This window comes from Halomonas sp. A40-4, assembly GCF_015767635.1.
Taxonomy (GTDB): Bacteria; Pseudomonadota; Gammaproteobacteria; order Pseudomonadales; family Halomonadaceae; genus Vreelandella; species Vreelandella janggokensis.
The window spans coordinates 4,078,387-4,135,213 of the sequence record NZ_CP065230.1 but is presented as its reverse complement, the minus strand read 5'-3'; the positions used below and the strand labels follow the sequence as shown (position 1 = coordinate 4,135,213).

58 protein-coding genes (2 of these 58 running past the window's edge) are annotated in these 56,827 nt (G+C 56.0%); 41 read left to right on the top strand and 17 right to left on the bottom strand.

Annotated elements, in window-relative coordinates:
- On the bottom strand, window positions 1-1,726 hold the 5' portion of the coding sequence (locus tag IT895_RS19210) for a chloride channel protein (protein ID WP_199284372.1). It extends 83 nt beyond the left edge of the window; only the first 1,726 of its 1,809 coding nucleotides appear in the window; the start codon lies at window positions 1,724-1,726; its stop codon lies off the left edge, out of view.
- A 129-nt stretch (window positions 1,727-1,855) separates the two neighbouring features.
- Here IT895_RS19210 and argC point away from each other — a divergent pair, with 129 nt between their 5' ends.
- The 19 genes from argC to mgtE all read left to right on the top strand — a co-directional run bounded on the left by argC (window position 1,856) and on the right by mgtE (window position 19,530).
- The gene (gene argC / locus IT895_RS19205) at window positions 1,856-2,890 is read left to right on the top strand and encodes an N-acetyl-gamma-glutamyl-phosphate reductase (protein ID WP_085919183.1); all 1,035 of its coding nucleotides are present in this window, start codon (window positions 1,856-1,858) and stop codon (window positions 2,888-2,890) included.
- A 134-nt stretch (window positions 2,891-3,024) separates the two neighbouring features.
- Window positions 3,025-3,378, top strand: a complete 354-nt coding sequence (erpA, locus tag IT895_RS19200) for an iron-sulfur cluster insertion protein ErpA (protein ID WP_066315652.1) — start codon at window positions 3,025-3,027, stop codon at window positions 3,376-3,378.
- Window positions 3,379-3,558: 180 nt separating this feature from the next.
- The gene (locus IT895_RS19195) at window positions 3,559-4,329 is read left to right on the top strand and encodes a transporter substrate-binding domain-containing protein (RefSeq protein ID WP_199284371.1); all 771 of its coding nucleotides are present in this window, start codon (window positions 3,559-3,561) and stop codon (window positions 4,327-4,329) included.
- Window positions 4,330-4,423: 94 nt separating this feature from the next.
- Entirely contained in the window at window positions 4,424-5,095 is a 672-nt protein-coding gene (locus tag IT895_RS19190) for an amino acid ABC transporter permease (protein WP_085919185.1), read from the top strand.
- Window positions 5,096-5,106: 11 nt separating this feature from the next.
- The gene (locus tag IT895_RS19185) at window positions 5,107-5,865 is read left to right on the top strand and encodes an amino acid ABC transporter ATP-binding protein (RefSeq protein ID WP_085919186.1); all 759 of its coding nucleotides are present in this window, start codon (window positions 5,107-5,109) and stop codon (window positions 5,863-5,865) included.
- Between the two features lie 557 nt (window positions 5,866-6,422).
- Window positions 6,423-8,327: a tRNA uridine-5-carboxymethylaminomethyl(34) synthesis enzyme MnmG gene (gene mnmG, locus IT895_RS19180; protein ID WP_085919187.1), complete on the top strand. Its 1,905-nt coding sequence runs from the start codon at window positions 6,423-6,425 to the stop codon at window positions 8,325-8,327.
- The gene (gene rsmG, locus IT895_RS19175; RefSeq protein ID WP_199284370.1) at window positions 8,324-8,989 is read left to right on the top strand and encodes a 16S rRNA (guanine(527)-N(7))-methyltransferase RsmG; all 666 of its coding nucleotides are present in this window, start codon (window positions 8,324-8,326) and stop codon (window positions 8,987-8,989) included. The genes mnmG and rsmG overlap by 4 nt, the downstream gene beginning before the upstream one ends.
- The gene (locus IT895_RS19170) at window positions 8,990-9,757 is read left to right on the top strand and encodes a ParA family protein (protein WP_199284369.1); all 768 of its coding nucleotides are present in this window, start codon (window positions 8,990-8,992) and stop codon (window positions 9,755-9,757) included. It begins immediately after the preceding gene.
- Between the two features lie 37 nt (window positions 9,758-9,794).
- Window positions 9,795-10,709, top strand: a complete 915-nt coding sequence (locus IT895_RS19165) for a ParB/RepB/Spo0J family partition protein (protein WP_199284368.1) — start codon at window positions 9,795-9,797, stop codon at window positions 10,707-10,709.
- A 203-nt stretch (window positions 10,710-10,912) separates the two neighbouring features.
- On the top strand, window positions 10,913-11,308 hold the full coding sequence (locus IT895_RS19160) for an ATP synthase subunit I (protein ID WP_199284367.1): 396 nt from the start codon (window positions 10,913-10,915) through the stop codon (window positions 11,306-11,308).
- Window positions 11,309-11,324: 16 nt separating this feature from the next.
- Entirely contained in the window at window positions 11,325-12,152 is an 828-nt protein-coding gene (gene atpB / locus IT895_RS19155) for a F0F1 ATP synthase subunit A (RefSeq protein WP_199284366.1), read from the top strand.
- Between the two features lie 82 nt (window positions 12,153-12,234).
- A complete protein-coding gene (gene atpE, locus IT895_RS19150) occupies window positions 12,235-12,462 on the top strand; it encodes a F0F1 ATP synthase subunit C (RefSeq protein WP_027337319.1) in 228 nt (75 codons plus the stop codon).
- A gap of 77 nt (window positions 12,463-12,539) precedes the next feature.
- Window positions 12,540-13,010, top strand: a complete 471-nt coding sequence (locus IT895_RS19145) for a F0F1 ATP synthase subunit B (protein WP_066315677.1) — start codon at window positions 12,540-12,542, stop codon at window positions 13,008-13,010.
- Between the two features lie 11 nt (window positions 13,011-13,021).
- Window positions 13,022-13,558 carry a F0F1 ATP synthase subunit delta gene (locus IT895_RS19140; protein ID WP_066315678.1) on the top strand — a complete coding sequence of 179 codons (537 nt, stop codon included), beginning with the start codon at window positions 13,022-13,024 and terminating at the stop codon, window positions 13,556-13,558.
- A 16-nt stretch (window positions 13,559-13,574) separates the two neighbouring features.
- Window positions 13,575-15,119, top strand: coding sequence for a F0F1 ATP synthase subunit alpha (gene atpA, locus IT895_RS19135; RefSeq protein ID WP_199284365.1), 1,545 nt, complete (start codon window positions 13,575-13,577; stop codon window positions 15,117-15,119).
- A 68-nt stretch (window positions 15,120-15,187) separates the two neighbouring features.
- Window positions 15,188-16,075 (top strand): F0F1 ATP synthase subunit gamma, encoded by an 888-nt coding sequence (gene atpG, locus IT895_RS19130; protein WP_066315682.1) that lies wholly within the window; start codon window positions 15,188-15,190, stop codon window positions 16,073-16,075.
- A 72-nt stretch (window positions 16,076-16,147) separates the two neighbouring features.
- On the top strand, window positions 16,148-17,527 hold the full coding sequence (atpD, locus tag IT895_RS19125; protein ID WP_066315690.1) for a F0F1 ATP synthase subunit beta: 1,380 nt from the start codon (window positions 16,148-16,150) through the stop codon (window positions 17,525-17,527).
- A gap of 24 nt (window positions 17,528-17,551) precedes the next feature.
- A complete protein-coding gene (locus tag IT895_RS19120) occupies window positions 17,552-17,980 on the top strand; it encodes a F0F1 ATP synthase subunit epsilon (RefSeq protein WP_066315695.1) in 429 nt (142 codons plus the stop codon).
- Window positions 17,981-18,147: 167 nt separating this feature from the next.
- Window positions 18,148-19,530 carry a magnesium transporter gene (mgtE, locus tag IT895_RS19115; protein WP_085919197.1) on the top strand — a complete coding sequence of 461 codons (1,383 nt, stop codon included), beginning with the start codon at window positions 18,148-18,150 and terminating at the stop codon, window positions 19,528-19,530.
- Window positions 19,531-19,542: 12 nt separating this feature from the next.
- Here the strand turns inward: mgtE and IT895_RS19110 are convergent, their stop codons facing one another.
- The gene (locus tag IT895_RS19110; RefSeq protein WP_085919198.1) at window positions 19,543-20,736 is read right to left on the bottom strand and encodes a cation diffusion facilitator family transporter; all 1,194 of its coding nucleotides are present in this window, start codon (window positions 20,734-20,736) and stop codon (window positions 19,543-19,545) included.
- Between the two features lie 175 nt (window positions 20,737-20,911).
- Here IT895_RS19110 and IT895_RS19105 point away from each other — a divergent pair, with 175 nt between their 5' ends.
- The 8 genes from IT895_RS19105 to IT895_RS19070 all read left to right on the top strand — a co-directional run bounded on the left by IT895_RS19105 (window position 20,912) and on the right by IT895_RS19070 (window position 29,818).
- Complete coding sequence (locus IT895_RS19105) at window positions 20,912-21,712, top strand: undecaprenyl-diphosphate phosphatase (RefSeq protein ID WP_199284364.1); 801 nt, start codon at window positions 20,912-20,914, stop codon at window positions 21,710-21,712.
- 15 nt (window positions 21,713-21,727) lie between these two features.
- On the top strand, window positions 21,728-22,846 hold the full coding sequence (locus IT895_RS19100) for an FAD:protein FMN transferase (protein WP_199284363.1): 1,119 nt from the start codon (window positions 21,728-21,730) through the stop codon (window positions 22,844-22,846).
- A 1-nt stretch (window position 22,847) separates the two neighbouring features.
- Window positions 22,848-24,215, top strand: a complete 1,368-nt coding sequence (gene glmU / locus IT895_RS19095; RefSeq protein ID WP_199284362.1) for a bifunctional UDP-N-acetylglucosamine diphosphorylase/glucosamine-1-phosphate N-acetyltransferase GlmU — start codon at window positions 22,848-22,850, stop codon at window positions 24,213-24,215.
- 14 nt (window positions 24,216-24,229) lie between these two features.
- Window positions 24,230-26,059, top strand: a complete 1,830-nt coding sequence (gene glmS / locus IT895_RS19090) for a glutamine--fructose-6-phosphate transaminase (isomerizing) (RefSeq protein ID WP_085919202.1) — start codon at window positions 24,230-24,232, stop codon at window positions 26,057-26,059.
- Window positions 26,060-26,664: 605 nt separating this feature from the next.
- Complete coding sequence (locus IT895_RS19540; protein ID WP_085920067.1) at window positions 26,665-27,819, top strand: hypothetical protein; 1,155 nt, start codon at window positions 26,665-26,667, stop codon at window positions 27,817-27,819.
- A 105-nt stretch (window positions 27,820-27,924) separates the two neighbouring features.
- Window positions 27,925-28,353: a hypothetical protein gene (locus IT895_RS19080; protein ID WP_085920066.1), complete on the top strand. Its 429-nt coding sequence runs from the start codon at window positions 27,925-27,927 to the stop codon at window positions 28,351-28,353.
- 46 nt (window positions 28,354-28,399) lie between these two features.
- Window positions 28,400-29,104 (top strand): C39 family peptidase, encoded by a 705-nt coding sequence (locus IT895_RS19075; protein ID WP_199284361.1) that lies wholly within the window; start codon window positions 28,400-28,402, stop codon window positions 29,102-29,104.
- A gap of 201 nt (window positions 29,105-29,305) precedes the next feature.
- Window positions 29,306-29,818, top strand: coding sequence for a hypothetical protein (locus tag IT895_RS19070; protein WP_085920064.1), 513 nt, complete (start codon window positions 29,306-29,308; stop codon window positions 29,816-29,818).
- Window positions 29,819-29,862: 44 nt separating this feature from the next.
- Here IT895_RS19070 and IT895_RS19065 read toward each other — a convergent pair whose 3' ends face one another.
- Window positions 29,863-30,954, bottom strand: a complete 1,092-nt coding sequence (locus IT895_RS19065; protein WP_085920063.1) for a transporter — start codon at window positions 30,952-30,954, stop codon at window positions 29,863-29,865.
- 38 nt (window positions 30,955-30,992) lie between these two features.
- Window positions 30,993-32,384, bottom strand: coding sequence for a sigma-54 dependent transcriptional regulator (locus IT895_RS19060; RefSeq protein ID WP_085920062.1), 1,392 nt, complete (start codon window positions 32,382-32,384; stop codon window positions 30,993-30,995).
- Window positions 32,385-32,917: 533 nt separating this feature from the next.
- Here IT895_RS19060 and nhaD point away from each other — a divergent pair.
- Entirely contained in the window at window positions 32,918-34,384 is a 1,467-nt protein-coding gene (gene nhaD / locus IT895_RS19055; protein WP_199284360.1) for a sodium:proton antiporter NhaD, read from the top strand.
- Between the two features lie 66 nt (window positions 34,385-34,450).
- Here nhaD and IT895_RS19050 read toward each other — a convergent pair whose 3' ends face one another.
- From IT895_RS19050 to IT895_RS19040, 3 genes are all read right to left on the bottom strand, one after another.
- Window positions 34,451-35,050, bottom strand: a complete 600-nt coding sequence (locus tag IT895_RS19050; RefSeq protein WP_085920060.1) for a CBS domain-containing protein — start codon at window positions 35,048-35,050, stop codon at window positions 34,451-34,453.
- An 85-nt stretch (window positions 35,051-35,135) separates the two neighbouring features.
- Entirely contained in the window at window positions 35,136-36,551 is a 1,416-nt protein-coding gene (locus IT895_RS19045; protein ID WP_199284359.1) for an ATP-binding protein, read from the bottom strand.
- A complete protein-coding gene (locus tag IT895_RS19040; protein WP_085920059.1) occupies window positions 36,548-37,213 on the bottom strand; it encodes a response regulator in 666 nt (221 codons plus the stop codon). Before IT895_RS19040 ends, IT895_RS19045 begins: the two co-directional genes overlap by 4 nt.
- 90 nt (window positions 37,214-37,303) lie before the next feature.
- On the opposite strand from IT895_RS19040, the gene IT895_RS19035 reads away from it, so the two are divergent.
- Both IT895_RS19035 and IT895_RS19030 read left to right on the top strand, forming a co-directional pair.
- Window positions 37,304-38,209: a GNAT family N-acetyltransferase gene (locus IT895_RS19035; RefSeq protein ID WP_199284358.1), complete on the top strand. Its 906-nt coding sequence runs from the start codon at window positions 37,304-37,306 to the stop codon at window positions 38,207-38,209.
- A gap of 159 nt (window positions 38,210-38,368) precedes the next feature.
- Entirely contained in the window at window positions 38,369-38,815 is a 447-nt protein-coding gene (locus IT895_RS19030; protein WP_233337314.1) for a c-type cytochrome, read from the top strand.
- A gap of 114 nt (window positions 38,816-38,929) precedes the next feature.
- On the opposite strand, the gene rep is transcribed toward IT895_RS19030, so the two are convergent.
- Window positions 38,930-40,996: a DNA helicase Rep gene (gene rep, locus IT895_RS19025; RefSeq protein WP_085920057.1), complete on the bottom strand. Its 2,067-nt coding sequence runs from the start codon at window positions 40,994-40,996 to the stop codon at window positions 38,930-38,932.
- Between the two features lie 95 nt (window positions 40,997-41,091).
- On the opposite strand from rep, the gene IT895_RS19020 reads away from it, so the two are divergent.
- The gene (locus IT895_RS19020; protein ID WP_085920056.1) at window positions 41,092-41,562 is read left to right on the top strand and encodes a tRNA (cytidine(34)-2'-O)-methyltransferase; all 471 of its coding nucleotides are present in this window, start codon (window positions 41,092-41,094) and stop codon (window positions 41,560-41,562) included.
- A 4-nt stretch (window positions 41,563-41,566) separates the two neighbouring features.
- On the opposite strand, the gene pyrE is transcribed toward IT895_RS19020, so the two are convergent.
- The gene (gene pyrE / locus IT895_RS19015; protein ID WP_199284357.1) at window positions 41,567-42,232 is read right to left on the bottom strand and encodes an orotate phosphoribosyltransferase; all 666 of its coding nucleotides are present in this window, start codon (window positions 42,230-42,232) and stop codon (window positions 41,567-41,569) included.
- 138 nt (window positions 42,233-42,370) lie between these two features.
- Between pyrE and IT895_RS19010 the strand changes: the two genes are divergently transcribed.
- Window positions 42,371-43,138 carry an exodeoxyribonuclease III gene (locus IT895_RS19010; RefSeq protein WP_085920054.1) on the top strand — a complete coding sequence of 256 codons (768 nt, stop codon included), beginning with the start codon at window positions 42,371-42,373 and terminating at the stop codon, window positions 43,136-43,138.
- An 89-nt stretch (window positions 43,139-43,227) separates the two neighbouring features.
- On the opposite strand, the gene rph is transcribed toward IT895_RS19010, so the two are convergent.
- Entirely contained in the window at window positions 43,228-43,950 is a 723-nt protein-coding gene (rph, locus tag IT895_RS19005) for a ribonuclease PH (protein ID WP_199285531.1), read from the bottom strand.
- A gap of 159 nt (window positions 43,951-44,109) precedes the next feature.
- Between rph and IT895_RS19000 the strand changes: the two genes are divergently transcribed.
- The 3 genes from IT895_RS19000 (at window position 44,110) to IT895_RS18990 (ending at window position 46,831) form a co-directional block, all read left to right on the top strand.
- Window positions 44,110-44,988, top strand: coding sequence for a YicC/YloC family endoribonuclease (locus IT895_RS19000; RefSeq protein WP_199284356.1), 879 nt, complete (start codon window positions 44,110-44,112; stop codon window positions 44,986-44,988).
- A 375-nt stretch (window positions 44,989-45,363) separates the two neighbouring features.
- Entirely contained in the window at window positions 45,364-46,584 is a 1,221-nt protein-coding gene (locus IT895_RS18995; RefSeq protein WP_035414229.1) for a tyrosine-type recombinase/integrase, read from the top strand.
- A 61-nt stretch (window positions 46,585-46,645) separates the two neighbouring features.
- Entirely contained in the window at window positions 46,646-46,831 is a 186-nt protein-coding gene (locus IT895_RS18990) for a helix-turn-helix transcriptional regulator (protein ID WP_035414227.1), read from the top strand.
- A 213-nt stretch (window positions 46,832-47,044) separates the two neighbouring features.
- Here the strand turns inward: IT895_RS18990 and IT895_RS18985 are convergent, their stop codons facing one another.
- The 5 genes from IT895_RS18985 to IT895_RS19475 form a co-directional block, all read right to left on the bottom strand.
- Complete coding sequence (locus IT895_RS18985) at window positions 47,045-47,656, bottom strand: lambda exonuclease family protein (RefSeq protein ID WP_035414226.1); 612 nt, start codon at window positions 47,654-47,656, stop codon at window positions 47,045-47,047.
- Between the two features lie 60 nt (window positions 47,657-47,716).
- Complete coding sequence (locus tag IT895_RS18980) at window positions 47,717-48,454, bottom strand: ERF family protein (RefSeq protein WP_199284355.1); 738 nt, start codon at window positions 48,452-48,454, stop codon at window positions 47,717-47,719.
- 11 nt (window positions 48,455-48,465) lie between these two features.
- On the bottom strand, window positions 48,466-48,651 hold the full coding sequence (locus tag IT895_RS18975) for a hypothetical protein (protein WP_035414223.1): 186 nt from the start codon (window positions 48,649-48,651) through the stop codon (window positions 48,466-48,468).
- Window positions 48,652-48,746: 95 nt separating this feature from the next.
- Window positions 48,747-49,715: a DUF932 domain-containing protein gene (locus IT895_RS18970; RefSeq protein ID WP_199284354.1), complete on the bottom strand. Its 969-nt coding sequence runs from the start codon at window positions 49,713-49,715 to the stop codon at window positions 48,747-48,749.
- Window positions 49,716-49,856: 141 nt separating this feature from the next.
- On the bottom strand, window positions 49,857-50,189 hold the full coding sequence (locus IT895_RS19475; RefSeq protein WP_084075875.1) for a hypothetical protein: 333 nt from the start codon (window positions 50,187-50,189) through the stop codon (window positions 49,857-49,859).
- Window positions 50,190-50,953: 764 nt separating this feature from the next.
- Between IT895_RS19475 and IT895_RS18960 the strand changes: the two genes are divergently transcribed.
- Window positions 50,954-51,673 (top strand): YagK/YfjJ domain-containing protein, encoded by a 720-nt coding sequence (locus IT895_RS18960; RefSeq protein ID WP_199284353.1) that lies wholly within the window; start codon window positions 50,954-50,956, stop codon window positions 51,671-51,673.
- Window positions 51,674-51,729: 56 nt separating this feature from the next.
- Window positions 51,730-52,050 carry a helix-turn-helix domain-containing protein gene (locus tag IT895_RS18955; RefSeq protein WP_233337313.1) on the top strand — a complete coding sequence of 107 codons (321 nt, stop codon included), beginning with the start codon at window positions 51,730-51,732 and terminating at the stop codon, window positions 52,048-52,050.
- Between the two features lie 122 nt (window positions 52,051-52,172).
- Here the strand turns inward: IT895_RS18955 and IT895_RS18950 are convergent, their stop codons facing one another.
- Both IT895_RS18950 and merR read right to left on the bottom strand, forming a co-directional pair.
- The gene (locus IT895_RS18950) at window positions 52,173-53,870 is read right to left on the bottom strand and encodes a hypothetical protein (protein WP_199284352.1); all 1,698 of its coding nucleotides are present in this window, start codon (window positions 53,868-53,870) and stop codon (window positions 52,173-52,175) included.
- Window positions 53,871-54,492: 622 nt separating this feature from the next.
- Window positions 54,493-54,900, bottom strand: coding sequence for an Hg(II)-responsive transcriptional regulator (merR, locus tag IT895_RS18945; protein WP_035414217.1), 408 nt, complete (start codon window positions 54,898-54,900; stop codon window positions 54,493-54,495).
- Window positions 54,901-54,971: 71 nt separating this feature from the next.
- On the opposite strand from merR, the gene merT reads away from it, so the two are divergent.
- The 4 genes in view from merT to merA are tightly spaced (at most 12 nt apart) and all read left to right on the top strand, a layout consistent with a single transcriptional unit that may run on beyond the window.
- Window positions 54,972-55,322, top strand: coding sequence for a mercuric ion transporter MerT (merT, locus tag IT895_RS18940; protein WP_035414216.1), 351 nt, complete (start codon window positions 54,972-54,974; stop codon window positions 55,320-55,322).
- Between the two features lie 12 nt (window positions 55,323-55,334).
- Entirely contained in the window at window positions 55,335-55,631 is a 297-nt protein-coding gene (gene merP / locus IT895_RS18935; RefSeq protein ID WP_035414214.1) for a mercury resistance system periplasmic binding protein MerP, read from the top strand.
- A gap of 2 nt (window positions 55,632-55,633) precedes the next feature.
- Window positions 55,634-55,891: a mercury resistance system transport protein MerF gene (gene merF, locus IT895_RS18930; RefSeq protein WP_035414213.1), complete on the top strand. Its 258-nt coding sequence runs from the start codon at window positions 55,634-55,636 to the stop codon at window positions 55,889-55,891.
- Window positions 55,884-56,827: the 5' portion of a mercury(II) reductase gene (gene merA / locus IT895_RS18925; protein ID WP_136255741.1), read on the top strand. The gene runs 463 nt beyond the window's last position; only the first 944 of its 1,407 coding nucleotides appear in the window; it begins with the start codon at window positions 55,884-55,886; its stop codon lies beyond the right edge, outside the window. The genes merF and merA overlap by 8 nt, the downstream gene beginning before the upstream one ends.

Here is a 56,827-nt window from a genome sequence, read left to right as displayed (position 1 = left end):
GGGTGATGATACCTGAAATACGCTGTTGTTTCGGCCGATTACCGTGAACCACATAAAGCGCGTCCAGAGCGTCATTCTGCAACGTCAAAAAGGCTTCGGAAAGGGTCGCCTGTAGCGCGATGGGTGCCATTTCAAGCCGCTCCCCAGGTACTTCCAATAAATCGATCAATCCTTCAGTTGAGGCGTTATCGCTTGACGACTCATCGTGTTCAATCATCCAACGCGCCAGGGCAGCGGCTTTTAGCCCAAGAACCGGCTTATCAGAACTGGATCGTTCGATCACCAGCCATATCGGGTTATTTTCCAGTAAGCGGCGCGCCTGATCGGGCGTTATCATCCGCGATGTGCGAACCAGATGACGCTCCATCACCGCTGGTACAGACACCCTGGATAGCGCTTGCATCAGCGGTTGCTGTAGCGGGTGCAGCCCATAGCGCACGCTGCTGATAAAAAACCCTTCGCAACCGGTTAATTGACGCGACGTCAAGCAGGCAACTACCACTGCCAACATTCCCGGCAACATGATACCTGGCGTATGGGTTAACTCCAGCAGAGCCATAAGCGCTGCCAGCGGTGCTTGCAAGACGGCTCCCATCATCGCGGCCATTCCCAACATGGCATAAATGCCCGGGTCAGCGGCTTTGGCTTCCCATACCCAGCCCCCAAAGTGGCCACTCAGGGCGCCTGTGGCGGCTCCTATCACCAATACCGGGCCGATGATCCCGATAGGTACCCCGCCGGCAACCGTCAGGGCCGTCACGGCAAGCTTTACCGCAATCAACGCCAGAAGCACCTGAACCGCCAACTGGTTATTGAGCGCGGCGGCCACACTGTCGTAGCCAATCCCTTGCACCTCAGGAAACCAGAAGGCGGCCACACCGGTTATAAGCGCAACAACACCCAGGCGGCCCCACAAGGGCCACTGCTGAAAACGCTGCAAACGCGATAAATGAATGAACCCGCCCGCCAACAAACCAATCACCAGGCCCGTCATCACCACCCAGGGCAGGTTCATTAATGAACCAAGGGCAACGTCGGGGATATGGAACGCCGGTTGATTGCCGTAAACCACTTGCGCCACCAGCGCCCCCATCATGGACGCCAATATAACGGGCATAAAGCTCATCATCGTGTACTCCATCATCACCACTTCCATGGCGAAGATGACACCGGCAATCGGGGTGTTAAACGAGGCTGAAATTCCCGCGGCGGTGCCGCAGGCAACCAGTACCCGTAAACTGTTGTTGGGTAGACGCATCCGCTGACCAAGGCCGCTCGATGCCGCCGCCCCAAGATGAATGGCAGGCCCTTCGCGACCCGCCGAGAGGCCTCCCAGTACGGCCACGACACCCACCCACCATTGGTTGAGCCAGTTACGCAGCGGGAAACGGCCTTGGTGGTAGGTCAAGCGTTCGATGACATGGGCCACGCCAAGCTTGCGGGCCGTGGCTTTCTGGCGGTAAAGCAAGGCGCCGATCAGGCCAACAGCGATAAACGGAAGCGCCACCCGCCCCCAGGGTGCCAGTGACTCAAACGCTTCAGGATTGCCCTCGGGCATATAAAGCAACGCCCCCGCAGAGAGTAGCAAGCGAAACACGACCATCAAGGCACCGGTAATCAGCCCCGACACCAAGCCCAATACGCATAGCTGCGGCAGCGCATCGACATTGGCCAACTGGCGCCGAAAACTGTCCAGGGTGAAATCAGATCGAGAAAAAAGCGCCACAGGCAACCTTCCTTGCTCTTGTGTCTATACACTCTTGTGTATCATAGCTGGATACGCATAAACAGCTTGGTATCCTATGCTTAAGCCGTTGGCGATTCGTTTTACGCTCAAAAACTGCAAGGAGTCATTGTGATTAAGGTAGGCATTGTTGGCGGCACAGGCTACACAGGCGTTGAACTGCTTCGGCTTCTTGCCATGCACCCTCACGTCGAAGTAACAGCCATCACGTCACGTTCAGAAGCGGGCGTGAGAGTCAGCGACATGTACCCAAATCTGCGCGGGCACTACGACACGCTGGCGTTTAGCGAGCCCGACGCCAAACAGCTTGGTCGTCTGGATGCGGTGTTTTTTGCCACGCCCCACGGGGTTGCTCACGCACTGGCCAGTGAACTGCTGGATCAAGGTACCCGCGTGATTGACCTCTCCGCGGATTTTCGCCTACGTGACGCCGACGAATGGGCGCAATGGTATGGTCAGCCCCACGGAGCACCTGCCTTGCTTGGCGAAGCGGTTTATGGCCTGCCGGAAATGCACCGTGAACAGATTAAAACGGCGCGCCTTGTCGCTGTGCCAGGGTGCTACCCCACTGCCGTTCAGTTGGGTTATCTGCCATTGCTGGAGGCCGGTTTGGTCGATGCCGGCCGGCTGATCGCCGACTGCAAATCAGGCGTCACGGGTGCCGGTCGCGGGGCTAAAGTCGGTTCGCTATTGGCCGAAGCCAGCGAATCCATGAAAGCGTACGGTGCTTCCGGGCATCGCCACTTGCCCGAAATCCGCCAAGGGCTGACAGACATTCAAGCCGGTGCAGTGAGCCTGACTTTCGTACCGCACCTGACGCCCATGATTCGCGGTATTCACGCCACCCTGTATTCGACGCTCATTGAAGCACCCGGTGACCTTCAGACACTGTTTGAACGTCGCTACGCAGGCGAACCCTGCGTTGACGTCATGCCCCCTGGCAGTCACCCGGAAACACGCAGTGTGAAAGGCACCAATACGTGCCGTATTGCAGTTCACCGCCCGGAGAATAGCGACACGGTAGTGGTGCTATCGGTGATCGATAACCTGGTGAAAGGGGCTTCGGGGCAAGCCGTTCAAAATCTCAATCTGATGTTTGGCTATGACGAAGCCACCGGCCTCAGTGCCCCGGCGGTTATGCCCTAGCCTCCATTGGGTCGGTAATAGTTGACCCTTTTGCTAGGTTTTACTCATAATTAGTATCCATGCAGTCTATTCGCTTCGGGGCGAGCGTCTGTCACTAAAACGACACTCGCCCCATTCGCTCACGGGAGGTAGCCATGAGCAGCGCAGAATCCTTTGTTCCAACGCCACTGTTGTTGTCCGATAGTGCTCAAAAACGCATCAACGCCTTGATGGCAGAGGAAAACAACTCAACGCTTAAACTACGCGTTTATGTCACCGGCGGTGGCTGTTCAGGCTTTCAATACGGATTCGATTTTGCCGATAACGTTGCCGATGACGACACGGTTATCGAATTTGGTGACGCCGCTCTGGTGGTTGATCCCCTCTCCTACCAATACCTGGTGGGCTCAACCGTTGACTACGAAGAAGGCCTTGCAGGGGCGCGTTTTCGAGTTCAAAACCCCAATGCCACCACTACATGTGGTTGCGGGGCTTCATTTATGGTGTAGCGGTTTCCCTTGAATATCGAACTGCGTCGACCCAGCGTTTATCGCAATTCCCACCCGTGACTTGACGCCCTGATGGTTTCTCGCCAAGGTTATTAGGTCAATAACAGGCTTAAGTACCAGTCGCAAAGCGGTGCACACTGCTTTGCTGGCACTTTGCCATACAAACCACGGGGAAAACCTATGAAATCGCTGCTATCAAGCACCGTACTTTCTTTATCCGCCCTGACGCTTGCGTTGGGCGGCGCTTCTGCTCAGGCGCAAGAGACGCCTAGCATCAATGTCGCTACCGACCCAAGTTTCGTACCGTTTGAGATGATGGATGAAGACACCGGCGAGATGGTTGGCTTCGACATCGATATCATCAACGAAGTGGCCGACCGGGCAGGCTTTGACGTCAATCTCACCACCATGGACTTTTCAGGCATTATTCCTGCGGTGCAAACCGGCAATCAGGAGATCGCCATTGCCGGGATCACCATTACCGAAGAACGGGCGGAGATCGTTGACTTCTCTGACCCCTACTACGATTCAGGCCTGAGAATCATCGTTCGCGCCGATAGCGACGTTGAAGACATTGATGACCTGGAAGGCATGTCCATCGCCACCAAAACAGGCTCCACCAGCTACGATTTTCTGGAAGAAAAGTTTGGTGACGACGCCGACTATACGCCCTACCCCGGCACTTCCGACATGTACATGGCCCTGCTGGGCCGCAACGTCGATGCTGTCTTCTACGACGCACCCAACGTGGCTTATTTCTCGCAAACCCGCGGTGAAGGCCGTACTAAAGTGGTGGGTCCCCTCTACGAAGGCCAGCAATATGGCATCGTCTTCAACAAAGGCAGCGAGTGGGTAGAACCTACCAACGAAGCCTTGGCTGAAATGCGCGAAGACGGCACCTACGATGAAATCTATGAAAAATGGTTTGGTGAAGCGCCCAGCGACGAATAATTATCGCTGAACGTTATTTGACCATTTCATCAGGGCCGGGCGGCATCGCCCCCGGCCCTGTTCGTTTGTCTTCTCATCTCTCAGGAGAACGCGCGTGGAACCGAGCTTTGAGTTTAATTGGGAAGCGACCATTAACTCGATTCCCCATTTGCTACCGGGGATCCCCTACACCCTGCTGATTTCCTTTGGCGGACTCGCCATCGGTTTTTTTATCGGCATCTTTTTTGGCCTCCTGCGCATAAGTCCCCTCCGCTGGCTGCGCTGGCCCGCCATCGTCTACGTCGAGGTCTTTCGCGGCACGCCGATTCTGGTTCAGGTGCTGTTTATCTTCTACGGCCTGCCTCAGTTGTTGGGAAGCCCTATCAATGCGCTCGTTGCAGGTATTGCGGCCATAGCGGTGAACTCGGGGGCTTATATTTCCGAAATCGTGCGGGGCGGTGTTCAATCCATTGAACGTGGCCAGCGGGAAGCCTCCCTGTCGCTGGGTCTTTCACGTACCCAGTCGTTTCGTTACGTTATCTGGCCTCAGGCATTTCGCCGGATGATCCCGCCCCTGGGTAATCAAAGTATCATCAGCATCAAGGATACCTCTTTATTTTCGGTAATCGGGGTGGGTGAGCTGGTTCGTCAAGGCCAGGTTTATATCGCCAGCACCTTTACCGCGATGGAAGTCTATCTGATGGTGGCCATCATGTACCTGGCTATCACCTGGACCCTTTCAATCATCTTGCGACAGCTTGAAAACAAAGGCTTGGTAGGCCAATAAGGAGACGCACAATGAACGACAAAGCTCAGCAGATTGTGCGTATGCAGCAGCTCAATAAACACTTTGGTAGCCTGCACGTACTCAAAGACATAGATATGCACATCACACCTGGCGAAGTGGTCGTGGTGATCGGTGCAAGTGGGTCGGGTAAATCCACCCTGATCCGCTGCATCAACGGACTGGAAGAATTCCAGACCGGTTCACTGGAAGTTGACGGTAACGAGTTGCTACCTAACGGCAAGAGTAGCCAGGCACTGCAAACCATCCGTACCGAAGTCGGCATGGTGTTTCAGCAATTCAACCTGTTTCCTCATTTAAGCGTTATCGACAATATCACCCTCGCTCCCATGAAAGTACGTGGCTGGAACCGTTCAGACGCCCTGGAAGCTGCCAAGCGTCTGCTTGACCGCGTTGGGATCTCCGACCAGGCGGATAAGTATCCCAGCCAGCTGTCTGGCGGTCAGCAGCAGCGTGTGGCACTCGCACGTGCACTTGCCATGGAACCGCGATTAATGCTGTTTGACGAGCCTACGTCGGCGCTGGACCCCGAAATGATTGGCGAGGTACTGGATGCCATGCGAGAGCTCGCTAAAGAGGGCATGACCATGGTGATCGTCACCCATGAAATGGGCTTTGCGCGTGAAGTCGCCGACCGTGTGGTGTTCATTCACCAGGGGGAAATCACCGAAGAGGGGCCTCCCGAACAGCTATTCGATGCGCCTCGACACGAACGTACGCAATCGTTTTTAGCCCGGGTACTCAAGCACTGATTTAGCCAAAAAATACGCTTGGTAACCGACATTTGATGGCCTGTGATCACCACAGGCCATTTTTTTTGCCTGTGGATAATTTATTTCTATAGGTTGTCACAACCTGCTTTTAACCTGCATCACGCCGCCTTCGAACTCGATAGCAGCGTATTTCCTTCCCTTGTTCACAGTCACGGTAACAACCCTGGTATACACGAGTGGAAAAACCGTGTCTCATCACAGCGGTGGATAAAACAAGCTTTCATCCACAGGCCCAACACGGTTTCTACTCAGTTAATCCGCCGTTTAATCATGTAGAAGTCAACAATATAACGTATTGATAAAAAAGATATAAAATCGCTTATCAACAGATTTTGTCCACACTAGTAGTAACAACATCAATAGAACTTCTCTTATATAATATTTATGTTGTTATTAGTAAGCGCTGCTGAACAAACGGGGTGTGGAAAAAACTGACGGTTACCCACAAGGGGTTTATACTGGCGGGCTTATTGAATTAAGGTGCGCATGCACCGACTCAACTCATCCGTGCCTGATGGCACAAGACGAGGTGTCTCTTGAATTACCCTGACCGCTTTGATGTCATTGTCATCGGCGGTGGCCATGCGGGAACTGAAGCCGCATTGGCCTCTGCTCGCATGGGCTGTCAAACCCTGTTGCTTACGCACAACATCGAAACGCTCGGCCAAATGTCGTGTAATCCGGCAATTGGCGGGATCGGCAAGAGCCATCTCGTCAAGGAAATTGACGCGTTAGGCGGCGCCATGGGTCTTGCCACAGACGCAGGTGGCATCCAGTTTCGTGTCTTGAACGCACGTAAGGGGCCAGCGGTTCGAGCGACCCGCGCCCAGGCTGACCGCGTACGCTACAAAGCAGCCATTCGTGGCATGCTTGAAAACCAACCAAATCTGACGATTTTCCAGCAGGCCGCGGGCGATCTGATTGTGGATAACGACACCGTGCGGGGCGTGGTGACGGAAACCGGTATCCGGTTTCACAGTGAATCCGTCGTGCTCTCGACCGGTACTTTTCTCGGCGGTGTGATCCACATCGGACTTGATCAAACTCGCGGTGGCCGAGCAGGCGATGCGCCCTCCAATGCATTGGCTGAGCGACTGCGTGCCCTGCCGTTCCGGGTTGATCGTCTGAAAACCGGTACACCCCCACGCATTGATGCTAAAACCGTTGATTTCTCTCAACTTGAAGAACAACCTGGTGACACGCCAACGCCGGTGATGTCCTATCTGGGTTCAAGGGAAATGCACCCCGAACAGATGAGCTGTCACATTGGGCACACCAACGAGCGCACCCATGAGATCATCATGGCGAACCTCGAACGTTCACCAATGTATTCGGGCGTGATCGAGGGCATCGGGCCACGCTATTGCCCTTCGATTGAAGACAAGGTCCATCGCTTTGCCGATAAATCGAGCCACCAGATATTTATCGAACCCGAAGGCCTGGATACCAATGAGCTGTATCCCAACGGCATTTCCACTTCATTGCCGTTCGATATACAGCTTCAGGTCGTACGCTCGATCAAGGGAATGGAAAACGCGCATATCACCCGGCCAGGCTACGCAATCGAGTACGATTTCTTTGATCCACGGGATTTGCAGCACTCCCTGGAAACCAAGTTTATCCACAACCTGTTTTTTGCCGGACAAATCAACGGCACTACCGGTTACGAAGAAGCCGGGGCTCAGGGCTTGCTCGCTGGACTGAACGCGGCACGCCGTGCCAGGCAGTTGGAAGCGTGGTATCCACGCCGTGACGAAGCTTACCTTGGGGTACTGGTCGATGATCTGATCACCATGGGTACCAAGGAGCCCTACCGCATGTTCACGTCACGCGCGGAATACCGTCTGTTGCTGCGTGAAGACAACGCCGATCTCCGGCTCACTGAAAAAGGTCGCGAATTGGGGCTGGTGGATGACATGCGCTGGGCAGCGTTCAGTAAAAAGCGCGATGCCATCGAGCACGAGTCGGCTCGGCTTGCCAGTACCTGGGTTCAGCCGAAAAGCCCGGCCGCCGCTGTTATCGCCGAGCACACCGGCCAGGCGTTGAACCGCGAGTACCGGTTGAGCGATCTGCTGAAACGCCCGGAACTGAGCTATGCGACCTTGACCCATCTTCCCGGTCTGGAAGCTTCTCCGGTGACCGACGAGGCCGTGGCTGAACAAGTGCAGATTCAGGCAAAATATCAGGGGTATATCGATCGTCAGCAGGACGAGATTGATAAACTCAAACGCCATGAGGCGATGCCCCTACCTGCTGATCTGGATTATCACCGCGTTGAAGGCCTGTCCAATGAGATTCGCCAAAAACTCAGCGAAGCACGGCCTGAAACTCTCGCCCAGGCGGCGCGTATTTCGGGCGTGACGCCTGCGGCCGTATCGATATTGCTGATTCAACTCAAGAAACGTCGGCTGATATCGACACCCGAGGTGGCCAACGGATGAGCGGCGTATCAACGCTGTTTTCCGATTTACCCAGCCAGGTCGAAACGCGGCTGGATGAAGGTCTCAGCGCATTAGGCACCCCAATAACAGCCCAGCAGCGTGATCAACTGCTGGGCCTGCTTGCGCTATTGCACAAGTGGAACCGGGCTTATAATCTCACCGCAGTACGCGATGTTAACGACATGGTATCGCGCCACGTGCTGGATAGTGCAGCCGTGCTGCCGTTTGTCGAAGGGCCCAAGCTTCTTGATGTTGGTGCAGGTCCCGGGTTGCCGGGGCTGGTCCTGGCCATTCTCAAGCCCGAGCTATCCGTGACCCTTCTGGACAGCAACGGCAAGAAAGTCCGCTTTCAGCGCCAGGCGGTAATGGAGCTCGGATTGTCGAACGTGACCCCCGTTCAAGCGCGGGTAGAGCAGTTTGCTGACAGCGTCTTTGATCAAGTGATTTCGCGGGCATTTGCCAGTTTGGTGGATTTTGTCAATCTGACGCGAAAACTTCCGACGGCGGAAGGACAGTGGCTGGCGATGAAAGGCCCTGGTGCCAATGAAGAATTGCGTGATCTGCCGGGTGATGTTCAGCTTTATGCAAGACACGCGTTACATGTCCCATTTGAGACGGCCGAGCGACAGCTGTTGATTCTGACCCCACAAGGAGTTGAGTAAGTGAGCCAGATCATTGCCCTGACCAACCAGAAAGGCGGCGTGGGCAAGTCCACTTCAGCCGTCAACTTGGCGGCCAGCTTCGCCGGACTCGACCGCCGTGTACTCCTGGTGGATCTTGATCCACAGGGGCACGCCAGCATGGGCAGTGGTATCGACAAGCACAGCTTGGAAAAAAGCGTTCTCGACGTCCTGTTAGGTGAGGCGAGTGCTGCCGATACGATTGTCCGGCAGCCGCCCGTGAAATACGATGTGCTGCCCAGCAACGGCGACTTGACCGCCGCGGAGGTCGAACTCATGCATTCAGACCACCGCGAAAGTGGCTTGACGACGGCGCTGTCGGGCGTATTGTCACAATACGACGTCGTACTGATTGACTGCCCGCCGTCGCTTAATATGCTGACAGTGAATGCCCTTACAGCGGCACACGGCGTGTTGATTCCACTGCAGTGTGAATTCTATGCACTGGAAGGCCTTTCGGCGCTGCTGGACACGGTCGAGCAGATTAAACAGAGCATCAACCCTGATCTGGCTGTCTCCGGTATTTTGCGTACCATGTACGATAAACGCACCAGCCTGACCCGTGAAGTCGACAAGCAACTGCGCGATTATTTCGGGGATGCACTGCTGAAAACCACGATTCCGCGTAATGTTAAAGTGGCTGAAGCGCCCAGCCATGGCCTGCCGGTTACCCAATACGCGCGCTTCTCCCGCGGCAGCCAGGCTTACCGTGTGTTAGCGAAAGAGCTAATTCGTCGACTCGCGCTATAATCACCACGACTGATCTATTTATCACGAGGGAATGCCCATGACGCGTAAACCCGCGCTAGGACGTGGCTTGGATGCTCTGATTGGTGCTGGTGCACGTCGCCGCGATAGCCTTGAACTGACAGCAGCTTCAGCAGATAGCGATGGTGCTGCGGATACGGCTACCTCACCGACTCAGGAACGCCTTGAACGTTTGCCGCTCGGCCAGCTATCACGGGGTAAGTATCAGCCGCGCCGCGATATCCAGCCGGAAGCGCTGGAAGAGCTAGCCGACTCGATCCGTGCTCAGGGGGTCATGCAGCCCATTGTAGTGCGCCCGATTGGCGAAGACCGCTACGAGATTGTCGCCGGCGAACGCCGTTGGCGGGCGGCTCAGCTTGCTGAGTTGGACGTTATTCCCGCGGTTATCCGGGACGTCAGCGACGAAGTCGCCCTGGCGCTGGCATTGATCGAAAACATTCAGCGCGAGAACCTCAATGCCATCGAAGAGGCGCTGGCATTGAAACGGTTAGGCGACGAGTTTGAAATGACCCAGCAACAGATGGCCGATGCGGTAGGCAAATCGCGTACCCAGGTGGCCAATCTGTTACGCTTGCTGGCACTGGATAATGAGGTTCAGACGCTGCTCGAACGGGGAGATCTGGATATGGGGCATGCGCGTGCGCTTTTGACACTCAATAGTGCTCAGCAGCGCCAGGTTGCCCACGAAGTGGTCAATAATGACCTCACCGTTCGTGCCACGGAAGCGTTGGTCAAGAAAGTCCAAAGCCAACCGGTAGCACCCACACCCAGGCGTCAGGCAAAAACCTCTGACGTAGCGCGTCTGGAAACTCAACTGGGAGAACTGCTCGGCGCCCCTGTGTCCATTGACCATGGCCAGAGAGGCAAAGGAAAAGTCACGATTCGCTATACCAGCCTGGAAGAGTTGGACGGTATCCTTGAGCATATTAAATAGCAGGCTTATTAAAAAACGGCGGAAAAAAGCTGTTTTTTCACTCTTTGGTCGCATATCGGCGCTTGAGAGAGTGAAATACCCACAACTTCGGTTGAAGGTCTTATAGCCCTTCCCTATAATCGCGCAAGATTTGTGCAGGCTGCGCAAGGTTGTTCATTGCCTGTAAACATGGCTTTTGACATAGCTTGATGGGCTGGAATGGCATGCAGCGACTGGAAACGCTTCGACGGCAGGCTTATGTCATCCGGTTAACGATTGCCCAATTGTTGGTCGCACTGGTTGGGTCGCTACTAGCATTGGTCGCCGTCGATAGCGGCAGCTCCATATCGGTAGCGCTGGGGGCACTGGTAGCTTTTCTGCCCCAGGCATTTTTTGTTCATCGGATGGCGATCTTCCAGCAGCGTGCGCCTGCATCACGCAATGCACTGAGGCTGTTTCGCGCCGAAGCAGGCAAGTTTGGTTTGACGGTGGCATTGTTTGCCATAGTGCTGAGCACAGTACCTCCCTCAAACCCCGCTTTCTTTTTTTGTGCTTATGTCGCGGTTGTTCTAATGCATTGGCTAGCGCCCTGGCTGATGCCTAGAGAATTGCGCAACTGATCGAGGTGACAAGTCTATGGCCGCAGGAAACGAAGTCTCGCCGACTTACTATATCCAGCACCACTTGCAGAATCTGACCTTTGGTAACCATCCAGAGAACGGCTGGTCACTGGCAAGTTCTGCTGAAGAAGCACGCGAAATGGGCTTCTGGGCGGTTCACCTGGACACCATGGGCTGGTCGATTGCCATGGGGCTGTTATTTATCTGGCTTTTCCGCAAGGCCGGAAAAATCGCCACGACCGGGGTTCCTGGGAAACTGCAAAACGCCGTCGAAATGGTGTTCGAGTTCGTCGAAAACATGGTCCAGGGCGCTTTCCACGGGCGTAACCCGATTATCGCACCGCTTGCATTGACGCTGTTCGTGTGGATTCTGCTGATGAACACGCTCAAGATCATTCCGGTGGATTACTTCCCGGAGCTGTTTGCCCGTCTGGGCGTTGATTACATGAAAATCGTGCCGACCACCGACCCCAATGCCACCCTCGGCATGGCGTTAGGCGTGTTCTGCCTGATTCTCTATTACAGCTTCAAGATGAAAGGTGTCGGTGGTTTTGCCAAGGAACTATCACTGACACCGTTCAATCACTGGGCGCTGATTCCTTTCAACCTGCTGCTGGAAATCATCGCGTTGCTGGTCAAGCCGTTCAGCCTGGCCATGCGTCTATTCGGTAACATGTTTGCCGGGGAAGTGATCTTCATCCTGATCGCCATGCTGCCCTTCTGGGCCATCTGGCTGCTGGATGTACCGTGGGCCATCTTCCATATCCTGATCGTTACCCTGCAGGCCTTCATCTTTACTGTGCTGTCCGTGGTATATCTGAGCTCGGCCCACGAACATCACTGAACGGAGCAATGCTTGCAATACGTTAACCTTTAACATCAACCCTCAACCTTGACCTTAACCTTGAGAAACTAGGAGCAATACCATGGAACTTATCTACGTTGCCGCTTCGATTATGATTGGCCTGGGCGCCCTGGGTACTGGCATCGGCTTTGCCATCCTGGGTGGCAAACTGATCGAGTCCACTGCACGTCAGCCGGAAATGAGCGATCAGCTGCAAACCAAAACCTTCCTGATGGCGGGTCTGCTGGACGCGGTACCGATGATTGGTGTTGGTATCGCGATGTACCTGATCTTCGTTGTTGCCGGTTAATGACAGCTTAGCCGAGCGGCATTCCGCTCGGTTCTGTTTCACTCCGGTCGCCACGAACCTGTCAGAGGTACATCCCTGTGAATATCAACATGACGCTAATTGGGCAGACGATCGCATTCGCGATCTTTGTCTGGTTTTGCATAAAGTATGTGTGGCCACCGATCAGCAACGCGCTCCATGAGCGTCAGAAGAAAATTGCTGATGGCCTGGACGCAGCCAGCCGTGCTTCTCGCGATCTCGAAGTCGCCCAGGAGAAAGCCGAGCAGACCCTGCGTGAGAGCAAGGAACAGGCTTCTCAAATTCTCGAGCAGGCCAACAAGCGTTCTGCTCAGATCGTTGAAGAAGCTCGCGATCAGGCCCGCGCCGAAGGCGAACGTCTGGTGGCAAGCGCACGTTCCGAGATTGAGCAAGAAGTGAACCGTGCTAAAGAGGATCTTCGTGCCCAAGTCTCTCACCTTGCCATCATCGGTGCTGAGCGCGTCTTGGAAGCGTCGGTCGACGAACAAGCCCATCGCAAGTTACTCGATGAGCTGGCTGCTGAACTGTAAGGAGGTGAATCATGGCGGAATTACTGACCGTCGCTCGTCCTTACGCTAAGGCGGCGTTTGAATACGCGCGTGATCATGAGGCGCTGGATAGCTGGTCAAAAGCGCTTGCATCTTTGAGTCAAGCCGTCACAGACAGTGATGTGCATCGTTTGCTGGGTAATCCGAAACTACTGGCCGAACAGAAAGCTGAGTTGCTGGCGGGCGTCTTGCCCGATCAAGGCGATGATGCTCAACGGCGGTTTCTGGACACGCTGGCAGATGAAGGTCGGCTTAACGCCTTGCCATCAATGGCTGATCAGTTCGAGCGCCTGCGCGCCGATCATGAACAGCGGGTTGATGTCGTGGTGTTATCGGCCTACAAGCTCGATAGCAAGCAGAAAACCAAGCTAAAGAACGCGCTCAAGAAACGTCTGAATCGCGAAATCTCCATTACCACTCAAGTGGATAAAACGCTGATTGGTGGCGTCATCCTGCGTGCCGGCGATACCGTCATTGACGGTTCGGTACGTGGACGATTGAACCGCCTTTCCGACGCGTTAACCGCTTGAGTCTGAGGGACATGGCATGCAGCAATTGAATCCTTCCGAGATCAGCGACATCATCAAGCAGCGAATCGAGAAGCTTGACGTCGCATCTGAAGCCCGTAATGAGGGCACCATCGTCAGTGTTTCCGACGGTATCGTGAAAGTTCACGGCCTCGAAGACGCGATGTTCGGTGAAATGATCGAATTCCCCAACAGCGTTTTTGGCATGGTACTCAACCTGGAGCGTGACTCCGTGGGTGCCGTGGTGCTGGGTGACTACCTGTTGCTTGAAGAGGGCATGACCGCGAAGTGTACTGGTCGTATTCTCGAAGTACCGGTAGGCCCCGAGCTGATTGGTCGTGTTGTCGATGCGTTGGGTAATCCCATCGACGGCAAAGGCGATATCAATGCCAAGCTGACCGATGCAGTAGAAAAGGTCGCCCCGGGTGTTATCACCCGCCAGTCAGTCGATGAGCCGATTCAAACCGGCCTGAAGTCGATTGACTCCATGGTGCCGATCGGCCGTGGTCAGCGTGAGCTGATCATCGGTGACCGTCAGATTGGTAAATCCGCCATTGCCATTGATGCCATCATCAACCAGAAAGGCAAGGGCGTGACCTGTGTTTACGTCGCCATTGGTCAGAAGCAGTCGACCATTGCCAACGTGGTACGCAAGCTCGAAGAGCACGGCGCGATGGAACACACCATCATCGTCGCTGCTGGCGCTGCCGACCCGGCACCCATGCAGTTCCTGGCGGCCTATTCCGGCTGTACCATGGGCGAATATTTCCGTGACCGCGGCGAAGACGCAATGATTGTCTATGACGATCTTTCCAAGCAGGCCGTGGCTTATCGTCAGGTATCGCTGTTGCTGCGTCGTCCGCCGGGTCGTGAAGCCTACCCAGGTGACGTTTTCTATCTCCACTCGCGTCTGCTTGAGCGGGCTGCTCGAGTGAACGTTGACTACGTTGAGAAGTTTACGGGCGGCGAAGTGAAAGGCAAGACCGGTTCCTTGACCGCGCTGCCGATCATCGAAACCCAGGGTGGCGACGTGTCTGCGTTCGTTCCGACCAACGTGATCTCGATCACTGACGGTCAGATCTTCCTTGAGACCAACCTGTTCAACTCGGGTATCCGGCCGGCAATCAACGCGGGTCTTTCGGTATCGCGTGTTGGTGGTTCGGCGCAGACCAAGATTATCAAGAAGCTCGGCGGTAGCGTGCGCCTTGCGCTGGCTCAGTATCGCGAACTGGCGGCATTCTCGCAGTTTGCGTCTGACCTGGACGAAGCCACCCGCAAGCAACTTGAACATGGTCAGCGCGTCACCGAGCTGATGAAGCAACACCAATACTCGCCGATGTCGGTAGCCGAGATGGCGCTTACGCTTTACGCCGCCAACGAAGGTCACCTGGATGATGTCGAAGTCAATAAAGTGCTGGACTTCGAGCGTGCCCTGCACGACTACATGAAGGCTGAGCACAGCGACTTGCTCGACAAGATCAACCAGACCGGCGACTACAACGAAGAGATCCAAGGCGGCTTGAAGTCGGGTCTCGAGAAGTTCAAGGCGACTCAGAGCTGGTAATGTCTGGCCCGTCTGAATTGGGCGGGTTTGCATGCTTTCTGAGAGCCACGAACGAAGGGTAGATCGCTATGGCAGCTGCAAAAGAGATACGCACCCAGATCGGGAGCATTAAAAATACGCAGAAAATCACCAGCGCCATGGAAATGGTCGCTGCGTCGAAAATGCGTAAAGCGCAAGAGCGGATGAAGGCTAGTCAGCCTTACGCCAGGCAGATTCGCAACGTGGTCAGCCACCTTGCCGACGCCAACCCCGAGTACAAGCACGACTATATGGTCGAGCGTAAAGAGGTGAAGCGCGTTGGTTATATTGTGGTCTCCACCGACCGTGGTTTGTGCGGCGGCCTGAACCATAACCTGTTCAAGGCCGTGGTGAAGGATGCCAAGGCCTGGCATCAGGAAGGCGCTGGACTGGACTTCTGCGCGCTTGGCGCGAAGGCCAGTGGCTTTTTTCGCAACTATGGGGGCAACCTGGTTGCCGCCAAGAGCGGGCTAGGCGAAGCGCCATCGGTCGAAGGTCTGATTGGCAGTATCAAGGTCATGCTCGAAGCGTACGATGAAGGCAATATCGACCGCTTGTACGTGGTGCATAACGAGTTTATCAACACCATGACGCAACAGCCGGTGGTACGTCAGCTTCTTCCGCTGTCGACCGATATTGGTGAAGACGCAGAGCAAGACGACGAAAACGCCCGTCCCGGAAGCTGGGACTACCTGTATGAGCCGGATGCCAAGGCGTTATTGGATAGCCTGCTGGTTCGTTTCATTGAATCGCAGGTGTATCAGGCGGTTGTGGAAAACGTGGCGTGCGAGCAAGCCGCCCGGATGATCGCCATGAAGAGTGCAACCGATAACGCGGGCAATCTGATTGACGATCTGGAAATGGTTTATAACAAGGCCCGCCAGGCCGCCATTACCCAGGAAATTTCCGAGATCGTCGGCGGCGCTGCCGCCGTATAACGCCTAGGGAGCCGACGCTTTAGCGGCTCCCGGCAGACAGGTTTCATTTGCAGGTTTTTGAGAGGAACCAAGATGAGCGGACGTATCGTACAAATCATCGGCGCGGTGATTGACGTAGAGTTTCCGCGGGACTCTGTGCCCAAGGTCTACGACGCGCTGAAGGTCTCTGATGTAGAGACCATCCTCGAAGTCCAGCAGCAGCTGGGCGACGGCGTGGTGCGCACCATCGCCATGGGCTCCACTGAGGGCTTGAAGCGTGGCATGGACGTGGCCGACACAGGTGCTGCGATTTCGGTCCCCGTGGGTAAAGCCACGCTGGGCCGTATCATGAACGTGCTCGGCGAGCCGATTGATGAAGCAGGTGAAATCGGCGAAGACGAGCGCATGCCGATTCACCGCAAGGCACCTGGCTATGCCGACCAGGCAGCGTCTGAAGAGCTGCTGGAAACCGGGATCAAGGTTATCGACCTGGTCTGCCCGTTTGCCAAGGGTGGTAAGGTCGGCCTGTTCGGCGGTGCCGGTGTCGGTAAAACCGTCAACATGATGGAGCTTATCCGCAACATCGCCACCGAACACAGCGGCTACTCGGTATTCGCGGGTGTCGGTGAGCGTACGCGTGAGGGTAACGACTTCTATCACGAAATGACCGAATCCAACGTTATCGACAAGGTATCGCTGGTCTACGGTCAGATGAACGAGCCGCCGGGCAACCGTCTGCGCGTGGCGTTGACCGGCCTGACCATTGCGGAAAAATTCCGTGACGAAGGTCGCGACGTTCTGCTGTTCGTCGATAACATCTACCGCTATACCCTGGCGGGTACCGAAGTATCGGCCCTGCTGGGTCGTATGCCGTCAGCGGTGGGTTATCAGCCGACGCTGGCCGAAGAGATGGGCGTTCTGCAGGAACGTATCACCTCGACGAAGACAGGCTCGATCACCTCCGTACAGGCCGTTTATGTACCGGCGGATGACTTGACCGATCCGTCGCCGGCCACCACCTTCTCGCATCTGGACGCTACCGTGGTATTGGCGCGTTCGATTGCCGAGTTGGGTATCTATCCGGCCATCGATCCGCTCGATTCCACGTCGCGTCAGTTGGATCCGTTGGTGGTTGGTCAAGAACATTACGACACCGCACGCGGCGTTCAGGGTGTTCTGCAGCGTTACAAGGAACTCAAGGATATCATCGCGATCCTGGGCATGGATGAGCTGTCTGACGAAGACAAGCTGGCCGTCGCCCGCGCGCGTAAAATCCAGCGCTTCCTGTCGCAGCCGTTCTTCGTGGCCGAGGTATTCACCGGTGCACCGGGCAAATACGTGTCGCTGAAAGACACCATCCGTGGCTTCCAGGGCATCCTCGAAGGCGAGTACGATGACCTGCCGGAACAGGCCTTCTACATGGTCGGCTCCATCGACGAAGCAGTCGAGAAAGCCAACCAGATGAAGAAGTAATCCCGTCCATTAGGGGGATTCGCTATGGCGAATAGCTTCACTTGCAATATCGTCAGCGCTGAAGCGTCCATCTACTCGGGAACGGTCGAGATGGTGGTTGCCTCTGGCAGCACGGGCGATCTGGGTATTCTACCCGGTCACGCGCCGTTGCTGACGGAACTCAAGCCAGGGCCGGTACGGGTGATTCACGATGGTGGCGAAGAAGAACATTTCTTCGTGACTGGCGGCTTCATGGAAGTCCAGCCAGATATCGTGACCGTGTTGGCCGATGCTGCATCGCGTGCCAGCGACCTCAATGAGGCGGCTGCCGAAGAAGCGCGTCAGCAAGCGCTGAAAGCCTTTAACGACAAGACGTCCGAGCTCGACTATACGCGGGCTGCTGCGGAGCTTGCCGAAGCCGTTGCCCAGTTGCGAACGATCCAGCAACTGCGCAAAAAAGCGGGTAAAGGCTAAAACCGTCACGCTTGGCGTGAAATACAACGCCCCTTGAACCCGTCATTAGGGTTCAAGGGGCGTTTTTTTTGTCTGGTAGTATATAAAACAGAAACGGAATGGCAGCCATAATGCAGGAATGATGAATATCCGCCGCGTAGCCTTCGCAAGCGTATAAGGAGAATGTCGTGTCATTGAACGATGAAACGCTGCAAGCCATAAAAATTGAGCTGCTTGACGAGCTTGAAAAGGACGCACCGAACACGGCACTGTTTGCTGAACGTCTGAGTGAGATCCGGTCGGCGGATATTGGCGAAATCCTCGAAGATCTGATCGAGGAGGACGACGCCTTGGACGAGGCGTTGGCGTTACTCGATGTTTTGTCCACCGAACGCGCCGCCAATGTCTTGGGTTATTTACCCGGCGAAAGCCAGCTAGAGGTCATCGGCAGTCTCTCGGATGCCTATGCACTCAAGCTGTTGGAAGAAATGGGCTCCGATGAGCGGGCCGATTTGTTCAACCTGCTCGATGAAGACCGCCGTGAAGCCTTGTTGCGTCGCATGGCCCACAGGGAGCGTGAAGACCTCAAGCGATTGGCCAGCTACGAGGAGGGCACTGCCGGGGCGATCATGACCTCGGATTACGTTGCGATTGCCAGTGGCATGACCGTCTCTCAGGCGATGATGCGGGTACGCCAGACCGCGCCTGACGCTGAAACGGTCTATCAGCTCTATGTGCTGGACAGCGAAGGTCAGTTGATAGGCACCATGTCGTTGCGCCAATTGATGGTTGCCCGCCCGGGCGCGCTGGTCGACAACATCATGATCAAGGATGTGATCAGTACTCCTGTGGATAAAGGGCAGGAAGACGTCGCCAAGATCGTGGCGCGCTATGATCTGCTGGCCCTGCCGGTGATCGATGCTGATGGTCGGATGGTGGGGATCGTCACCCATGATGACGCCATGGACGTGGCCGAGTCGGAAGCCACAGAAGATATCCACAAGGGGATGTCGATCGGTCAGTTGGAGGACGGCGTTAGCCGGGTACCGCTTTGGACGCTATATCGCAAGCGGGTGTTCTGGCTGGTGTTGCTGGTGTTCGCCAATCTGTTCTCCGGCGCGGGCATTGCCTATTTTGAAGACACCATTGCGGCGCAGGTTGCCCTGGTATTCTTTTTGCCGCTGCTGATCGGCAGCGGTGGTAACGCAGGGGCTCAGGCCGCCACCTTGATGGTGCGCGGGATGGCCACCGGTGATGTCAGCGTCAAAGACTGGGGAAAAATGCTTGGCCGTGAGCTGTTGGTGGCCGGTTCGCTGGGAGTCACCATGGCGATTGCGGTAGCACCTATCGGGGTGATTCGTGGTGGTGAGGCGGTGGCGATCATCGTCGCACTCAGCATGGTGACCATCGTCATGTTCGGCAGCCTCATCGGCATGTGCCTGCCGTTCGTGCTGGAACGCTTCAAGGTGGACCCTGCGACGGCATCGGCGCCGCTGGTGACAACGCTGATTGATGCCTCCGGGGTGTTGATTTACTTCAGTATTGCAACCGCTGTTCTCACCCCGCTCTAAAAGGCGGTATGGCTAGCGCATGCTGTAGCTAGCCGCGCGGGTGATGAACAACACTTCAACATTACCCAGCCATTCGATATCGCTGGCCAGTGCTTTCAACTGGCTGGCAAGGCATTGGGGCGGTTGGTGAACGGCGTCGCTGATAATCAGCGACACTGAGATTTTATCGTTAAGGTAGTGAAGCTGTAGCTCATTGAGCGTCCGCCATACCGGGTGCTTGTACCACCGCGCATCCAGGGCTGCCTCTACTTCGGGGCGCAAGGGCAGGCCTGGAAGGCGGCTTGGGTCGCCTTCTCCAGCGTCGTCTTCCGGGTCGATATGAAATATGACGTCGGTTAATGCAGGAAACTGATGGCGCAGACGACGACTGACCTCATTGCCGATTTCATGGGCTTCCGAGACGGTGATCTTGGGGCCGACCACAATGTGCAAATCGACCATTACCCAGCCAGCGGATTGGCGGGTACGCAGGTCATGGACACTGTCCACGCCAGGCACTCCGCAGGCTACGTCATGCATCTGCTGTTGGGCGTCTTCGGGTAGGGCGGTATCGACCAGCTCGCGAGCCGACTCCCATAGCAAGTCCCAGCCGACTTTACCGACCAGCAAGCCAACGATAATGGCGGCCACGGCGTCCAGCCAACCCAGGCCAAACTGGGCGCCGAGCAGGGCAACCAATACCACTGCAGTGGAGAGGGCATCGCTACGCGAGTGCCAGGCGTTGGCTTCCAGCAGTTTGGAACCGACCCGTTTGGCGATTTGCATGGTGTAGCGGTAGATCCACTCTTTACTGAGCAACGCAATAACCGTCACCACAATGGCGAACACGCCTGGCGCGTTAATATCGGCGCCGCTGAACAAACGATCCAGACTTGACCAGGCAATACCCCCCGCAACGAAAATCAGCACACTTCCCAGCAGCAGCGTGGTAAGGGTTTCGATCCGGCCATGGCCATAATGGTGGTCTTTATCGGGCTCCTGGCGACCGTAATGAATCGCTGCCAGGACAAAACCGTCAGTGACTAAATCAGATAATGAATGAATGCCGTCAGCAATCAACGCGGCGGAACCGACCATCAACCCGACGGCGACTTTAATGATGCTCAGAAGCCCATCCAGCCAGGCACCAATATAGGTGACACGCTTTGCTTCGCGGCTTTGTAACTGAGAATCTTGAATAACCGATGAGTCGACGCGCTGAGTCATGAGGTACCTTGCAGGGACGCCCCTTGGCGAATAGGTGCCTTATTGTAGCGCACTCACCTGCGTGCTCTATAGTCCCAAGCGGTTGAAGAATGCTAATGGCGGACAAGTTTGGCCAGGATGTGTATCCTTAAGCGCCAATATGTCCCCCTCAACCGAGAGCAGATGAGGATAAGCAATGGATTGGCTTCAGGTGGTGGTATTAGCCCTGGTGCAGGGAGTGTCCGAGTTTTTGCCGGTGTCCAGTTCTGCTCATTTGATTTTGGTGCCTGTGCTCACCGAGTGGCAAGATCAGGGCTTGGCTTTCGATGTGGCGCTGCACTTGGGCAGTCTGTTAGCAGTCGTGGTCTATTTTCGTGCTGAGCTGTGGCAGATGATGACGAGCTGCGTTTCCGCGTTGAAAGGCCAACGTGTCGATCGCGATGCACGTCTGGCCGGTTGGGTGATTATCGCTACGCTACCGGTATGCACCGTGGGTTTTTTAATGCGGGATGTGGTGTCGGAGTATATGCGTTCGCCACTGATTATCGGCGTCAGCTTGATCGTTTTTGGCCTCTGGCTGGGCTATGCCGATTGGCAAAAACGTGGGGTGCGTAGCGAATATCAGCTAACGTTGACAGATACACTATGGATTGGCGGGGCTCAGGCGCTGGCGCTAATTCCCGGCACGTCGCGCTCAGGCGTTACCATGACCGCCGCGCTGATGCTGGGAATGAGCCGCGAAGGTGCGGCACGCTTTTCCTTTTTACTTTCCATTCCGGTCATTGTGCTAGCGGGCGGGTTAGAAGCGATAGAGCTTATTGGCCAACCCAACCCGGTCGACGGACCCGCAATGCTTGTGGGAACGCTACTTTCCGGTTTGAGCGCCTATGCGTGTATTCATTTTTTCCTGGCGCTGATCAAACGGTTGGGGATGCAGCCTTTTGTGTTATATCGCGTTCTTTTTGGCGCTTGGCTGCTATGGTTTTTTCATGGTTAGGGCGGAGTAACAACGATGCGACAGGGTCGTCATTTGTGGTGCTATTGCGGCGTGGTCGTGCTGCTAACGATAGCGTTGATAGGCTGCTCGGAAACCGATCGGCCGCTGGAATCGCCAGTTAAACTGGAAGGCAATATATTCGGTACTTTCTATCAAGTGACGATGGCCGATTCGCTCACCCAGGGACAAGTCAACGCGATTGAAGCGGGTATCGAGCAGGAACTGGAAAGCGTCGATCAATCGATGTCGACCTACCGCGACGACGCCGAGCTGATGGCCTTCAATCGATCGCCACTAGGCGAGTGGCAGCCGTTGTCAGACGGACTCATCGACGTATTGGCGATAAGCCAGTCAATTGCCGAATCAAGCGATGGCGCTTTCGATATTACCATCGGAGACCTGGTCAATCTGTGGAGTTTTGGCCCTGAGGCTCGACCTGAAGAAGTACCATCAGCTCAAGAGCTTAGTGATCGATTGGCGCGGGTAGGCTTCGACGCCATTGAACTGGATACGCAGGCGCTTGAGGCGCGGCGTATCCGTGACGTGTTCGTTGATCTGTCGGCCATTGCCAAAGGTCACGCCACCGACCGCGTCGCCGCCTATCTGGATCAGCAAGGGGTCGAGAATTATTTGGTCAATCTGGGTGGGGATTTGATTACCCGCGGCGTTCGAGATGTAGATGAACAGACCGCGTGGCGCGTCGGCATTGAAGTGCCAGAGAACGGACAACAGCGCGCCCAGCATGTACTGCCGCTTGATTCGATCTCGGTGGCGACATCAGGCGACTATCGGAATTACTTTGAGGCTGACGGCCAGCGCTATTCGCACACGATTGACCCGCGCACTGGTCAGCCGATCACCCACGACCTGGCCTCGGTGTCGGTCTTTCATCCCTCCAACGCCTGGGCCGATGGTTGGGCCACTGCGCTGATGGTGGCAGGGGATGAAGAAGGCATGTCGATGGCCCGCGACCATGACCTGAATGTACTGATGCTGGTACGCGAGGGAGGCCAATGGCGAAGCCTGGCCAGCCCCGCCTTTGCCCAGCACTTCGGGGATGAGCTCGTTGAATCGTTAGAGATAGAGGTTGCGTCTGCCCGCGCGGACGACCGTAAAACCGCGACAGGTAATTAACATGCAAGAACTCGATATTGTCATTCTCGCGGCCGGTAAAGGCACGCGAATGCGTTCTCAGATCCCCAAAGTGTTGCATACGCTGGCGGGTAAGCCGATGGTTCAGCATGTGCTGGATACGGCCGCCGGCCTATGTCCATCGCGCATTCATGTCGTGATTGGCCATGGTGCCGACCAACTGCGCGAAGCACTGGTTGATTATCCCGTGACGTTTGCTGTTCAGGCCGAGCAAAAAGGCACTGGGCATGCGGTCGCCCAAGCGCTACCGCAGTTGGGCAGCGGTAAAGTACTGGTGCTGTACGGTGATGTCCCATTGATCCACCGTGATTCGCTGGCGGCGTTACTGGCCCAGGTGGATGATCAGCATATGGGGCTTTTAACCGTCATGTTAGAAGACCCCGCTGGCTATGGGCGTATTGTGCGCAATTCAGAAGGCGAGGCCGTAGCGATCGTCGAGCAGAAAGACGCCAGCCCGGAGCAACTCGCCATTACCGAGTGCAACACGGGCATGATGGCGATGACCAGTGCGCAATTGAAACGCTGGATGCCTCGACTCTCGGCAGATAATGCTCAGGGCGAGTATTACCTGACCGATGTGATTGCCATGGCTAAAAGCGACGGCATCACGGTTTGCACCGCCCAACCTTCCACCGCCACAGAGGTCGAAGGCGTCAACAACCGCGCCCAGATGGCGCGCCTGGAACGTGCCTACCAGGCCCAAGTCGCCGAGAAACTCATGGAACAGGGGGTAGCGTTGGCTGACCCGGCACGACTTGATGTGCGCGGCAGCCTCACCTGTGGCCATGATGTGTTTATCGACGTGGGCTGTGTGTTTGAAGGCGAGGTCGAATTAGGTGAGGGTGTGCGTATTGGGCCCTACTGCGTGATTAAAAATAGTACGATCGGAGTCGAGAGCCGCGTGGATTCGCATAGTGTCATCGACCACACGGTGGCCGCTGGACTTAATCAGATTGGGCCCTTTGCCCGATTGCGTGGGGGTACCCGGTTAGCGGTCAAGGCGAAAGTCGGTAATTTTGTCGAGACAAAAAATGCCGATGTCGGTGAAGGTAGTAAAATTAATCACTTGAGCTACGTGGGAGATGCGCGTCTGGGGCGTGGTGTCAATGTCGGCGCGGGCACGATTACCTGTAATTACGATGGAGCTAACAAACACCTTACCGACATTGGCAATTATGCCTTTATTGGTTCCAACACGGCTCTGGTGGCACCGGTGAGTATTGGGGAAGGCGCCACGGTGGGGGCTGGCTCGACTATTGCCAAGGACGTCAGCGATAATGCGCTGGCCGTATCGCGGGGGCGTCAACTCGAGAAAAGTGACTGGCAGCGTCCACTCAAGCATCACGACTGAAAAGGGGAAGGCCTATGTGTGGCATCGTCGGCGCCGTTGCCCAGCGCAACGTCCAGGATATCTTGTTGGAAGGGTTAAGACGTCTTGAATACCGTGGTTACGACTCGGCCGGCATGACGGTTTACGATGGTTGTTCGCTGACCCGCCACCGGGCGATAGGCAAGGTAGCCGCGCTTTCAAGCAAGCTGGATGAAGCGGCTTTACCCGGGAAATCAGGGATTGCTCATACGCGTTGGGCCACTCACGGAAAACCCTCTGAGGCCAACGCACACCCTCATCAAAGCGGTGACCAGGTTGCCGTTGTACACAATGGCATTATCGAAAATTACGAAGCTATTAAAGATCGGCTTCAAACCAGCGGCTACCGTTTTACGTCTGAAACCGATACCGAGGTTATTGCTCACTTACTCGCCGAGAAGCTGGATAGCGGCCTTAGTTTATTTGATGCCACCCAGCAGATCGTCAACGGCTTGGGCGGCGCTTATGCGCTGGGCGTGATGAGTGCTAACGCGCCAGGTGTTGTCGTCGGCGCACGGCAGGGAAGCCCTCTGGTGGTTGGCGTCGGTATTGACGAGGCATTTTTGGCCTCCGATCCGCTGGCGCTGTTGCAGGTTACCGACCGATTCATTTATTTGGAGGAAGGTGATCTGGTAGAGCTGCGTGAGCAGGGCGCTATTCGTATCGTTGACCGCCACGGAAAAGCGGTTGAACGACCGGTTCAAACATTTGAGCATGGTGATGGTGCGGCAAGTAAAGGTAACTACCGTCATTTCATGCTCAAAGAAATCTTTGAGCAGCCCGAGGTGATTCGGGCCGCGCTTGAAGGGCGTTTAAGCGAAGATCACGTATTGGTTGAAAGCTTTGGCCCCGATGCTCCGGCTATTTTTCAAGCCACTCGGCAAATCCATATTATTGCCTGTGGCACCAGTTATCATGCTGGTCTGGTGGCACGCTATTGGTTAGAGCGTTATGCCGGTATCCCCGTACAGGTGGAAGTGGCATCCGAGTATCGATACCGCTATCCCGTGGTGCCCGAGGGCACACTGTTTGTCACGCTTTCCCAGTCCGGTGAAACCGCCGATACCCTGGCGGCGCTGCGCTATGCAAAACAACTTGATTACGTGGGTACCCTGGCCATTTGCAACGTGCCGGGTAGCTCATTGGTGCGCGAATCGGATGTGACCCTGATGACCCGGGCTGGGCCTGAAATCGGTGTCGCATCAACCAAAGCGTTTACTACCCAGCTTGTCGGTTTGATGTTGCTGACATTGTCAATCAGCAGGGTACATGGCCGCGATGATCATCACGCCGATATTGTCTCGGCATTAAAAGCCTTACCCGCACTTTGCCAGCAAGTTCTGGCGTTAGATCCGGCAATCGAATTGCTGTCGGAGGCGTTTGCTGAAAAGCATCATGCGTTATTTCTGGGACGCGGCGCGCATTTTCCGGTGGCGCTGGAAGGTGCACTCAAGCTTAAGGAAATTTCCTATATCCATGCGGAAGCCTACCCGGCCGGTGAGCTGAAGCATGGACCGCTGGCACTGGTGGATGCTGATATGCCGGTGATTTCGGTGGCCCCTAACGACGAGTTGCTTGAAAAACTCAAGTCGAATCTACAAGAGGTGCGCGCGCGCGGAGGAGAACTGTTTGTGTTTGCCGATGAGCAGGTCGGAATCGAAGAACGTGATGATATTCGGGTATTACGCTTGCCTCATATCCACGAAGCACTGACCCCGTTGCTGTACACCTTGCCGTTGCAACTGTTGAGCTATCATGTCGCGGTACTTAAAGGTACTGACGTGGATCAGCCGCGTAATCTGGCGAAAAGTGTCACGGTAGAGTAGTGCCTGACAAAGGGGTAACAACAAGACAGTTGCTGCCCCTTTTTCACCAATGTTATTTCCCTTCCTTTAAAAATTCAGCCAAGTTTTCCAGTGGCTTATATATATCTGACGGATGTTTCAAGACAGTGCTCATGCCCAGTCGATGGACACAATGCGACATGATTCTCAGAGCATCTCTTCCGGTTCGATAAAAGCTTCAGTGCCAGTGGTATCGCATTGGCATTTGATCAATGATCGCATCAGTTTTTTCCCATTCCTTGGTGTAACGTTCTCGTTGCACTTTATGGAATGTTAGAAAACAACTGTTTTTAAAAAGAATACGCTTAAATTTAAGACTTTTATCGTTCAACTGTTCCGCGGGTGAAACACTAATCATAAAGTGACAAACCCAAGGGCAATGTCTGAATAGAATCAAAGTGTCCGGCGTTTATAAATTTTCTTTTCTTACAGTTGATTACATCCAATTGGGTTTTAACTGGCATGGATCATGCTCCTGGGTTGGTGGCTGCGAGCGAGATGCATTCTTCAAGGGTCCAGAATTGAACATTAGGGATGATGGCAAAAGTTCGCAGGCTGCAGCAGACAATTCAAATGGAGACACGAACATGAAAAAGTATCTCGTAGTAGCCGGTACACCTCTACTGGCCATTGTGATGGCCATCTCTACGGCGAATGCCAACCCTAGCGCAGGATTAGCTGAAGAGGTAGATCAGACGGTGGATTCTCAGGCCACCGCGACTGGCGGCAGCAGTGGAAGCGCGAATGGCGCTAGTGGGTCTGGTCAGGGCACCGGCGGTAGTGTCTATGCCAATGTCGACGGCGACTTTGATGAAAGTTCGGATGACAATAACCTCACCAGTGGTAACGGTACCGGTGGCGCTGCAAGTGGAACAGGGATGGGCGGCACCGGGGGGACAACGGGCCGTGGAGGGGATGCTTGGGCAATGAGCGAATCCTACAACACCTCGACCAACGTTATCTCGATGCAAGATATGAGCGCCACTGTCAGTGGCGCTAGTGTCAACGTCTATGGCGGCGGCGGAGCCACTGGAGCTGCTGGCGGTGCTGGCGGTGACGCTTATGCCGATAGCTACGGCGAAGGCACCGGCGGTGGCGGTGGCCAGGGACAGGGTGGCTATGGTGGTAATGCGACTGCTGATGGCGGTGATGGCTATGAAGGTGGCTACGGTGAAGGCTATGCCGAAGGATACGGTGACGGCTCTGGCGAAGGAGGCGATGCGGATGCTGCCAATGGCAATACCGATGCCCAGGGAGGCACAGCCGAAGGCTATGCATCTATCGCAGCCGATGATGTTGATGACGACAACACCAATACGGCCACTAATGGTGATAGCACCAACGGTGACGCTACCGCTAGCTCTGCCGTGGCGGGTGGAACCGCAGGTAACGGTTCTGGCACTGGCTCCGGCACCGGTTCGGCTTCTGGCGCCGGCGGTGATGGCGGTGATGGAGGCCTAGCGACAGCCAGCGGCGGTAACGGCGGTTCAGGCAGCGGTGGCAACGGTGGTAGCGGACAGGGAGTGGGCGGTGACGCCACTGCGGTAGCCGGCAACGGTGGCAATGGTGGCAACGGCGGCAATGGCGGTGCTGCAAGATTGGCAACGGGTGCAGCCAGCGTTTCCGTGGCGGCTGGGGTGTTCGGCGGCATCAACAACATGAACGTGACCACCGGCCTGTACAACGCTCAGGTATCGGGTACCAACGTCGCGGCTCACAGCAATGTGAGTATCGGCAACTGATTTAGAGCGCTAATGGCGCTTTAATGAACCGGGAGCTGGTGGGCGCAAATCCATCGGCTCCCCTGATGAACTGTCCGTATGGATAGGGTGCCGGGAGCCAGTGCCATGAAGGTGTCTTCAGTCAGTTCAATTCAATCCGAGTTACTTGGTCCCCAGCGTGTGCTGACGGTCATTACGCTCGTCTCTTCAATGATCGTCCTGGGAATGACAAAGAGTCAGGCCGACGATAGTCATGCGCTTAGCAGCAATGGTTTTGCAGCGATGCAACGGATGAATATCGAGGAAATGGATAGGGCAAGGGCCAGGGAAGGTGAGGCGATCGTCAATTTCAATACAGTAAAAAGCATCCAGAACATGCAAGCGTCGGTGACAGATACCTCCTTCAATATTGGCGGAAATATGGTCTCAGGCAATATCAGCTTTGCTTCTGATGCCTTGGGGAACTATAGCGGCACAGGCATTTTCAGTGCCGTGACGGGGAATGGGAATTCCATCAACAATGCCGTGGGTATCAGTGTCTTTATCGCCAACTGAGCCGTGATCGGGGTTGGATACACGATTCCCCAGGGAGTGATGCGCCATGAAACTAAGTCGACAACTTTGCTCTTGCATGGTGTCACTCTTTCTTGTTGGCAACGTGATGGTTGCCTATGCCGGACAGGTCGCCATATTCAATCGTTTCGGTAGTTTTCAGGTCGAGGCTCAGAGTCTGCAGGAAAAGGGTTGGGACAGAGTGGTTCGCCAGCAATATGATTTCAGCTGTGGTTCTGCATCTGTTGCGACCTTGCTGACGTTCCATTATCAGCGAGAGACCACCGAGGCAGACGTGTTTGAAAGCATGATTCGTGCCGGGGATGCCGAGCAGATCCAGCGACATGGCTTTTCCATGTTGGATATGAAGCGATATCTGGATGCTCAGGGGCTCAACTCCGATGGGTTCAGAATCAGCCTGGATGACTTTATTCGCATTGGTGTGCCCGCCATTACGATGGTGAACACAGCGGGTTACAAGCACTTTGTCGTTGTGAAGGGTGTGGATGCCAATAATATTCTGATTGGAGATCCCGCGGCAGGTACCCAAGTGGTGCCCAAAGATCACTTTGAATCACTGTGGGACGGAACGGTTCTGGGCGTGCGCGAGGAAATCGAGGTTGCCCGGAAAAACTTCAATAACGAGCAGGATTGGGCCGTGCGCCCCGCTTCACCTCTATCGGTAGGAGTGAGCCGTTCAAGCCTAGGTGCCAGTCTGCTGACCCTTCCCGCCAGAAATGAGATGGGTCGGTGATGAGGAGATACGAAAATGCCATCTCGATCAAGCACCATGTGTAGGCGAACGGGAGTTCGGTGGATTGGTGCAGCGCTGATGATAGCCGCGACCGGCACTGGGGCAGCTTCCCCACAGGCAAGCAATGTAGCGTCAGAACCATTAAATAGCCATTGGGAACCTTCTTCAGGCGTGAGTCTTTACACTGAGGTTATATCCTCATTGGCTGTAAATGATGAATTTCGTCGAGGCGTTGTTATTGCTGAAACAGAGCTCGATCAATTGCGAGCGGGATTCAGTCTTGGTGGGCTCGATGTGGACTTCGGAGCCAGGCTACAGACCCTGATCGATAACAAAGTTGAACTGGTGTCGGTTGTCAACTTTACCAGGGCGGGCGTCGACGTTGTGTCCCAGACATTTCGCGCCCCTTCTGGTTCAGTCAGTCAGGTGGGGCCTGGTACGGGAGTGCTCGTCACTGATATGACGCCCCGAGGCCTAGATCTATCAGGTCTGGCAGGTTTTTCTGGCGTTACCTTGAGCGACGCCAAGGGCTTTACGGCAGCTTTGCAAAATATCACTCGTGACGCCATTGTCAGTGGCGTAGTGAGCAATGCTTCTGGACGCAATATACAGCAGCGTATCGATGTTGATGTTCAGCTCAACAATATTGGGGCATTGAAGGCAGCCAGGCAACGGGCCGCGATTGTTGATTCCTTTGCAGGTATCCTGCGCTGATACGACAGCTGCCGATGAAGCAGCTGTCGAGTTTGTTCTTTCAGCTAAAAAATACCCATACCGATAGGCATGCGAAGTGTCAGGGTAGTATCCGGTGCATCATCGGTGATGCCCAATTCCAGGCCCAGGTTGAGCGAGACATCCGGGTTCAGCTGGTAAGACCACCCGAGCAGCAGGGAGCCAACGTTCAGGGTATTTGAGCTGACCTTAACCGTGTTGCCGGTACTGTTATTGACAAACTTTGTTGTCGTTTCGCCGATGAAGTCGTTTTTGTAGCCCAGCGTAAAGGACGTTTTCGGATTGATTGAGTAGGCCATGCCGAAACTCAATCGAATGGTATCTCCGGGATCTACCTCGCCTATGATCAGGTCGTCATCATCTTGAGTAACTTGCTGATTGACATCATCTTCAAGGTTGAAGACATAGCCAAGGTTAGCGAAATAGACAGCGGGCGCCGAGGGGACGAGCATGGTGAGGCTGGGCTCGAAGGAATGAAAGCCGGTGCCGGTGGTTAACTCCAATGGAGTGCCGGCGCTGTTACGACGAATATCGAAGGGGCCTTCACCGGTGGTGCTCTTGTAGCGCAGGTTACCGATGAAGTAGGGCATACCATTCAGGCCACGGTTTAGCTGGTAGTGGGCGGCAAATTCGATATCGCCTAGCGCATTATTGGATAATTCACGGTTCAACGTAAAATCGGGATTAACTTCTGAGACCGTGACACGGTTCGACTCATCCCGATAGACATAAGGCACTTTCATCTCGAGTTCCAGGCGGTCGGTAAAACCCAGCCGTCCCGTCAGTGAGGCCGTATAGCTATCACGGTCGACATCCTGTGCGGTAAACACCCCGATCAGCAGGGTGCTCAATACTTCGATACCCTCGAAGGTCGTTCGGTTAATGCTCTCGTGGGAGTACTGGAATTCGGGCTCCAGAACCAGCCTGCCCTTGGGGGTCAAGACGCCTCCATATTCCGCCATTGCCTGGACGTCTGGCTGGGTCTCCTGCTGGTCGGGGCCCTGTCCAACGGGCTGGACCTGCGAGTCCTCGGTTGTCTGTTGAGCCAGCACCGGTGTGCAACTGATAAAAGATGCCAAGCCGGCGGTATAGAGGAGTTTAGTGCCACGTGGAGTCATGGTGTCTTTCCTTTTTTCTTTTTGCGTAGTGCCTCGTCCTAACGGGGAGAGACATGGATCGTTTGCCGTTCATGGGGGCAGCCGTTCTTTGCGATACCGTGCTTTTCGATTAATCGGTATAAGGTGACGCGTGAGACACCCAGTTCGAGCGACGCACGCAGCACATTGTGTTTGTTGCGTGCCAGGGCAGACCTGATGGCCTCGAACTCTGCTGCGTCGCGAACCTGCTGAAGGGTATCAATACCCCGGGAAAGTCCATGTCGCCTTTCCAGCCCCATATCGGCGGGTGTAATGAGCCTCTGTTCGCACATGACCATTGAGCGTCTAACCCGGTTGACCAGTTCGCGGATGTTGCCCGGCCAGCGGTGCTGACGCATGACAGTGATACATGCGTGGCTGAATCCACAGACACGGGTTGGTTTTTCGGTTGAGAATTTCTGGAAAAAAAAGTGGGCCAGGGCTTCAATGTCTTCAAGGTGCTCTCTCAGTGCCGGTACCCTGACTTGAAGCACATTGAGCCGATGGTAGAGATCTTCACGAAAATCGCCCCTGCTGACGGCTTCATCAAGGTTGACGTGGGTGGCGGCCAATACCCTGACATCGACAGGAATCTCCTTAAGCCCACCGACGCGCAGCACTTTGAGGTCTTCCAGAAAGCGAAGCAGATTGACTTGTAAATCCAGCGGCAGGTCTCCGATCTCGTCGAGAAACAGGGTACCTCCCTGCGAATGCTCTATGATGCCGACCTTGCGCTGATTAGCCCCGGTGAAGGCGCCTTTCTCGTGACCGAAGAGTTCGGACTGGATAAGCCCGGGGGGTAGAGCGCCACAATTGACGACGTTAAACGGGCCATGGCGTCTGGGTGAATGATTATGAATAGCATGAGCTGTGAGTTCCTTTCCCGTGCCCGACTCTCCGGTGATCAGTACAGGTGCACTGGCACAGGCCACTTTGGCGATCGTTCGATAGAGCCGTTGCATGGTCGGGCTATCGCCAACGATATGATATTCGTCGTCCAAACAGGAAAGAGTCGGGATCCGGTGAGCGCCTTTGAGGTTGGCCATTGCCAGCGCATTCTCCATCAAGGTATCGAGTTTTCTTACATCGATGGGAGGGACTTGATAGGCGTAACAAGTATTAAAAATCCGCTCGCGCGTCTTCTCCTGACTTAACCCATTACGTTCGATGATGGCTACCCAAGAGATATCTGACAGCCGAGAGTGACTATCGATTTCCAAAGGAAGGATGGATGTTGAAGGATCGATAGTGAGCAATCCAACTCGACAAGGTGCTTTGTCGAGCAATTCCATTGCTTGATGAGCGTTGATAGCATGGTTAATTGACCAGCCATACCCTAAGAGCTGTTTTACGGTGTTATGAAGAAACGTCTTGTTTCCTGCTGTTATGAGTTGCCTGGCTGGCTCGATCATGACGTTACCTCATGGTTGCTGGCAACCACTGCTAATAGTGATCAGGCCCTACGTAAGGCAAGTTCTTGAAACGGCGTTTCAGCCGCGCATCATGAGTTATCAAGCCCCTATAGAAAGCACCCTTTTCCAGTCTCAGGCTGAAAATGAAGGGGTAGGTTTTCTAGCATGCAGCACTATGCCGACAGGAATGTGATTAGTGTTGGTCGATCATGGGGGAATGTAAAGTCCGGTGACTTAGCGTTAAAGCGGGTATTAAAAAGTATGAGTTTTGCCAGTGCTTACATTAAATATATTTTTTAACAAAGCGTTAGAGAAAATTTGACTATGCCAGAAGAGTAAATGAGCCGTCAGGTTAACTAATAAAATGGTACCTGCACTGAAATACTTTACCTATGTCAATGGCGTAAGCGAGTCAACTTTATTCTGCCTATCTCTCTTCGGTGACTGCAATGTTGCATTGCTCTACTCCGTTAGTCGGCTTATCATTATGGCGGTTTTTCTTTCCTTCGTTCGACCGCTGGGACTTCTTCGCCATGAAACCACCTGATTTCCGCGTCGCTGGGCATTATTGCCGTCGCGTGATGTGGCTGCTGCTTGCGTTATGCTGTCTTGCTGTTCCTTCCTTGTCTTATGCCGCTGCCGGCTCCCTCGATCTAACCCGCTCTATCGCCGGTGTCTTATCTGTTGCCATATTCGTGCTCGCCTATGCGTTAGTCATGGCCGAAGAACTTTTGCACATGCGCAAATCAAAGCCGGTATTGGTGGCTGCTGGTCTGATCTGGGCATTGGTGGCCTGGGTCTACGTTCAGGCGGGGTTGCCCCAAGAGGCGGAAACGGCGTTTCGTGAAACGCTGTTGGAGTATACCGAGCTACTCTTGTTCTTGCTGGTGGCCATGACCTATATAAACGCCATGGAAGAGCGGCGGGTGTTTGACGCTCTGCGCGCATGGCTGGTGCGAAAGGGGTTTAGCTACCGCACCCTGTTCTGGATTACCGGCATTCTGGCATTTGGTATATCGGCGATCGCCAACAACATGACCACGGCGATGCTGATGTGTGCCGTGGTGCTGAAAGTGGCCGAGGGCGATGATCGTTTTATCAGCCTTTGCTGCATTAACGTAGTGGTCGCCGCTAATGCGGGTGGCGCCTTCAGCCCCTTCGGCGATATCACGACGCTGATGGTCTGGCAGGCCGGTCAGGTTGCCTTCGGTGATTTCTTCCAGTTGCTGGTGCCGTCAATCGTCAATTTCATGGTGCCAGCGGTAATCATGAGTTGCTTTATTCGCAACAGAAAACCCGCAGCGTTGTCTGAAAATGTGTGGCTGAAGCGAGGTGCACGGCGCATTGTCGTGCTGTTCCTGATCACCGTGGCGATTTCGGTTCTCTGCCACTCTGTGCTGCATTTGCCGCCTGCCATGGGCATGATGTTTGGTCTTGGTCTGCTGCAGTTCTTTGGTTACTACCTGCGCCGCAGTTTGCCGCGCTCACTGGAGCGCAAGCGTGAGCGCTATTCCCGCCGCGGCGATTGGAAAAAACTCGAGCAACTGGGCAGCGTTGTCCCCTTTGACATCTTCAGTCGGATAGCCCGCTCCGAGTGGGACACGCTGCTTTTCTTCTACGGCGTGGTGATGTGTGTGGGCGGTCTGGGCTTTATCGGTTATCTCGGCCTTCTGTCGGAGACCCTTTACGGTAGTTGGAATCCGGTGTGGGCCAACGTGGTGCTTGGCCTGATTTCAGCGGTGGTGGATAACATCCCAGTGATGTTCGCGGTGCTTTCGATGGAACCGGACATGTCGCTGGGCAACTGGCTACTGATCACGCTGACGGCAGGTGTTGGTGGCAGTCTGCTATCCATGGGCTCTGCGGCAGGGGTTGCCCTGATGGGCCAGGCCAGGGGAATTTATACCTTTGCCCGTCATCTGCGCTGGGCGCCAGCCATCATGCTGGGCTATATCGCCAGCATTCTTACCCACCTTTGGTTAAATGCCGGGCTGTTTTAGCCCCGTTTCAATACAACCGCCCGCACGTTGACACGCGCGGGTGGTAGATTTGAAGCCATGAGTCGCTTAAATGTCGTGGCCCGTTATGACATGGCAGATATCCGCAAAGCTTTGTGCCCTCGGGATGGCATTGATCGTCTTGCCGATCGCCGCTTGAATGTCGCCGGCTGAAATGATGCCGCGAATACTGGGATCGTGACGATCATCATTTTCTATAATCAGCAAGTGCTGATCCGTAAAGCTTTCCATCGATATCACCAAATCCTCGATGCTCAGCGACGAAAGTTGGCTAAGCGGCATAGCGCTTAATTTGTGCCAGGGGGTCATGATCATTTCGGCCGTGATGTCCTCTTGACTTAGCTGGCGTTGCTGCATGGCGATATTGATTCGCCGCTTGCCAATGATTTCTTTGGCCGTGATCACCCCGATACAATGCTCATGGCTATCCATGACAAACAGCAACCGCACCCCCGCGTCGCGCATTTTTTGGTGGGCCTGATCAACCGGGGTATCGCCATCAACCCATTGAGGACGTACCTGGCTAAAATCGGTCAGAACGCTTATAGCTGGGCTTTGTGGCGATAACGACGGCTTTTTAGGGACAACCAGCGTTGGCGTTGACCCCAGTTGGATTAAAGGCTTGGGTGAAAAAAATATCTGGTTCATTAGAGTACCTGCGTTTAGTGACGTAATGGCAAACAACAGATGTCCTGCCGTTACGTCACATTTGCACGATATTCTTATGGCAACCTTAAGAAACGTTGGGGTCGATTGAGGTCATTCTGTGTCGGGAAGGATAACGCTGCAGCGTAATGCAAACGCGCAGTCCACCCTGAGGCGCCTGTGTCATGGTGAAATCACCATTGTGACGTTTGACGACACGGTCAACAATGGATAGCCCCAAGCCTGCCCCGGCGCCTGGTCCGGCACGCTGGAAACGTTCTATCACCTTTGAGTATGCCTGATCCGGGATACCTGGCCCCTGGTCATCCACGCAGAGTGAGACGTGATGAGCGGTGGCGGTTAAGGCGATGTCGATAACGCCTTTAGTCGGTGTGTGCTGGAAAGCGTTACCCACAATATTTTGCAACACGGTTTCAACGGCACCGGGCTCCGCTTCCATCTGCCAGTCCAGCGTTTCATCGGCATGCAGGGTCACCTGCTGTTGGCGTTCGGCGGCTAGCGGCGAGAGTTCGGCGAGGGTTTCACGTGCTTCGATGAGCAAGTTGGCTGGACGGTAGTGACGTTGTATTTCGGTTTCCGGTGCTAGACGGGCCAGGGCAAGCAACTGGCTGACCACTCGCGTGGCGCGGGTAACACCGTCGCGTAGGTGATCAAGCGCCTCTTCACGGTCTTCATGGCTATGGGCGCTCAGCGCATTTTGCGCGTGGAGGTCCAGCACGGCGAGTGGCGTGCGTAATTCGTGGGCAGCATCAGCGATAAAACGCTCTTCGCGGGTGCGTATCTGACGGATACGCGCCAATAATTGATTTAACGCGCTGGCGATCGGGGCTAACTCTTGAGGCAGCGACGTCAGCGACAGAGGTTGAAGGTTGTGGGGGCCGCGTGTCCTTGTCTGCTCGGCCATTCGCGACAATGGCGCTAACCCCCAGCCAATACACCACCACAACAGCAAGGCGACCAGGGGCAAGCCTATCAGCTCAGGTAATAAGGTGCGCAGGGCGACCGAACGACTCAATTCACCGCGGCTGTTTTCGCGTTCGGCGACGACAATTCGTTGATTGGTATCTGACTGATTCAGGGCATAAATCCGCCATGCCTGTTGGTCAATAGTAAGGTCATAGTAGCCCGTGTCCTGTCGGTGGGGGGGGATAGCGGGCGCTGTTGAGGAGCGCAGCAATAGCTGATCGTTTTCCCACAGCTGGAAGGTAAGCTGACTTGAGTAGCGATGTCCGTAGGGTGAATCGGCCGATTCGGCGCGCTGTAACGCGTTTTCAATATTGCTCAGCATCGCTTTGCGATCCTCACTCAGTCCAGACGCTTGCGCCATGCCTTCGAGAAGCCGGGCATGCTGTGCAAGTCGAGCATCTGAAAGCTCGCTTATCTGATGCGCGGCATAGCGGTAGCTGATCACCCCAATCACCAGCGTGCTGACGCCAAAGACCAGAAGTACCAAGGTGAGGGTGCGGTATTGAATCGATCTCATCCGGGGTTATCCATCACGTAACCAATGCCCCGCACGGTACGTATGACATGGGGAAAAAACTTGCGCCTCAAATGATGAATATGGACTTCAATGGCATTACTTTCGACATCTTCATCCCATCCGTACACCAACTGGGTTAAGGTATCGCGTGTGAACACACGTCCAGGGTGACTCATGAATTCCTGCAACAGTGTCAGTTCGCGGCGTGAAAGTGACACTTCTTGTCCTTGATAACTTACCTTGAGAGTGACCGGATCAAAGCGTATCCCCTGACACTCCAGCAGCGAGCGGGCTTGCCCATGGCTACGCCTTAACAAAGCGCGTAGCCGGGCGGTAAGCTCGGTGACATCAAACGGTTTGACCAAGTAATCATCGGCGCCGGCATCCAAGCCGGCAATTCGCTCATCGACCGCATCTCGGGCGGTCAGCACCAGGATCGGTACCTGATGACCTTCGCTTCTGACGGCTTTGAGCACGTCGACGCCATCCAGGCGGGGTAACCCCAGGTCAAGTATCACGGCATCGAAGGGCATCCCTTCCAGCAGCGTTGACCGGGCACTCACTCCATCGCTGAGATGGTCAACCGTGTACCCTTCAGGCTTAAGCGCCAGGCGTATACCAGACGCTAAACTTGAGTCGTCCTCTACCAGTAGGATGCGCATGATGAGAGATGATGTCCTTGGGTGAGTTTACCTATTCAGATGAATACGATAGTCAGATAAACACAATGGATGACAACGATAGTAGCGTCTATGGCACATACCTCAAAGATTATCCTATGCTCGCCTGAACACCGCCACGAGGCACTCCTGCATCTGGCCAAGTCGCAGTCGTCGAAAGGACAGAAAGCATTGACCGAGGCGCTAAAGTCGATGACGAAGGCGCCGGAAACGGCTTGGCAGAGCTTATGGATAAGCCTGGAGAGAGGGCATATCAACGGTGTTGTTTGGGTACAGCGGCTGCCACAGAATATGGCGCAGCTTTGGCTACCCAATGTGCAAGGTGATCACATAAGCGCGTTGATCGAGACGGCACGACATTGGGTCATTCAGCAACGCTTAACGCTTTGTCACATTGAGCTAGACCCAGAGGCGACCCAGCAGCGAGCGCAATTGATCGCCCATGGCATGCAGCCGCTCGTATCGCTGCGCTGTTTAAAAGCAGGCGTGGACCAGCGCTTTCCTGCTGCAAAGCCCTTCACCCAACTGCATTGGGCACCATGGGACCTTCTGACAACGGCTCAGGAGCATGCGTTGATGACCGCGGTTGGGCATGACTCGCTGGACTGTCGTGGATTACGCGACATCTTATCGGTCAACGACTTACTGGCTGGTTTCTACGGGCAAGACCCCCACGCCCCCGCTCACTGGCATGCGCTGTATGTGGATGAATCGCCGTCGCCCATCGGCGCCTTGGTGTTGGCACCGCGGAGCGAGATTAACCGTTGGGAGCTGATGCTGATGGGACTGGTGCCTGAGTGGCGGCGTCGGGGACTGGGCGGCCATATTCTCAACCATGCCTTGGCCCTCGCCCAGCAGGCGAACGCATTGGAGCTATTGCTATCGGTGGATCATGAAAACTTGCCAGCGTTTAACCTCTACAGGCGCGCTGGCTTCAGCGAATATGCTCAACAGTATGTCATGGCCTGGCGCGGCTAGCCGTCAAGACGTCGTTGCCGCGTTGACCCGGCAGGCGTGGTGGGTTTTGTGGCACTTTGAATTACCACTATACTGCTAATATTCATTAAGTAGGCGTATTGGTAGCCTTTAATCTTCAGCCGCCCAGACGCCGACAATAATAAATAAGAGGTGGTGCGAGTGAACGTTAAGCAGATAGCAAAAGGTCTTGTTGCACTTGGGGTTGCCATGCTGAGCGGGTCGGGAGCAATCGCTGATGATGCCTCCCGGGAGGCGATTGCGGAGCGGCTGGCGCCAGTAGGTAGCGTTTGTTTACAGGGCCAGGACTGTGGCACCCAAGCGGCGCAAGCAGAAGCCGAAACCAATGCTGAAAGCGGTGGTGGTGGATCGGATGGCGCCTCGCTGTATAGCAGTATCGGTTGTGCGGCGTGCCACGATAGCGGCGCGGCGGGAGCGCCAGGGCTAGGGGACGCCGAGGCGTGGGCATCTCGTCTTGAGCAAGGTACCGAGGCTCTCTATCAAAGCGTGTATGAGGGGAAAGGCGCCATGCCAGCGCGCGGTGGCAGTAGCGCGTCCGACGAAGAAATTCAGGCGGTTGTCGACTATATGGTCGCCGAGGCCGAATAAACAGAGTGTTGCTCTTTGTGCTTCTTTAAATTGTCCACAAGCGGTTGTGGCTGACAGCCTGTGGATAATTTATAAGCGCCGAATCTCGCTTGCACTTCTGATTTAAAGCACACCTCAGCCAAGTAAAGAACGGAGCCCCGCAATGGCATCCTGCCCTCGGGCCTGCTTTTTCTCCGGGTCTTCCTTATCCGCGCGGCCTTCCCATTCCAGGTCTTCAGCAGGCAATTCGTCCAGGAAGCGGCTAGGTTGGCAGTCCATCAACTCGCCGTAAGCTTTGCGCTGGCGGGCAAGCGTCAACGTCAGCGTGCGTCGTGCGCGGGTAATGCCTACGTAGGCCAGGCGACGCTCTTCTTCCACCGTGCCCGTTTCAATGGCATTGCGGTGGGGCAATAGATCCTCTTCCAGGCCCATCAAATAAACGTGGGGAAACTCCAGCCCTTTGGAGGCGTGCATGGTGAGCAGTTGCACCCGGTCGGAGTCGTCTTCTTCCGCCTGTTGCTCGAGGATATCGCGCAGCACCAGGCGTGATATCGCCGCTTCCACGCTATCGGTTTCGGTGGCTTCAGATGCATCATCTTCCGGATCGCGGTTGAGCGACTTTTCCAACTGGTCGATCAAAATCCACACGTTGGCCATGCGTCGTTCGGCGACGGTCGGTGCGCTGGCGTTCTGGTACAGCCAGGCCTCGTAATCCATGTCCCTCAGCATGTCGCGAATAGCGGCAATCGCATCGCCCTGGTCCATGCGTTTGCGTACACCGTCGATAAAGTGGGTGAAACGCGATAGCCGCTCCACGGCTCGGGTAGGCAGCACCTGCTCCAGGCCCAGCTCATGACAAGCGGCAAACAGCGAAATCGAGCGCTCGGTGGCGTAGTTGGCAAGTTTCTCGACGGTTCCGGGACCTACTTCCCGGCGCGGAACGTTCACGATACGTAAAAAAGCGTTGTCGTCGGCGGGATTAATCAGCAGCCGCAGATAGGCCATGGTGTCCTTGATCTCGTTGCGCGAGAAAAACGACGTGCCGCCGGACAGCTTGTAGGGGATTTGGTAATGCTGCAGCTTTAACTCCAGCAGCCGTGCCTGGAAGTTACCCCGATAAAGCACGGCAAAGTCCCGCCATTCGGCTTTTTCCTTGATCCGCCGGGTAAACATTTCGCTGGCGACTCGCTCCGCTTCGGCTTCCTCATGGCGATTGACGATGACTCGAATGGAGGCGCCGTCGCCCATATCCGACCACAGGGTTTTTTCGTAGACGTGGGGGTTATAGGCAATCAGCGTGTTGGCGGCGCGCAGGATCGTGCCGGTCGAGCGGTAGTTCTGCTCCAGCTTGATCACCTTCAGGCGCGGGAAGTCTTCGCCCAGGGTAATCAGGTTTTCCGGCCGGGCGCCACGCCAGGCATAAATCGACTGGTCATCGTCGCCCACCACGGTAAAGGTTGCCCGTTCAGCCATCAGCAGCTTCACCAGCAGGTACTGGGAAACATTGGTGTCCTGATATTCATCCACCAGCATGTAGTGGATCTTGCGCCGCCAGCGGGCCAGCGCTTCCGGGTCGCGTTGCAGCAGGACCACCGGCAGCAGAATCAGGTCGTCAAAATCCACGGCGTTATAGGCTTTCAGATGGCGAACATAGGCTTCGTAGACCCGTGCGGCAAAATGCTCGTCGTCGTCCGCCGCAAACGACAGCGCGTCGCTGGGCAGCATCAGGTCGTTTTTCCACTGGGAGATTTTGCCCTGCACCGTGTTGATTTGCTCGGCATCAACCTGGGCGTCTTTATTCATCAGGTCGCGCAGCAGCGCTTTGGCATCCTCCGGATCGAAGAGCGAAAAGCCGGGTTTGTACCCCAGGGTTTTCAGCTCACCGCGGATGATGTTCAGCCCCAGGGTGTGGAAGGTGGAAACCGTCAGTCCGTGGCCTTCCTTGCCGTGCAGCATTTGCCCTACGCGCTCTTTCATCTCCCGGGCGGCCTTGTTGGTAAAGGTCACCGCGGCGATCTTGCGTGCGCTCATACCGCATTCCTGCACCAGGTAAGCGATTTTGGTGGTAATCACACTGGTTTTACCGGAGCCTGCCCCTGCGAGTACCAAACAGGGGCCATCAATATAGCGCACGGCTTCCTGCTGGCGCGGATTGAGCCCGTTAATGCGGCTAAGGATGCTCTTTGGCGGCTGGGGCGTCATGGCGACGGGTAACCTCTAAAGTGTTGCAGGGCGGTTTCGATTATAATCAGCGGCGCTGGGTAAACGCATAATGGGCTAACAATAGGCAGGTGTTAATGTTTGAAGTTGCTTTATTTGAACCGCGGATGGCACCCAATACGGGCAATATCATGCGCCTGGTGGCCAACAACGGTTGTCGATTACATCTGATCGAGCCGCTGGGCTTCGACCTGGAAGAGAAAAAGCTGCGCCGCGCCGGGCTGGACTACCGTGATCTTGCCAATGTGACGCGCCATGCCGATTTTAGCGCCTTTCAAAGCGCCATGCAGGGACGCACCATCTGGGCAATCACCACGAAAGGCACCCGTGCCCACAGCGCGGCGCCCTATGCGCCAGGTGATGTGCTGCTGTTTGGTTCGGAAACCGCCGGGCTCTCGCCCGAGGTTCACGCTGCCTTGCCTGCCGAGCAAACGTTGCGCATCCCCATGCAGCCCAATAACCGTAGCCTCAATCTTTCCAACGCGGTCGCTATCGTTAGCTATGAGGCGTGGCGCCAGCAAGACTATGCGGGCGCCCACGCACTTTAGCCGTTTAGTCGGCAATTCCGTAGCGGTCACGATAAGCCCGAACGGCTTCGGCGTAGGCCAGCATCTCGCCACCGGCATGCTCTTCAAGATAGGTAAGCACCTGCTCAAGCGTCACGATACTAACCACCGGGATGCCGTACTGAGACTGCACTTCCTGAATCGCGCTCTGTTCACCCTGGCCACGCTCCTGACGGTCCAAGGCAATGATCACGCCCCGAGCACGAGCACCATTCTGCTCGATTAGACTCATGACCTCGCGTATAGCGGTGCCTGCGGTAATCACGTCGTCGATAATCAGAATATCACCGGCAAGGGATGCGCCGACAATGTCGCCGCCTTCTCCGTGGCTTTTGGCCTCTTTACGGTTAAAGGCGTAGGGGATGTCATGATCGTGGTGGTCAGCCAGGGCTGCGGCAGTCACCGCTGCCAGGGGAATGCCCTTGTACGCCGGGCCAAACAGCACATCGGCCTCAAGGCCGCTATCGACGATCGCCTGGGCATAGAAGCGGCCCAGCTTGGCGAGCGCGCGGCCGGTCTGGAACAGGCCTGCATTGAAGAAGTAAGGACTTACACGCCCGGATTTAAGCGTGAATTCGCCAAACTTGAGCACCCCCTGCTCAATGGCAAAAGCAATGAAATCGCGCTGGTAGGGTTGTAGAGTGGTGGCCACGGCGGTCTTCCCTTGTCGATCAAAAGTTGGGGCAAAGGCAACAATAAAAAGCAGGTAAATAGCAAGATTTGGTTTGTCTATTTACCCAAACGTCTAAACGTCGGGTATCATACAGCAGCGACGCAAAAGGGACGATTTATGAAAATTGCCAGCATTAATGTCAATGGTATACGTGATGCCGTCGACCGTGGCTTCCTGGACTGGCTGGCTCAGCAGGATGCCGACGTGGTCTGCGTGCAGAACATCAAGGCAAAAAGTTTTGAATTGGGTGACCATATTCTGTACCCGGAAGGCTATGAAGGCTACTTCCTGGATGCTGAAGAGGATGGTTTCTCCGGGGTAGCACTGTATTGCCGTCAAATCCCCAAGGCGATCATGTACGGCCTTGGCTTCCCCCAGTGTGACCACGAAGGGCGTTTTCTGCAGGCGGACTATGACCGTTTCAGCATTGCGACCTTCCTGATGCCCGACGGGAGCGACCAAAAAGCCAAACAGGCGTTCATGGACCAATACCAGGAGTATCTGACCAAGATGTCGCGCAAACGCCGCGAATACATCATCTGCGGTACCTGGAACATTGCCCACAAGACCGTCGATCTGGCCAACTGGTCCGACAATCAGCTCACGTCGGGTTTCCGCCCGGAAGAGCGCGCCTGGATGGATCAGGTGCTTGGCCCAACCGGGTTTATCGACACCTTCCGGGAAATCAACCGCGACGCGGGCGAATACACCTGGTGGCCGAAGCTTCATCAGGAAGTTCCCCGTGAGCGCCAGGAAGGCTGGCGAATCGACTACCAGCTGGTCGGTCCCAACTTCCGCCGCCACGTGGTCGATGCGTGGATCGATTACGATGCGACCTTCTCCGAGTTCGCCCCGCTGATCGTCGAGTACGACCTGGCGCTTTAGGCGCGTACTTCCCGCGTCGCCGTCCGTCCGTAGCTGACACGTCATAGGCCGACCCTTGGGTCGGCATGTGGCGTTGTGGCTAACGCTTATCAGCCTCGAATACCCAGCGCTTCGCGCTGCTTTTCACGTAGCTCGTCGCCGGCTTTCTCGGCGAGATCGAGCATGGCATTCAGCTCGGCACGATTGAAGGCGCCTGCTTCGGCGGTGCCCTGCACTTCAATCAACTCGTTGCTTTCGGTCATCACCACGTTCAGATCGGTGTCGGCCTTGCTGTCTTCCGGGTAGTCCAGGTCCAGCACCGGCACGCCTTTGTAGATACCCACCGAAATCGCGCTGACCAACTGCTTGAAGGGGTCACCTTTGATCTTTTTATCGCGCTGCAGGTAGCGGATCGCATCCACAAGCGCGACGCAGCCGCCGGTAATCGCTGCGGTGCGGGTCCCGCCGTCGGCCTGGATGACATCGCAATCCAGCGTAATGGTGAACTCGCCCAGTTTCTTCAAATTCACTGCGGCGCGCAGGCTGCGGCCAATCAAACGTTGAATCTCCAGCGTACGGCCACCCTGCTTGCCGCGGGTGGCCTCGCGGCCACTGCGCGAGTGGGTCGCGCGGGGCAGCATGCCGTACTCGGCCGTTACCCAACCCTGATTCTTGCCGCGCAGCCAGCGCGGTACGCCTGCTTCCACGCTCGCATTACACAATACCTTGGTATCGCCAAACTCCACCAGTACGGAGCCTTCCGCATGGCGGGTGTAATCGCGGGTTATGCGAATATCACGCAGCTGGTCGGCCTCGCGACCGCTGGGACGCACAACATCAGGACGCTTAGCACTGCTCACAAATAGTACCTCTCAATCAACGTGTCACTAGGAAAAGCCCCCCATTGTACACGTCTGGGCGTGCGCTGATTGGCCTATCGGGTAGACTGTTGGCAATGCATCATTAATCGTTTTTGACCAACAGGATGAACCATGGCCGCTTCCAGTCGCGTACACAGCATGACCGCCTTCGCCCGCGCCGAGCAGGTTGCGCCTTTTGGCACCTTGCAGGTGGAAATCCGCTCGGTGAACCAGCGTTATTTAGAGCCCCATTTCCGCCTGCCCGATGTCCTGCGCGACCTGGAGCCGACGCTTCGTGAAACGCTGCGTACCCGCCTGGCACGAGGAAAAGTCGAGTGTAGCCTGCGCTTTGAGGCCACCGAGGCCCATCAGGCGCCCGCCGTGAATGCTAAGCGGCTAAAAGAGATTGCCGACGCACTGGCGGCTATTCAACAGCAGGTGCCCAGTGCCGTGCCGCCGACTACCCTTGCGCTACTCAACCAGCCCGGCGTCATGGAAACCCAGCACCTGGATCAGGAGGCCATTACCTCGGCTGCCAAGGCGCTGTTCGACCAGGCGCTGGATGAGCTCATTGACGCCCGCGCCCGGGAGGGAGAGAAACTCGCCGTCATGATCACCACCCGGCTTGCCGCCGTAAGCGAGCAGGTCGCCACCGTGCGCAGCCTCCTGCCGCAGATTCTTGAGCGCCAGCGCCGCCTCCTGCTGGAGCGTTTAGAGGTCGCCAAGACCGACCTCGATCCCCAACGCCTTGAAGCTGAGCTGGTGCTGGTGGCGCAAAAGGCCGATGTGGACGAAGAACTGGACCGCCTGACGGCGCATGTCGACGAAGTCAGTCGTCAACTGAAACAAAAAGGCCCAAAAGGCCGTCGTCTGGATTTCCTGATGCAGGAACTCAACCGCGAAGCCAACACGCTCTCGTCTAAATCCGTCGTCGCCGAGACGACCCGCTGCGCGGTCGAGTTAAAGGTGCTGATCGAGCAGATGCGGGAACAGATCCAGAATATCGAGTAGCATCCACCAAAGGCCATCAAAAACCATTAAACTATTGTTTTTCAAAGAAAAAAAGACATAAGAAGTCCACCAAGGTCCACCAACCCCTCCGGAAATCCAGATCATATCGGGGAGTAATCCGGGGAGAAAAAGCATTGCCTCTCCTCCCTCCGACACATACCCTTACAGATACTCCCCAACCATGTCGATCCGAGTGCATGACCGGGAGAAAGTGGGGGAGGTGCCCGCTGGCACTCTAAATGCCGTTGCAAAAAGGTCCACTGGGCGCCAGTGACGAGCTCATATGACATTGAGCCGCCTATCTAGCCCAAGCCTAGCCCGAGCAGCTATCAAACGGTCGTTTGTTTTATTTTCAACGGGGGACGAGAGGAAATAATGGGAAGCCTTACCGCCAAGAAGAGCCAGTCGCTTGTCAAGGAGGGTAAAGCAGGGCGCTACAGCGACGGCAACGGTCTGTACCTGATGATACCGAGGAAAGGAACTCCTTACTGGATGTTGCGATACACGCTGTTTGGCAAGCGGCGTGAGATGACGCTGGGCAAACATGCCCACCTCTCTCTCGCCGAGGCTCGGACGAAAGCGGTTGAAAACCAGAAGTCTATACGCGAAGGCCTTGACCCCATCGAGGAACGCAAACGCGATAGCCAGGCCTTGATCAGGACAGTGGAGGACCTGTTTGCTGACTGGTACCCGGAGCTAGAGAGAAGACTCAAGCACCCAGCTATTCCAAAGCGGATATACAAAAAAGAAGTGGCGCCCCTCATCGGGGGTAGATCGCTGGATGCTGTCACCCCAATTGATATCCGTGAAATAATTAGACGAGTAACAAATAGTGGTAGGCCGACAATAGCTAATGACACACTGATGTATCTTAAACAGATGTTCAACCACGCCATAAAACTGGGAATTTTAACCTACAACCCAGCATCAGCCTTCAACGTCAACGACGCAGGCGGTATTGAGAAAAGCCGCGATAGGGTTTTGAGCCTCGATGAGATTCGCAACGTTTTCCAAGCCTTCAGAGACAATAGCGACAGCTTCAGCCGCGACAACTACCTCGCCTGCGCGCTACTGCTCGTCCTGGGGGTACGTAAGACCGAACTTACCGAAGCCCAGTGGTCAGAATTTGACCTGAAGAACGGCCGGTGGAACCTGAGCGGTGAGCGCAGCAAGACAGGCGCCGGGATCGTCATTCCCCTCCCACCGCAAACCATCGGCTGGCTGGAAGAGCTCAAGATCCGTGCCTGCGGCTCGGACTATGTCTTTCCTAATCGCCGCAGCAGTAAGCGGGCCCACATGGGCAAAGACACGCTGAATCGTGCCATTGCCAAGCTATTTGGCAAGGAGCCTGGCAAGAAGCCGCAACCAGAGAACCGGATGGGCGATATCACCGAGTTTACTGTGCATGATCTGCGCCGCACCTGCCGCAGCTTACTCGCTGCGGTTGGTGTACCGGGGCATGTCGCGGAGCGTTGCTTGAATCACAAGCTCAAGGGCGTCGAAGGCATCTACGACCGTTACGACTACTTCGACGAGCGAAAAGAAGCGATTATCAAGGTCGCAAACCTTCTTGGCCCTGCAATAAATCTTCCCTAACTCACAACGTAAATTTCTACACACCAACAACATCTCATGAGCCAATTTTGGAGAAAGCGCCATGAGACTAATCAAGCTTAAAGATGTCACCAGCCTTACAGGTCTTGCACGCTCCACCATTTACAAATACATTTCCGAAGAAAGATTCCCAAAACCAGTATCCTTGGGAGAAAGAAATGTCGCCTGGGTAGAGGAAGAAATTCAGGACTGGATCCTAGAAAAAATAGCCGAAAGAGACCTTGCATAAACAGGGTAAAAAAACACGCTCGTCATTCCACCTAGCCGCAACATTCCCGCCGACTAAAAAAATACCGCTCCACCAGCCGACACAGCTTCCTAAGCAGGAAGCTGTGTCGGCATTATCATGTTATTTTTTCAACGGCATCCCCTCTCAGCGAAGGACACTACCTCCTCACTGCCAACCACTAGGTGTGTAAATCCACCAGGTTTTCATCAGGCATCAGGCCGCCATGACCATGGCCATGCGACGATCAAGCTCCTCGTAGAAGGCCTCAACCCGCTTGGCAATGGTGCGGATCATCGTCTCGTCCCGGTAGGCACGCTTCACGAACAGCGGCATGCCCGGCCAGTAGCTGACGAAGTCGATCCACTCCCGCTCGCTGACCCACAGCCCGCCTTGGCACTGAGCGACGTGCTCCTGGGGCAGCTCGTCGGCCAGCAATAGCTCGATCTGGTACTTGGGCAGCTTGGTCTTGATTTCGACCAGGCCATTGCTGTCGACCAGGCAGTCGGGCGAGTAGCCCACCCCGTGGTTGAGGATGATGCCGACCTGCTCCAGTTGGGGCAGGCCGGCGGCCTCGTGATAGAGCTCCCGGGCCACGGGTTCCAGCTCATGACCGCGCTGGGTGTGAGCGTTGCCCTGGAAGGCATCGGAGGGCTCGCCGGTGATGCGCTCGCCGATCAGCTGATGCATGTAGCTCATCGCACCGGTACCGAAGCCTCCCGGCCCCTTGCCCTTGACCAGCAGAGTCTTCAGCTCGGACATGGTGACGATGCCGAGACGGGCGGCATGCCACTCGGGCGTGCCCTGTTCCAGTGTCAGGATCTGCATGACGATCTCCTTCTCGATGACACGGCATAGGCCAGAGAGGGGAGGCCCCTCGCCGGCCGGTCAGTGATGTTGATGGTTGGGCTGCGCCCGCTTCTGCAGGGAGGCACGCAGCTTGTCGAAGTCGCTGCGCGGTACCTGCTCGGCCTCGGCGTACTTGCCGACGAACCATTCCTGAGTCGCCGGGGGACAGGCGGCGATCAGCTGCCGGATCTGTCCGGCCTGGAAGGGTGTGACCAGCTTGACCGGGGCGGCGGCGTGACCGTTGTCCTCCTGGCCGCGGGTAGTGATGTTAAGCAGGGCGCAAAGTATGTAGCGCTTGCCGTAGCTGGTGGAGGAGCCGAAGGCCTGCACGGCGTTCTTGCTGCCGCTGGTATCGGCCGGCAACAGCATGCTGGTTTCTTCACGATGACCGTCCTGGTGCATCAGCACGCCGGTCACCTGAATGCCGCGTTCCTGGGTCTGAATACGGAAGCTCACCGCGAAGCCGTGCTTCTTCATGATCGGCCGCACGGTATCGACGATGTCCTCGAGGGTGGCGTAGTGGCCGTTGTTAGTCTTGCCGCGTTCGGCGATGCTCGGCAGCTCAGTCTGCATGGCCGCCATGGCGGCGCTATAGGCCATCAGCGCCTGCCGGTCGAGCACCCGCTCCTGCATTTGCAGCAGGCGCTCCATCTTGTCGATGTCGACCTCGGGATTGAGGGCGGCCCGCTCGATCACCTGGATAATCGCGGTGCTGTCCTGGGTGGTTTGAGCGATCGGTGCCTGCTCGGCGGTCTTGGGATGAATGTGGGTTGCCATGATGGCCTCCGTTATCGATAGCGTTGGATGACTTCAGGGAGCTCCTCGGTCGGGACCGGCTCCAGGGACACGGCCACGCGATAGACCTGGCCCTTGGCCAGCACGTGGGTCTCGGTCGATTGCTCGCGAGCCTCCAGCAACTGACGCGTCAGCTGGGTCAGGGCATGGCAGATCTCGAATGTCATGAGCGGTTGCATCGGTACCTCCAAAAACAAAAACGCCCGGCCTTTGAGGGGCCGGGCGCTATGCCGTGGTAGGGAAAAGGCGAGGTAGGGAGAGCTTAGGACCCCGTTCAGGCCACCAGCGCAAGGGCGGACTCTAACGCTTTGTCCTTGAGGCCGGCGCCCTGGCCGAACCAGGCGCAGTCCATGCGATAGTCGTTGCTACGGGCGCGCTTCTCGTGATCCACGTACTCTGTGACCGCGTTGAGTAGCCCCCAGGCGGTGCCTTGCGCCGTGCACAGCCGAGAGCCCCGCCCTTCACCCTGATAGAGCTTCTGGGCGCGGTTGAGGGCGCGAACGTTGGGCAGCTTGGACGGATCCTCCAGCGGCGCCTCGGCGTTGCAGATCACCGACTGGAAGTAGGTCCTCGCCTCCTCCTGGCTAACCTTGCGCTCGGCCAGGGTCTTCAGGCGATACATGAAGTCGTCCCACTGGGACACGGAGATACCCAGCTGCTGCTTGACCAGCTGCGGCCGAAACTCAGTGCTGTGCGGCACCTTCACTCCTTGCGACATGCCGTCCACGGCGATGGACAGAGTGTTGTTGCAGACCACCCGCACCGAGGTCGGCATAGCGACGGTGGCCAGAGAGCCATCGCAGGACGTCGCCAACAGCAGGTAATCGTTGACCTGGTCCTGCCCCTTCAGGGCGGCACCCAGGCCGCTGCGGGCCAGTGCCCAGAACTTGCGACCGCCCTTGAGCACCCCGGCGGTCTCGAGCTCATAACCCGCGTATTCGGTCAGATCACGGTAGAACTCCAGCACCTCTTCCGGCTGCACCACCTTGTAACGCTGGGAGACGACCGACAGCGGATCCTTGGTATCGGAGCGGTAGAGCACCTTCTGCTCCGGGAAAGAGTGGATGCTTCCCAGGTGGCCCGCGCCATCGGCAATGAAACGCACCGGGGATTCATCAATGTGCCAGTCCATGCCAGCTTGCTGCCGCCAGACCTCTAGTGGTTGATGACGAGACAGTTGCTGTCCCAGCCCATGCCAGGGGGTGTCACCGACGTAAGCCATGTGTTCGATTTGATGTGCCATAGCTATAGCTCCTTGAGAGACGAACACGGCATAACGGCCCGCTCTCCAAAGAAAGCGGGCCAACCGTGAGCATGTTGAGAAAGAGATTCGAGGGGCCACCACCAAAGCAGTGATGGAGGCGCGAGAGCTTGTAATGAGGGATCAGTCGACGTGGGGGCGAAAGGTATGGCCGCAAGCGCGGCACTCGAGATTGTCGAGCATCTGGTTGTCCAGCTCGCTACCCAGACGAGCCCCGGCGACGCCACCCGCGGTGCCGCCGATCAGTCCACCAAAGACTGCTCCGGCGATGCTGCCGACGGCGATCCCTACCGGACCACCGACTGCGCCCACCAGGGCACCGGCCTCGGCGCCACTCCAGGCACCGGCTGCTCCACTAGCGGTACCGGCCACCGCCCCCGTGGAGCCTCCTACCTTTCGCCCATGATGGCGCGACACCACCCGCGACGCGCTACAGCTGGGACAAGACATGGACATGACACTACCTCCTCCATCGGGAAAGACATGAGAACGAAGCCGTCCGTTTGGGGCTTCAAGGAGGTAGTACAGGTTTAAGATTCGGTTGAATCGACAACGGGCAGAATCCTGGGCGACACACCCGCTGGATCATCGGGGTATACGTCAGCTACGGAAAAAAGCCGGGGTTTGCGGCCTCCGCCGGCTTCCTGAACATGTTTCAGAACATCCGCCCGATGGATTCCAGGATGACGAGTCGGGACGACGTAATGTTTTACATCGCTGTGAGATGAGGTGCAGCGAAACCGTGACGTCATCGCGTCGCGGTGTCTTGTACGGATCGAAAACGGAATTTCCCGGAAAAGTGAGTGACACCTCATTCGCCAGGAAACTGGGGCGATTGGCATATCCAGGGATAGGGTTTCCCTGGGATTTTGACATGCGTCACTGACGGGTAAGTATTATAGGGAGATTCACTAGGCACATAACAGGGTCTACAAGGATGGGTTACTTGGCCATGATGGGCTCACTTGTGAAAGCCCATCCAGGATCATGGAAGATCATCCAAGGAGTGGTCCCACACAGACCACTCCCTATAGAATCATCATCCAACATAACCTTCTAGGATTGACCTGACAGACATCTGGAAAACGCCTGACGTGAAGCTCAGATGATCGTCAGCATCATGTCCATGTCAACGCCTACAATTCCCTATCATCTCCCTGTCGACCGACAAGACCATCGCTGCGGAATCTTTCACCATTCCCACAGCGAGGTATCTCCTCATGTCTCAACATCAACCCCTTCGTCATCCACTCAACGACAAGCTGCGCCTGTACTATGAAGATACCTATCGTGGATTTGAGGTGCAGCAGGAAAAAGGTGACCCTTTAATTCTGGACTATCTCGAACGCTCCTACCAAACACTTGATACTGTGACACGAATCAACACCACCACCTTCGCCTTTCGTGTAGACCTTCGCTTTCCAGGTAAGATGCCGCGCCTGCTCATGCATGAGAACAACTGCGTGCTGGCACGGTTCTTCTACAATTTTCGCTACGAGCTAAAGCGGCGGAAGACCAAGTTCCCCACCCAGCTGCATTACCTATGGGCACGTGAACAGGTCAACAGCGACAAACCGCACTACCACCTGATGATCCTTCTCAACAAGAATGCCTACGATTGCCTTGGATCTTTCTCGCCAGATGGAGACGGGGCCTACTCGCGAAACAACCTCTACCACCGCATGATGCGCTCCTGGTTGAAGGCAATGGGCTTCGATCATGATGACCCACGTTTCCGTCAGCTGATCCATGTCTGCAAAGACCCAGTCACCAAAGAGCCCTGGTCCTGCGTCCTGCATCGGCATGACCGAATAGCCATGAATGAGGCGATGTACATGGCCAGCTATCTGTGCAAGGCCTACAGCAAGCCATTCGGCCAGAGGGCTCACGTCTTCGACGGCAGCCGCTTTCCAAAGCAGTCGTCTTTGATCACTGAGTGACATGGTATGGGTCCGTCTTGGGCGGACCCGTTCTGACTCTTCCAACAAGGTGCCTGATGATGTTTCCGACTTCGATGTTTCCTTCCCTCTCGATCCCTCACAACACGCGTGACAGCCAAGCAGGATCGTCATCCCACGATCCCTGGGGTGATCGTCGTCTCGCCCGGATGGAACGCAAGGAACCCACCCGTCGACTGCTACGTGACGTCATGGCCCTGCGCCGGATTCGTGGCATGAGCCAGACAGCGCTGGCGGCTGAGCTAGGGGTCAGCGTGCGGACCCTGCAGGAGTGGGAGCAGAGTCGACGTCTGCCCTCGGGGGTCGGCCATGCTCTGCTCAGACAGTGGGTAGAAACCAACCATAGCGATGGAGATTGAGACATTGCGATGGAATATAAGCCAGCATGCGCACCTCTGGATGCCCATATTCATGTTTTTTAAGTTTTAAAAGTCACAATGTCTAACCCAATACCAGCTTTCACGCTCTAAGTAGCCCATCGCTACTGCTGGCGAGAGGCATCGCATGAGGCACGCCAGCGCCCATAGGGGCCACGTTTCTCAAGAGGGACAAGCTGAATCCCGAACGTCGCAAGCAAACTCCTGCTCTGCTTGAACTTGGCCGCCAACCCTCGGGACGTGACAGGCCAGGCACCTGAAGGATCAGGCTCAGGGCGATACCCATCGAGCAGCACAAGCCAATCCTTGACCGTGGCCTCTATCCGTCCATCCTCCGACGCATCAATGAGACGTTTCACGGCCATCGCGACAGGATTCTCCTCCAGCTCATAATCGCGACGACTTTGCTGGTTGGCATCGAGTTGTTGCCAGAATTCGGCAGTATCCCGACCCAAAGCATCAGCCACCAGCACACCTATCCGGCATAGGTCTCGCAAACCGCCATAGCGGTCGAATTGACGATCATTTTCAACATGGCTCCAGAACTGGTTAACATGGCCAAATACTTGGAGGAGGCCATGAATGATGGTTCTCTCCGCCATGCTGCGATCCTTCACAGCATTTTGAGGGTTGCCCCCTCCTGCATCATCCAGCTCAATGCTCAAGGTAGCATCGGATAGCGGCGCATAGGTCACTATGCTCTCACTGCTATTCAGTAAGCACACGCAACGAACGGTGAGATCAACCCCAGAACGCTTCGCTTTGGTTCTCCACTCCACTGTTTTTCCCTGCGTGATCGAAAGCAGGCCTCTCTGCTGATTTTTTGACAGCGTATCCACTTGATGAAAACTCAACAGGTAATGGCACTGCGCCCGAATATCAAGCTGTTTTATCGTATTGGGAAACTCGCTTTCGAGAAGGGTGCTAGCCGGATCTATGATGGTCTTTAGCATCTTCTGTGAGTCAATCAACTCAGAATTCGCCTCACCTAACAACTCGAGCAATACGGGCGAGCTATCTGAGCGCCAAGCCATGACCATCCAGGCGATTATCAGCAGGTCACTATCTTTCGGTAGCAAAGTGACATCGAACAATATAGATATCGATTGAGGGCGAATATTCCCAACATTATCGGGCAAGTCAACCGCCCAGCTTTCGCGAGGCATGACATGGGGAATCCCAGCCAAAACCTCATAGCTCGATAAACCCGGCGAGAAAACCAAGCAGCTTTCTCCAAGTACCAGCGCGCGTCGCCCGGTGTTAAATTCGACGCCCGCACGGCCGTAAACCGGCAACACAGATTGAGGGGTAGCACCATCAACGAAGTTGTTGATAGCAGACTTAATAACACCGTAGGAGACATCCTGATGACTGCCAGAGGATGCTCGCCAATACGCTCCCTTCACACGATCAAGGATCACTGGATCCATATACGGCAAGGTTTCGCCCGTCGCCTTATTGGTCAGCAGAGGGCTTCTCGTCTCATTATGAGTGAGAAAAAACTGCCCCTGGAGCATGGAAATAACATCTTCTACTTGCTTATCGCGGCGAGATTGCTTGGGCGCTTGGTTTGTACCAGGAAAGGCAAAACGAGCAGCAGCAGGCTCATTGCTTAACACAGGTTCCGATGGGCTGTAGGGCCAAGGTGCATTGAGTACGCTCTGAGTTTCGGGGTCGTGAAAGAGCGACTTCACAGTGACCGGTGGCTCATCATCGTGTGATGCATTGGGAAACGAAAAAGAGGTTCCTGTATCGGGCATAGGTGAAGTCTCTGCGGCATCATCAAGCTCATCAGAAGCCACCTTCCTAGCTTGCTCACGCCAATGCTCACTCAGGCCAAACCTCTGCCGCCGGTGCTTGGTACTGGCTCCCTCGTGTCCCACTGGATGAGACTCGTGGTTATCCTGACTATGATCCGTCATTCCCTACCTCGTGCCTTTTCGCCATCGAATATCTCGCAAAGCCTATCACACGGACCTCTGGCACCCGCTCTTCCCGATCCCCCTCGTTAGCGGTGATACCTCAAGCTTCTCAAGCTAGGCGACTACAAGGCCAAGACAGTAGAGGCGACTTATCGTCTCGATCACCACCCTCTGTCCCACGAAATGGCGCACAGCGGCCCAGGGCCGCTTTTATGCCGTGAGATACGGAAATCATTAGGTAGCGACATAAAACGCCGCACAAGGCGGCATGGCGCAATAACGTCGCCATCTCTATCCACAGCCCACTAACCAGCGAGGCCAAGCATGAAATTTTCACCCAACAGACGTATCAACTCCATCATGGACGCCCTGCTGGCCGCCAACAGCTGTCAAGGTCTTCGCTGCATCGCATGTCGGAGTTCTTCAAGACTGTGAGTTTCAAAAGATGGCTGCACGGAATGTCAGAAGCTGGCAGCACCACATCGACAAGCCCCTGCATGACCTACCAGTCATGCAGGGCAGCGATCAACGGGCACGACACCTTCCCTTGATGCACATGGCATTCATCGACCAGCCGGGCTAAGGCGACCTCGACGCGGGTCAGATCAGCCAGCCGGGCGCGCACGTCGTCAAGCCGCTGTGACGCCAGTTCCGCCGCCTCGCTGCAATGAGCACCATCCTCCAGAGTCAGTAGCTGCCCGATCTCGTCCAGGCTGAATCCCAGCCGCTGCGCCGCTTTCACGAATTTCACGCGCGCCACGTCGGCGCTGCCATAGCGCCGGATGCCGCCAGGAGGGCGCTCCGGCGTCGGCAACAACCCCCTGTGCTGATAGAAGCGGATCGTCTCCACATTGACCCCGGCCGCTTGGGCAAAGGTGCCGATGGTCAGATTTTCCGGTGCCTCATTCATCGAGCTTGACTCCGTAGTTGACTACGGAAGTAACGTTAGCGTATCGGCCAAGAATTCAGAAGGACAACCTCATGACGGAATCCAAGAACGGTCGTGGTGCCCTGGCAGCCGGCGGCCTCGCTGCGATCCTGGCCTCAACCTGCTGTCTCGGGCCGCTCATGCTGGTCGCGCTGGGCTTCTCGGGCGCTTGGATCGGCAACCTGACGGCCCTGGAACCCTATCGCCCGCTCTTCGTGGGAGTGGCACTGGTGGCATTGTTTTTCGCCTGGCGCCGAATCTACCGGCCTGCCACCGCTTGTAAGCCAGGCGAAACCTGCGCGATGCCACAGGTTCGCACGACGTATAAAGCCATCTTCTGGATCGTCGCTGCCTTGGTGCTGATCGCGCTGCTGTTTCCTTATCTCCTGCCCCTGTTCTATTAAGAGGAGAACGCCATGAAACGACTCGCTGCCTGTATTGCGCTTTCCGCGACGCTCGCCACGTCAGCTTGGGCCGCCCCGCAGACCGTGACGTTGTCGGTGCCGGGCATGACCTGTGCCGCCTGCCCTCTCACCGTCAAGGCCGCCCTCAACAAGGTAGACGGCGTCTCGCAAGTCGATGTGAGCTACCCGGATCGTGAGGCGGTGGTCACCTTCGACGATTCACGAACGTCCGTCGAAGCATTGACCGACGCCACCACCAACGCCGGCTACCCCTCAACCCCGGCACCCTCGGAAGCGGATCGGGAGTGACCATGAAGAACCCCAAGACCCTGCTGCGCGCAAGCGTGATTGGCACCGTCCTGGTGGCGCTGTGCTGCTTCACGCCCATCCTGGTGATCCTGCTTGGCACCGTTGGCCTGGCGGCACTGACCGGCTACCTGGACGTGGTACTGCTTCCTGCCCTGGCCTTCTTCCTCGGCCTGACCCTCTATGCGCTATGGCGCAAGAAGCAATACGACGCCTGTGGTGACAACACCTCTAAAGATTCAAGGAATTCCCCTCATGAGTGATGACATGAACCTGCACATCGTCGTGATCGGCAGCGGCGGCGCGGCCATGGCAGCCGCGCTGAAGGCGGCCGAGCGCGGCGCCCGCATCACCCTGATCGAACGTGGCACCCTCGGTGGCACCTGCGTGAACGTCGGCTGCGTGCCCTCGAAGATCCTGATCCGCGCCGCGCATGTCGCCCATCTGCGCCGGGAGAGCCCCTTCGACGGCGGTATCAGCGCCTGGGCGCCGGTGGTAGATCGGGCCAGGCTGCTTCAACAACAGCAGTCACGGGTTGAGGAACTGCGCGATGCCAAGTATGAAGGCATACTCCGCGACCACCCGGCCATCACGGTGCTCAGCGGTGAGGCCCGGTTCGTCGATGCCCATACCCTGAAGGTCAAGCTGACTGCGGGCGGCGAGCAGACCGTTCGCTTCGATCGCGCCTTTATCGGCAGCGGCGCTCGACCAGCAGAACCGCCGTTGCCGGGGCTGGCCGAGACGCCGTACCTGACCTCCACCAGCGCGCTGGCACTGGACAGCATCCCCGAGCGGCTGATCGTGATCGGCGCGGGGTTTGTCGCCCTGGAGCTGGTCCAGGCCTTCGCTCGGCTGGGCAGCCGGGTCACGGTGCTGGCCCGCAGCCGCCTGCTCTCCCAGGAAGACCCGGCGGTGGGTGAGGCCGTGGAGGCAGTCTTCTACCGCGAGGGCATCGAGGTGCTCAACCAGACCCAGGCCAACCGCGTGGACTACACCAATGGCGAGTTCGTGCTGGACACCAACGCCGGGACCCTTCATGCGGACCAACTGCTGGTGGCCACCGGACGGACACCCAATACCGAGGCTCTGAACCTGGCGAGCATCGGCGTGGAAACCGTGCGCGGGGCGATACTGGTGGATGAGCACTTGCAAACCACGGTACCAAGCCTCTATGCCGCCGGTGACTGCACCAACCAGCC

What these genes read in the sequence shown, in the direction of transcription:
- erpA (WP_066315652.1), top strand. Translation starts at nt 3,025, where the DNA reads ATGAGCAGCGCAGAATCCTTTGTTCCAACGCCACTGTTGTTGTCCGAT.
- IT895_RS19195 (WP_199284371.1), top strand. Translation starts at nt 3,559, where the DNA reads ATGAAATCGCTGCTATCAAGCACCGTACTTTCTTTATCCGCCCTGACG.
- IT895_RS19185 (WP_085919186.1), top strand. Translation starts at nt 5,107, where the DNA reads ATGAACGACAAAGCTCAGCAGATTGTGCGTATGCAGCAGCTCAATAAA.
- rsmG (WP_199284370.1), top strand. Translation starts at nt 8,324, where the DNA reads ATGAGCGGCGTATCAACGCTGTTTTCCGATTTACCCAGCCAGGTCGAA.
- IT895_RS19165 (WP_199284368.1), top strand. Translation starts at nt 9,795, where the DNA reads ATGACGCGTAAACCCGCGCTAGGACGTGGCTTGGATGCTCTGATTGGT.
- IT895_RS19160 (WP_199284367.1), top strand. Translation starts at nt 10,913, where the DNA reads ATGCAGCGACTGGAAACGCTTCGACGGCAGGCTTATGTCATCCGGTTA.
- atpB (WP_199284366.1), top strand. Translation starts at nt 11,325, where the DNA reads ATGGCCGCAGGAAACGAAGTCTCGCCGACTTACTATATCCAGCACCAC.
- atpE (WP_027337319.1), top strand. Translation starts at nt 12,235, where the DNA reads ATGGAACTTATCTACGTTGCCGCTTCGATTATGATTGGCCTGGGCGCC.
- IT895_RS19140 (WP_066315678.1), top strand. Translation starts at nt 13,022, where the DNA reads ATGGCGGAATTACTGACCGTCGCTCGTCCTTACGCTAAGGCGGCGTTT.
- atpA (WP_199284365.1), top strand. Translation starts at nt 13,575, where the DNA reads ATGCAGCAATTGAATCCTTCCGAGATCAGCGACATCATCAAGCAGCGA.
- atpG (WP_066315682.1), top strand. Translation starts at nt 15,188, where the DNA reads ATGGCAGCTGCAAAAGAGATACGCACCCAGATCGGGAGCATTAAAAAT.
- atpD (WP_066315690.1), top strand. Translation starts at nt 16,148, where the DNA reads ATGAGCGGACGTATCGTACAAATCATCGGCGCGGTGATTGACGTAGAG.
- IT895_RS19120 (WP_066315695.1), top strand. Translation starts at nt 17,552, where the DNA reads ATGGCGAATAGCTTCACTTGCAATATCGTCAGCGCTGAAGCGTCCATC.
- IT895_RS19110 (WP_085919198.1), bottom strand. Translation starts at nt 20,736, where the DNA reads ATGACTCAGCGCGTCGACTCATCGGTTATTCAAGATTCTCAGTTACAA.
- IT895_RS19105 (WP_199284364.1), top strand. Translation starts at nt 20,912, where the DNA reads ATGGATTGGCTTCAGGTGGTGGTATTAGCCCTGGTGCAGGGAGTGTCC.
- IT895_RS19100 (WP_199284363.1), top strand. Translation starts at nt 21,728, where the DNA reads ATGCGACAGGGTCGTCATTTGTGGTGCTATTGCGGCGTGGTCGTGCTG.
- glmU (WP_199284362.1), top strand. Translation starts at nt 22,848, where the DNA reads ATGCAAGAACTCGATATTGTCATTCTCGCGGCCGGTAAAGGCACGCGA.
- glmS (WP_085919202.1), top strand. Translation starts at nt 24,230, where the DNA reads ATGTGTGGCATCGTCGGCGCCGTTGCCCAGCGCAACGTCCAGGATATC.
- IT895_RS19540 (WP_085920067.1), top strand. Translation starts at nt 26,665, where the DNA reads ATGAAAAAGTATCTCGTAGTAGCCGGTACACCTCTACTGGCCATTGTG.
- IT895_RS19080 (WP_085920066.1), top strand. Translation starts at nt 27,925, where the DNA reads ATGAAGGTGTCTTCAGTCAGTTCAATTCAATCCGAGTTACTTGGTCCC.
- IT895_RS19075 (WP_199284361.1), top strand. Translation starts at nt 28,400, where the DNA reads ATGAAACTAAGTCGACAACTTTGCTCTTGCATGGTGTCACTCTTTCTT.
- IT895_RS19065 (WP_085920063.1), bottom strand. Translation starts at nt 30,954, where the DNA reads ATGACTCCACGTGGCACTAAACTCCTCTATACCGCCGGCTTGGCATCT.
- IT895_RS19060 (WP_085920062.1), bottom strand. Translation starts at nt 32,384, where the DNA reads ATGATCGAGCCAGCCAGGCAACTCATAACAGCAGGAAACAAGACGTTT.
- nhaD (WP_199284360.1), top strand. Translation starts at nt 32,918, where the DNA reads ATGAAACCACCTGATTTCCGCGTCGCTGGGCATTATTGCCGTCGCGTG.
- IT895_RS19050 (WP_085920060.1), bottom strand. Translation starts at nt 35,050, where the DNA reads ATGAACCAGATATTTTTTTCACCCAAGCCTTTAATCCAACTGGGGTCA.
- IT895_RS19045 (WP_199284359.1), bottom strand. Translation starts at nt 36,551, where the DNA reads ATGAGATCGATTCAATACCGCACCCTCACCTTGGTACTTCTGGTCTTT.
- IT895_RS19040 (WP_085920059.1), bottom strand. Translation starts at nt 37,213, where the DNA reads ATGCGCATCCTACTGGTAGAGGACGACTCAAGTTTAGCGTCTGGTATA.
- IT895_RS19035 (WP_199284358.1), top strand. Translation starts at nt 37,304, where the DNA reads ATGGCACATACCTCAAAGATTATCCTATGCTCGCCTGAACACCGCCAC.
- rep (WP_085920057.1), bottom strand. Translation starts at nt 40,996, where the DNA reads ATGACGCCCCAGCCGCCAAAGAGCATCCTTAGCCGCATTAACGGGCTC.
- IT895_RS19020 (WP_085920056.1), top strand. Translation starts at nt 41,092, where the DNA reads ATGTTTGAAGTTGCTTTATTTGAACCGCGGATGGCACCCAATACGGGC.
- IT895_RS19010 (WP_085920054.1), top strand. Translation starts at nt 42,371, where the DNA reads ATGAAAATTGCCAGCATTAATGTCAATGGTATACGTGATGCCGTCGAC.
- IT895_RS19000 (WP_199284356.1), top strand. Translation starts at nt 44,110, where the DNA reads ATGGCCGCTTCCAGTCGCGTACACAGCATGACCGCCTTCGCCCGCGCC.
- IT895_RS18995 (WP_035414229.1), top strand. Translation starts at nt 45,364, where the DNA reads ATGGGAAGCCTTACCGCCAAGAAGAGCCAGTCGCTTGTCAAGGAGGGT.
- IT895_RS18990 (WP_035414227.1), top strand. Translation starts at nt 46,646, where the DNA reads ATGAGACTAATCAAGCTTAAAGATGTCACCAGCCTTACAGGTCTTGCA.
- IT895_RS18985 (WP_035414226.1), bottom strand. Translation starts at nt 47,656, where the DNA reads ATGCAGATCCTGACACTGGAACAGGGCACGCCCGAGTGGCATGCCGCC.
- IT895_RS18980 (WP_199284355.1), bottom strand. Translation starts at nt 48,454, where the DNA reads ATGGCAACCCACATTCATCCCAAGACCGCCGAGCAGGCACCGATCGCT.
- IT895_RS18975 (WP_035414223.1), bottom strand. Translation starts at nt 48,651, where the DNA reads ATGCAACCGCTCATGACATTCGAGATCTGCCATGCCCTGACCCAGCTG.
- IT895_RS18970 (WP_199284354.1), bottom strand. Translation starts at nt 49,715, where the DNA reads ATGGCACATCAAATCGAACACATGGCTTACGTCGGTGACACCCCCTGG.
- IT895_RS19475 (WP_084075875.1), bottom strand. Translation starts at nt 50,189, where the DNA reads ATGTCCATGTCTTGTCCCAGCTGTAGCGCGTCGCGGGTGGTGTCGCGC.
- IT895_RS18960 (WP_199284353.1), top strand. Translation starts at nt 50,954, where the DNA reads ATGTCTCAACATCAACCCCTTCGTCATCCACTCAACGACAAGCTGCGC.
- IT895_RS18955 (WP_233337313.1), top strand. Translation starts at nt 51,730, where the DNA reads ATGATGTTTCCGACTTCGATGTTTCCTTCCCTCTCGATCCCTCACAAC.
- merR (WP_035414217.1), bottom strand. Translation starts at nt 54,900, where the DNA reads ATGAATGAGGCACCGGAAAATCTGACCATCGGCACCTTTGCCCAAGCG.
- merT (WP_035414216.1), top strand. Translation starts at nt 54,972, where the DNA reads ATGACGGAATCCAAGAACGGTCGTGGTGCCCTGGCAGCCGGCGGCCTC.
- merP (WP_035414214.1), top strand. Translation starts at nt 55,335, where the DNA reads ATGAAACGACTCGCTGCCTGTATTGCGCTTTCCGCGACGCTCGCCACG.
- merF (WP_035414213.1), top strand. Translation starts at nt 55,634, where the DNA reads ATGAAGAACCCCAAGACCCTGCTGCGCGCAAGCGTGATTGGCACCGTC.